Below are 57,671 nucleotides of genomic sequence, written 5' to 3' on the forward strand. Positions count from 1 at the left end.
GAAGCCGCCGCGTCCGCTATTTCTTCTTTCACCTGCCGAACCCATTGAGGCGATGGCGGCCGAGGTGCCCGACGGCCCGCCCAAACGCTTCCGCTGGCGCGGCGTGCTATACGATACGCTATATGTCGAGGGGCCCGAACGCATCGCCCCCGAATGGTGGCGCGCGGCAAAGGACGTAAAGTCACGCGATTATTTCCGCGTCGAAGATGGCGAGGGCCATCGCTTCTGGCTCTTTCGCTACGGGCTTTACGGACATGAACGCGAGCCCGTGCGCTGGTTTATGCATGGACTGTTCCCATGAGGCTCATGATGAGTGGGTATGCCGAGCTGGTAACAGCCACAAATTTCTCTTTTTTGCGCGGCGCCTCCCACGCGCAGGACCTCGTCCTAACCGCGCTTTTGCTCGGGCAGTCGGGGATAGGGATTTGCGACCGCAATTCGGTGGCAGGCGTCGTGCGTGCCTATGGGGCGCTCGAGGATTTGCGTGAAGGGGAGGTCCTGCTCGAAAAACGGCGCGAAGGGTCCGGACCGGGGGAATACGGCGTCAAGGCGCGGTATCGCGAGGAGGATTTACCCTTCACCGTGGCGGAAATCGCCGAACGTGCGAAAAGCTTCAAGCTCGCGGTCGGCGCGCGGCTGGTCTTTATAGACGGCACGCCCGATATCGTCGCCTACCCGCAGGATCGGGATGGCTGGGGCCGTCTGTGCCGGGTGCTGACGCAGGGAAACCTGAAGGGCAAGAAAGGTGAATGCCTCCTGGAATTTTCCGATTTCCGCTTTTCGACGGCCGGGCTGAATCTGATCGTCATGCCGGAAGGCGATCCCGGTCGGCTCGAAGCAACGCTTGCCGAGCTTTCCCACTCGGCGCCCGGTGCCGTCTGGCTTGGTGCGTCGATGACATATAGGGGGGATGACCGCCGCCAGCTGATGGGATTGAAGGCACTGGCCACCCGCACCGGCGTTCCCCTCATCGCCACCAATGACGTGCTTTATCACGCCCCCCAACAGCGCGACCTCCAGGACATCCTTACCTGCATCCGCGCGGGGGTGACCATCGACGAGGCTGGATTGCTTCTGGAGGCCAATGCCGAGCGGCATCTGAAAAGCCCCGAGGAAATGGCGCGGCTTTACGCCGATGCCCCCGAGGCCATCGCCGAGACGCAAACCTTGCTCCAAAGCATCGATTTCTCCCTCTCCCAGCTTCGTTATCAATATCCCGAAGAGCCCATCCCACCGGGCTTTACCGCTCAAGGCTGGCTCGAGGAGTTGACCTGGCGCCGCGCCGCCATGCGCTACCCCGATGGCATTCCGGAAAAGGTGAAGAAGCTTTTGCACGACGAATTGAAGCTGATCGCCGAACTCGATTACGCCTGCTATTTTCTGACCATCAACGACATCGTGCGCGTCGCCGAGGACAAGGGGATATTGTGCCAGGGGCGCGGCTCGGCGGCCAATTCCGCCGTCTGCTATGCGCTGGGCATCACCGCCGTCGATCCCAACGAGAACGAACTGCTCTTCGCCCGGTTTCTTTCCAAGGAAAGAAAGGAGCCGCCCGATATCGATGTCGATTTCGAGCATGAACGGCGCGAGGAGGTCATCCAGCACATCTATAAACTTTATGGCCGCAAGCGCGCGGGGATCGCTGCTACCGTCATCTCCTACCGCCCCAAGAGCGCCATACGCGAGGTGGGGAAGGCGTTGGGACTGACCGAGGACATCACCGCCCGTATTGCCTCGACCGTCTGGGGAAGCTGGAGCGGAGACAAGCTGCCTTCCGACCATATCAAAGAGGCCGGGCTCGATCCCTCCAACCCCGCGATTTTCCGCGCCGTCTCTTTTGCAAGACGCCTTCTGGGCTTTCCGCGTCATCTCTCTCAGCATGTGGGCGGGTTCGTCCTGACCCAGGGCCGGCTCGACGAATATGTGCCCATCGGCCACGCCGCGATGGCCGACCGCACCTTCATCGAATGGGACAAGGACGATATCGACCGACTGGGCATGATGAAGGTCGATGTGCTGGCGCTCGGCATGCTCACCTGCATTCGCAAGGCGTTCGAGTTGATCCATCACCACTATGGCAAGGTTTACGACCTCGCCACCGTGCCCCAGGAAGATCCCGCAGTTTACGACATGCTCTGCCGGGGCGAGTCCATCGGCGTCTTCCAGGTCGAAAGCCGCGCCCAGATCAACATGCTGCCGCGTTTGAAACCGCGCGAGTTCTACGATCTCGTCATCCAGGTCGCCATTGTCCGCCCGGGGCCAATACAGGGCAATATGGTCCATCCCTACCTCAGGCGGCGCACCGGGGAGGAGAAAGTCGAATTTCCCTCGCCCGCCCCGCCCCATGATCCCCATGAACTCGAAAAGGTGCTCAAGCGGACGCTTGGCGTGCCGCTGTTTCAGGAACAGGCAATGAAGATTGCCATGGTTGCCGCCGAGTTCACCGATGTCGAGGCCAACCGGCTGCGCAAGGCGATGGCCACCTTCCGCCACAACGGCACCATCTGGCAGTTCGAGGAGATGATGGTGGAGCGCATGGTCGAGCGCGGCTACACGCGCGAATTCGCGCAGCGCTGTTTCGACCAGATCAAGGGGTTCGGCGAATACGGCTTTCCCGAAAGCCATGCGGCGAGTTTTGCCAAGCTCGTCTACATCTCTTCATGGATCAAGCACTATTACCCCGACGTCTTTGCCTGCGCGCTGCTCAATTCCCAGCCCATGGGGTTTTATGCGCCCGCCCAGATCGTGCGCGATGCGCGCGAGAACGGAGTCGAGGCGCGGCCCGCGGACATCAACGCCAGTACACATAATAACACGCTCGAACCGGGCGGCGAGCACTGCGCCCTGCGCCTTGGCTTTCGCCAGCTCGACGGGTTCAAATCCGAGTGGTCCGAGCGCATCCGCCAGCGCCGCGGCAATGGCTATGCCTCGATAGAGGATGTCTGGCAGCGGACCGGCCTGCCCCACCGTGCGCTGACCATCCTGGCCGACGCCGACGGATTTACCTCGCTCGGGCTCGATCGCCGCGAGGCCGCCTGGGCCGTGAGACGTCTGCCCGACGATGACCCGCTTCCCCTGTTTGCCCACGCCCAGGCGCAGGAACTCAGCCCCGAGCCGGACATGACCCTGCCGCAAATGACGCTTTCCGAGCACGTCATCGCCGATTACCAGACCATCCGCCTATCGCTCAAGGCGCACCCGATGACCTTCCTGCGCCCCTGGTGCGACCGGGAGGGCTTTGTAAGCTGCGCGGGGCTCGAAGCCCAGCGCGACGGCGCGCGCGTCCGCGTTGCGGGGATCGTCCTCATCCGCCAGCGCCCCGGCAAGGGCAATGCGCTGTTCATGACCATCGAGGACGAAACGGGGGTCGCCAACGGGCTGATGTGGGCGCGCGTCTTCGAACGCAAATATCGCCGGCCCTTCATGGCTGCCCGGGTGGCGGTGATCGAGGGCGAGGTGCAGAAAAGTGCAGAAGGCGTGATCCACGTCATCATGAATGCGGTCTACGATCGCTCGGACCTTCTCGACCGGCTGGCCATCGGGCAAAACGTTGTTCCCGAGCTCTCCCGCGCCGATCATGTAAAAAACCCGCTCATCTCGCGCAACCGTGGCCACCCGCGCAACGTCCGCGTGGTGCCCAAATCGCGGGATTTCCATTGAGGGCCTCGTCGGCATAGCGGCGACCCACCGCCCATCAGCCTGCCTTGCATTTCCTCGCGCCCCGCGCTATATCACCGCCAACAATCTCAGAACTAATGAGAGAGTGGGTGCCAACCGGCCCCGCTCTTTTTTGTTGACCAAGGGCCCATGGCACCGATCACCAACACAAAACGCTATGTCCGGGAAACTCCACTCGAAGCCCGCATTGCGGCCATTGTCGAGCCCATTGCGGAATCGCTTGGCTACGATCTCGTGCGGATTCGCGTGACCCAGGAAAATGGCTGCACGCTTCAGATCATGTGCGAGGACACGCATGGACGTTTCACCATCGAGGACTGCGAGGCACTCAATGCCGACCTTTCCCCGGTGCTCGATCTTGAAGACCCGATAGACCGGGAATATCATCTTGAAATATCGTCGCCCGGCGTCGACCGCCCGTTGGTCCGCGCCCGCGATTTTGCCGCCTTTGCCGGCCATGAGGCCAAGGTCGAACTGGCCGACATGATCGATGGGCGCAAGCGTTTCCGGGGCGAGATCGTGGGGGCGGACGACGAGACTTTCTCGATCCGCCTGCCAGACGCGCCCCAGGACGAGGATCCGATTCATCGCCTGCCGCTTACAGCGCTCGCCGATGCCAAACTGGTCTTGACCGACAAACTGCTCGATGCAGCGCGTCAGATGCAGGCCGAAGACCCCGAGTTCGATGATGAAGACGGGGATATTGAAACTATTTACGAAGACCAGATTGACGGCGATCAAGACGCCGAAGAGCGCAACTAGGGAGTTGTTCGAATATGGCCGTTTCAGCCAACAGGCTTGAACTTTTGCAGATCGCCGATGCGGTGGCCCGCGAAAAGTCCATCGACCGCATGATCGTGATCGAGGCGATGGAGGAAGCGATTCAGCGCGCCGCCAAGGCTCGCTACGGCGCGGAAACCGAGGTGAAGGCCGAGATCAATCCCAAGACCGGCGAACTGCGCCTCTGGCGGCTTCTCGAGGTGGTCGAGAATGTCGAGGAATATGGCCGTCAGATTTCGCTGGCCGACGCCCAAGCCAAGAATTCTGCGGCAAAATATGGCGACTATGTCACCGAGCCGCTCCCGCCCATCGAATTTGGCCGCATTGCCGCGCAGTCTGCAAAGCAGGTCATTGTCCAGAAGGTGCGCGACGCCGAGCGTGAGCGCATGTACGACGAATATATCGACCGGATCGGCGAGATCGTCAACGGCACCGTCAAGCGTGTGGAATACGGCAACGTGATCGTCGATCTCGGTCGCGGCGAAGCCATTATCCGCCGCGACGAACTGATCCCACGCGAAATGTTCCGCTATGGCGACCGTGTGCGCGCCTATATCTACGATGTGCGCCGCGAGCAGCGGGGCCCGCAGATTTTCCTCTCGCGCACCCATCCCCAGTTCATGGCCAAGCTCTTCCAGCAGGAAGTGCCTGAGATCTACGACGGCATCATCACCATCCGCTCGATCGCCCGCGATCCGGGCAGCCGTGCCAAGATCGCGGTGACCTCCTCGGATTCTTCAATCGACCCGGTGGGCGCGTGCGTCGGTATGCGCGGCTCGCGTGTTCAGGCGGTCGTTGGAGAATTGCAGGGCGAAAAGATTGATATTATCCCCTGGACGAACAATATAGCAGACTTGGTCGTATCGGCGCTCCAGCCTGCCGACGTCGCTAAGGTCGTGCTCGACGAGCAAGCCGAGCGGGTCGAAGTGGTGGTGCCCGACGAGCAGCTTTCTCTCGCCATCGGCCGCCGCGGGCAGAACGTGCGTCTGGCCTCCCAGCTTATTGGCTGGGACATAGACATCCTGACGGAGCAGGAAGAGTCCGAGCGCCGCCAGAAGGAATTCACCGAGCGTTCGACCCTGTTCATGCAGGCGCTTGATGTCGACGAGATGGTCGCCCAGCTTCTGGCCTCGGAAGGCTTTTCCTCCATCGAGGAACTGGCTTACGTTGACATTTCGGAGATCGCCTCCATCGGCGGGTTCGATGAAGAGACGGCAACCGAAATCCAGAACCGCGCCACCGAGTATCTTGATGCGCTCGAGCGCGAGCAGGACGAAGAGCGCAAGTCGCTCGGGGTTGAGGACGGACTCTACGATATTGGCGGGCTTAACGCCGCCATGCTCGTGGCACTCGGCAAAGACGACATCAAGACTGTAGAGGATTTCGCCGGCTGCGTTGCCGACGATCTCATCGGCTGGTCCGAGCGGAAGGATGGCGAAACCAAGCGCTATGACGGCAGCCTGAGCGCCTTCCCGCTCTCGCGCCAGGAAGCCGAGGACATGATCATGGCTGCCCGGTTGAAAGTCGGCTGGATTACCGAGGACGATTTGCCCCAGGCCGCGGCCGAGGGCGAAGAGGACTTCGCCGAAGGCGCGGTCGCGGAGTAGGGGCCAAACAAACGGTGGCGCGCAGCAACGACACCATGCGCCAATGCGCGCTCACCCGCACCGAAATGCCGGTGGCCAAACTCATCAGGTTCGCGGAATCGCCTCAGGGCGACATCGTGCCCGATGTGGACGGCAAGGCCCCGGGCCGGGGTGTCTGGATCACGCTTTCTTCCGCCGCCGTTGACGAGGCGATCAGAAAGAAAGTGTTTTCCAAAAGCCTCAAGGCGCAAGTGGATGTGCCCGCCGACCTTGCGTTGATGACCCGGTCGCGGTTAGAACAGCGCCTCACGGGGGCGCTTGGATTGGCGCGCAAGGCGGGCGCGCTGGTGACGGGCGCCGCCAAGGTTGCGGCGCTTGTCGAAAAACGGGGAGCTGCGGCGCTGATTACAGCCAGCGACGCAGCGCCAGACAGCCGCCGCAAGATGCTCCAGTCTGTGCGGCGTGCCTATGAGACGCCCGAAGGCCTCGAGCATATCGAATCGCTCGCGTCGGACCAATTGGGTTTGGCATTGGGCCTTGAAAATGTGATACACGCTGCGCTTATTCCCGGCGCGGCTGCAAATTCGGTGATGGAGCGGGCAAATCGGCTCGCGCGGTTCATCGCCACAGACAGAGAAGAAGACGGCACCATATGACCGACAAGGACAATAGCGGCGACAACCAGGGCCCGGGCAAGAAGACCCTGACCTTGAAGGGCGCTCCCAATCTGGGGCAGCGTCCCGGCATGTCGCGCTCTTCGCGCAACACCGTGGTGGTGGAAAAGCGCACGCGGCGGGTTGGCGGCCCAGGAGCAGGTGCGCCTTCGGGCGCCGCGCCCGGCCAACCATCTCGTCCTCCGGCTCCAGGCGGACAGCGTCCGGGTGGCCGTCCCCAATCCTCAGGCCCGCGCCCGTCGACGAGCGGACCCAATCTAACCCAGAGCGAAGCACTGGCCCGCGAACGCGCCCTGCGCGAAGCCGCCGCACGTGCCGAGGACGATCGTGTCAAGGCCGAGCAGGAAGCGCGCCGCTTTGCCGAGATCGACGCTCGGCGCCAGGCCGAGCGCGAGGAAGCTGCACGCCGTGTCACCGAAGAGGCAAAGCAGCAGGCCGAGCCTGCCGCCGAGGCCCAGGAACAGCCAGCCGACGAGCTTGACGCGATCGTACCCGTCAAGGCCGGCCTTGCGCGTCCCAAGCCAGCCCACAAGCCCTCTCCGCGCGCGCCGCAGCCTGACATGCCCCCGCCGCCCCCGCCGGGCGAGGGCGAGGATGATCGCGTGCGCCGTCGCGCTGCACCACCTGCGTCCAAGCAACTGGTCGATCGCGACGAACTCGAACGCGCCAAACGTGGCGCGGTCAACAAGCCCGCAGCTACGCCCGCCCGCCGTGGTGGCGATGCCCATTCGCGTGGCCGGTTGACGGTCACATCCGCTTTCGAGGATTCCGAACGTGATCGCGGGCCCTCGCTTGCAGCGATGCGCCGGCGCCAGAACAAGAAGATGGGTCGCAATGCCCAGGTGCAGCAGCCCAAGCTGATGCGCGAGGTGATCATTCCCGAAGCGATCACCGTGCAGGAGCTCGCCAACCGCATGGCCGAGCGCGCCGTGGTCGTCATCAAGATGCTCATGGCACAGGACATGATGCTCAAGATCAATGACGTCATCGACGCCGATACCGCCGAACTGATCGCGACCGAACTTGGCCATACCGTAAAGCGCGTTGCGGAAAGCGACGTGGAAGAAGGCCTTTATGACGACGTTGCAAAGGATGATGTCGGCGATCTCGAACAGCGTCCGCCGGTCGTCACCATCATGGGTCACGTCGATCACGGCAAGACCTCGCTGCTCGACGCTATCCGCGAAGCCAATGTGGTTTCCACGGAAGCCGGCGGCATCACCCAGCATATCGGCGCCTATCAGGTCGAAAAGAACGGCCAGAAGATCACCTTCCTCGACACGCCGGGCCACGAGGCGTTCACCGCCATGCGTGCCCGTGGCGCGCAGGCGACCGACATCGCCATTCTGGTGGTTGCCGCCGACGATGGCGTGATGCCTCAGACGATCGAATCCATCAAGCATGCCAAGGCTGCCGGCGTTCCGATCATCGTGGCGATCAACAAGATCGACAAGCAGGGCGCCGATTCGACCCGTGTCCGCACCGAACTGCTCCAGCACGAGGTGTTCGTGGAATCGATGGGCGGCGAAGTGCTCGATGTCGAGGTCTCCGCGCTCAAGAAAACCAATCTCGACGGCCTGCTCGAAGCGGTGATTCTGCAGTCCGAAGTGCTTGAACTGAAGGCACCGGCCAATGGCCGCGCCGAGGGTCTGGTGATCGAATCCAAGCTCGACAAGGGCCGTGGCGCTGTCGCAACCGTTCTCGTCCAGCGCGGCACGCTCAACGTCGGCGACATTGTCGTCGCGGGGACGGAATGGGCCAAGGTCCGCGCGCTGATCGACGACAAGGGCGCACAGGTCAAATCCGCTGGCCCCTCGACGCCGGTCGAAGTGCTCGGTTTCTCGGGTGTGCCCGATGCCGGCGACCGTTTCGCGGTTGTTGAAAGCGAGGCGCGTGCCCGCGAGGTCACCGAATACCGCCAGCGCGTCATCCGCGAAAAGACGGCAGGCGGCGGCGCGACCAGCCTCGAGCAGATGATGAACCAGCTCAAGGCCTCGGGTATTGCCAAATTCCCGCTGCTCATCAAGGGCGACGTTCAGGGGTCGGTCGAAGCGATCGTTACCGCGCTCAACAAGCTCTCGACCGAGGAAGTCTCAGCGCAGATTCTTTATTCGGGCGTCGGCGGCATTACCGAATCCGATGTGACGCTGGCCACGGCCTCGGGTGCGATCATCATCGGGTTCAACGTGCGCGCCAACAAGCAGGCGTCCGAGCTCGCGGGGCGCGAAGGCATCGAAATCCGCTACTACAACATCATCTATGACCTCATAGACGATGTGAAGAACGCCATGAGCGGCCTGCTGGCTCCCGAAGTGCGCGAGACCTTCATCGGCTACGCCGAAATCCTTGAAGTGTTCAACATCTCGAAGGTCGGCAAGGTCGCGGGTTGCCGCGTCACCGAAGGCATCGTCGAGCGCGGCGCGGGCGTGCGCCTTCTGCGCGACAACGTGGTTATCCACGAAGGCAAGCTCTCGACGCTCAAGCGCTTCAAGGACGAGGTCAAGGAAGTGCCGGTCGGCCAGGAATGCGGTATGGCCTTCGAGAAATACGAAGATATGCGCGCAGGCGACGTCATCGAATGCTACCGCGTGGAAAAGATCGAGCGCAGGCTGTAAGGACTGCCGACATCGCAAGAGTTCAAAGGGCGCCCTTGAGGCGCCCTTTTTGCAGGCGCGGCTCGCCGGTATAGCGCCTCATGTCCCCTCCTTGGCGATGCAGACCTGGCGCCAACTCTCGGGCGTTAGGGGGCGCCGATCAAAATCGCCGAACCGGCTCACCAGTTCAAAGCCATTCTGCCTCAGCAACAATGGAAGTTCTTGAGGGAAAATCTGGCGCAATCTTAGGCTCGTACGCCTGAATGAGGGGTTGGACGCCGTTGACCAATACCAATTGGCCTCGCTTATCTGCGTAGTGGGGTTGTAGCTGATTGTCTCTTCCACCACGATCTCTCCGAGTTCGTCATGCCTGAAGGAACCCAAGAGTTGCCGTTCACCCAAGGGTAGCCTCAACAAGCGGGCATTGGGTACGAAAACATCGAAGACCAAGTTTCCGCCCGGCGCGAGATGGCGCCTGATTGTGGCAAACAGTCGGGCAAAGTCCTCCGTCGAATGCATATGCATAATGGAGTTTGCCGCAATCACCACGGCATCGAACGACTGGTTCAGTTGGAAGTCGCGCATATCGAGCGTGACAAAATTCACCTTCGCGCCCGTTTCGCGCGCAACAGAGCGCGCCCGTTCCAGCATGGTTTCAGAAAGGTCGCCTCCGACGACGTGGGCGCCGCTCTTCGCTAGGGGAACCGTAAAGCGACCGGAACCGCAGGCGAGTTCCAGCACCCTGCGCGAAGGCCCACCGGCGACTTCCACATAGAAGTTTTCCATGGTCGCATCGCGCGGTGCGATGAGGTCATACAATTCCGCATCGTCATATAAGCTAAGCATTGCAGCCCTCGTGCGAGGATAATCAGCATGACTATAATGGAAACGGCCATGCGGCGAATGCCTTGAATGGGCCGGTCCGTTGCCGATAATTCAACCGGCACAATCTTCAAAACTATACTACGTTTTCAGACCAGAAAGTGACGTCGCTTTCCTGAAACGCTCCAGACGACCGATTCGGCGCAAAGAAAATCTCGCAGCCCGAACAACAACGCAACGCCCTGCACGGCGGCTGCGTAGCGGCCATGCAGGGTCATATTATAATGGAACAGCCGCGTTAAACAGGCATTCCGGTGCCAAGGAGTTATCTATCCCGTGACCCAATTTACCCCCATTTCCGCTTTGCTTGGCGGTGGTCTTATCGGGCTTTCCGCCGTCATTCTCATGGCGTTCAACGGCCGCATCGCGGGCGCGACAGGTATCGCATCGGGCATCGTCCCGCCCTTACCCCCCGATTGGCGCTGGCGGCTCGCCTTCATCGCTGGTGCTGTGGTAGCTCCAGCCTTGATTGTGGTTCTTGGCGGCCGGCCGATCCCCTTTCAGAGCACAATTCCGACCCCTTGGCTGGTGGTCGGCGGGCTCATCGTTGGCGTCGGAGCCTATTTCGGCAATGGCTGCCCAAGCGGTCATGGGGTTTGCGGCATCTCGCGGTTGTCCCCCCGCTCGATCGTCGCGACGCTGACCTTCATGGCCACCGCGATCGCCACGGTTTTCGTCGTCCGCCACCTCGTAGGAGGTTTGTAAGATGCGTCCAATCCTTTCTGCGCTGCTCGCCGGACTTGTCTTCGGAGCGGGGATCGCCGTCTCGGGCATGATCAATCCTGCCAAGGTGCTCAATTTCCTCGACCTCGCGGGAGCCTGGGACCCTTCGCTCATCTTCGTTATGGGCGGGGCGGTTGCAGTCGCCACTATCGGTTACCGGCTGGTGTTCAGGCGGACCCGACCGCTGTTCGACACCAGCTTCCACCTGCCGACCCGGACCACAGTCGATGCGCGCTTGGTCGGCGGCTCGGCTCTGTTCGGGGTCGGCTGGGGCATTGTGGGCTTCTGCCCTGGCGGGGCGATACCCGCCTTGGGCCTTTTTGAACCCGATGCCGCGATTTTTGTTGTCGCCATGCTGGCCGGCTTGGGCGCCGCGCGCTGGTTCGACAGTCGCCGGGCCCAATTGGCCAGGTGATTTGGCTCACGTCAGCCGCATTACGGTCTGCTTCAGTTTCTCGATATCGGCCTCCCGGCTCAGCCGGTGATCCCCATCCGGAATGAGCGTAAAGGTCACCGGGTCAGAAATCAGGTGGCTGACGAGTTTCAGTGCATGAGCGGGGGGGACGTCTGTGTCCTTTCCTCCCTGGAGGATCGCCACCGGGCAGCGCGTGCGGATGGGGCCGAAAAAGAGCAGGTGCCGTTCGCCGTCCTCGATCAACTCCCTGGTGAGGACGTAAGGTTCATCCGAATAGTCCGAAGGCTGTTCGACCCGGCCCTTTTCCCAGAGATCGGCCAGCTCGGCGTCCGTAAAGGTGTTGCGCATCAAATCGCGCGTCATGTCGGTGGCGGGGGCGATCAATACGATCCCGCGTACACGGTCCTCGGCCTTTTCGCGCAAAGCCTTGTTGAGCAGCAGCGCTAGCCAACCTCCCATGGAAGAGCCGATTACGATCTGCGGGCCCCCGGTCGTCCCGAACACCGCCAGCGCCTCTTCGAGCCAACGCGAAATCGTGCCCTTGAGAAAGTCCCCGCCCGAGCGGCCATGGCCCGAATAGTCGAAGCGGGTGACAGAGAGGCCCTTTTCCGTCCCCAGCGCATCGAGAGCCTGGGCTTTCGAGCCGTCCATGTCCGAGCGGAAACCCCCGAGCCAGAACAGCCCCGGGGCACCGCCATCGCGCCGCAGAATGGCAATTTCTCGCGCCTCTCCGCCTGCTCCGACCATCATCTTTTCAAACGTAGCATCCATGCCTGTATCCTCAGGGCAAAGGGTCAAAGAATCGCCCCCGTTTGCTGTTGACTTTACCCTCGTTTGCCAAGATTTTAAGGCGCGCTCGGCCAGAGCCGCCTGAACGTTAACGATTCAAAGGAAGAAAGCCCATTCGTCGCCCGATGAGACCCGTGCAGCCCCAAAAAGATGGGCCGCGCTCCAATCACGAAATCACCGTTCCCGAAATCCAGCTTATCAACGCCGAAGGCCAGAATATTGGCGTGGTGCGCACCAGTGAGGCCATCACGATGGCTATGGAGGCCGGGATGGACCTTGTCGAGATTGCGCCCAATTCAGCGCCTCCCGTTTGCAAGATCCTTGATCTCGGCAAGTTTAAGTACGCCGCTCAGAAGAAGGCTGCCGAGGCGCGCAAGAAGCAGAAGGTGATCGAGGTCAAGGAGATCAAGCTCCGCCCCAATATCGACACCCACGACTATGACGTGAAGATGCGCTCGGTTGAGAAGTTCCTTGGCGAAGGCGACAAGGTGAAGGTCACCATGCGCTTCCGTGGCCGCGAAATGGCGCACCAAGAGCTCGGACTGGAGCTGCTCAACAAGGTGAAGGATCAAATGGAGGAGATCGCCAAGGTCGAATCTTCCCCGCGATCCGAAGGTCGGCAGATGGTGATGGTGCTCGCTCCACGCTGAGAGCCCAATCTACCTGCACCAATACGCTGGAAGGTGGTCGCAAGGCCACCTTTTGTCGTTACGGCCCTTGCCGAATGACAGGCGCCTAGGACACTAGGCCGCTGGGCACCAAAATTTTTTTACTCTTGAATCTTCCTTAACTCGAAACAGCCTAGTTTGCTCCCTCGCCATATTCCGCGATCTGATGCGCCAGGGGGGTCCGGCCAAATGTTTTCGCGCTTTTCCATTGCCCAGAAGATTTATTCATCCTTCGCCGTCCTGATCGTGATGCTCGCAGCGATCAGCCTTGTCGCCATTACCGGCTTGGCGCGCGTAACCGAAACGTTCGACGCCTATCAAAGCGGCACCGATCAGACCCTGTTGATCTCAGGCTACGTCGAGGCGCTGGCCGCCGCCCGTCTCGCGGATCAGCAATTCAGGGCCGATCCGACCAATGAAGCGGCGGACCGGCTCGCCCAGCGCATCGATGCACTGGTGCTCACGCCCGAAGTCATGGCGTTTCTCGCGAGCGATGCTGAAAAGCTGGCGATGCTGGAAGAGCTTGACGAAGACGTCGAACTCTATGCCGCAGCTTTCGACAAACTGGTCGCTCACCAGCGGAACGCCAATCGACTGACCGCCGAAATCGCCCGGCTTGGCGCCGATCTGCGCGCCAATGCGGGGGGAGCTGTCCAAGCCGCCAGTGCCAGCGCCAATTTCAACGCCACGGGCATTGCCGGCCAGGCCGTGCAGGAGATCCTTCTCACCCAGCTCGATGTCGAGCGCTTCCTCCTGACCAACGACCCTTTATTGTTCGAATCCGCCTTTGCCAATGCCGGGATGGCGCACGAAACCTTTACGCGCCTTCACGCTGCGGTGTTCAGTCAGGATCAGAAGGCCAATGTCGCCCGGATTCTCGCCGACCTTGAGGCCTATGGTACGAGCATGACCGAATTGCGCGCCGAGATAGAGGCCCGCAATGGGGTCATGGGTGACGAACTCGAGCCGCTCGGTATCGAGATGGAAGGCGACTATCGCGCTCTGCTTGACCTCGTCAGTGCCGAGCAGGCCGCGCTGGGCGCGGAAGCCGCGTCCCAGGCCGCCCTGGCACAAACTGTGATCATCGCCGCCGCCGCGTTTGCGCTTCTTGCGGGCGCAGGGCTTGCTCTGTTCATCGGGTCCAAGCTTTCGGCCACCATCCGCAAGGTTGCCGCCGACATGCGCGCGCTGGCCCATGGCGACTTCGACCTCGCTCTCGATGACAAGCAACGCCACGAAGTGGGTCAGATGATAGAGGCGCTCGCCATCTTCCGCGACAACGGCAAGGCCATGCGCGAAATGGACGCCGAAAAGGAACAGGTGCAACGCCGCGAGATGGCAGAAAACGCCGTACGGCTCGAACTGCAGCAGGAAATCCGCAAGGTGGTCGCGGCATCGCTGGCCGGTGATTTCTCGGTGCGCATCGAAAAGCACTTCGACCGTCCCGAGCTCGACGAAGTCTCCCGTTCGGTTAATGCGCTGATCGAGACGGTCGATCGTGGCCTTACGGAAACCGGGGCAGTCCTTTCCGCGCTTGCCGGCGACGATCTGTCGGTGCGTGTCACAGGCAGTTATCAAGGCGCGTTTGACCGACTCAAATCCGACACGAATGCGGTTGCAGAGCGCTTTGCCCAGGTACTGGGACGGTTGCGCGTCACCGCCCGCACACTCAAGACGGCCACCAGCGAGATTCTGTCCGGCGCCAACGATCTTTCGGCGCGAACCACGCGCCAGGCCGCAACCATCGAGGAGACCGCCGCAGCAATCGAGCAATTTGCAGCAACCGTTGCGGAAAATGCTGCCAAGGCCGAAGAGGTCGCGAGCAAGGCCGAGAACGCCTCCGTGATGGCCAGCGCCGGGGGAAAGGTGATAGACCACGCAAACGAGGCGATGGTACGCATAACCGCATCCTCGGAAAAGATTTCCGATATCATCAAGCTGATCGACGATATCGCCTTCCAGACCAACCTGCTTGCGCTCAACGCCTCGGTCGAGGCTGCGCGAGCCGGGGAGGCGGGCAAGGGCTTCGCCGTGGTCGCCATCGAGGTGCGGCGGCTGGCTCAGTCGGCAGCAAAGGCTTCGTCGGAGGTAAAGGCCCTGATCGAACAGTCCGCCGCGGAAGTTGCAGGCGGGTCCAAACTCGTCTCGGAAGCTGCCGCCAAGCTCAGCGCGATCCTGTTGGCGGTCAAGGAAAATGCGGAGATCATGCATGCGATCTCCGGCGCCAGCCGCGAGCAGGCGTCGGCGATCGGTGAGGTATCGTCCGCCGTGCGTCAGCTCGATGAAATGACCCAGCAGAACGCTGCGCTGGTCGAGGAGACGAATGCGGCAATCGAGCAGACCGAAGAACAGGCCCGCTCACTCGACGCTATAGTGGATATCTTCGATCTCGACGGTTCGAAGGCGGCGCCTATCGAAGATGAGGTCCGGGGCCGCGGGATAGACCATAGGCCCTTGGCCCGGGCCGTATAGGGGCGCGTCAAAGGCTGCACGGCGACAAACAAACGCTATTCTGCGGCGTCGCGACCCGGAGTGTCAGCGGGCGCGTTGGGATCACCTGCGGCGGTTTCACACGCCAGATCTGGGAAGGCCGCGATGCGTCGGCCGGAAAAATCGTCGCGCAGGACGAGCAGGTCACGTTCCTCGAAGTAGGTCAGCAGCCGCCGCGCACGGCCGGCCGAATGGCTGCCATAGGCGCGGGCGAGGGAGGCATCGGACGGGCAAGGCAGGCCGTCCACCGCTGCGCGAGCGAGCAACAGGAATACGCCCTGCACGTCCTCGCTCAATTCATTGGCAAGTCCGAGCGCCTTTTGCCAGGTCTCACTTTGGGCGGTTTGTGAATCAATCCCGGCGCGGGCTACCGAGAAGCGGCGTTTGAATTCGCTGAGATCGGGTGGAGCGCCAGGTACGCGCCGGATACGGCAACGCACGAGAAAATCCTGATAGAGCACGGCCACCGAGCGATAGCTCGCCTCAGGGTCTTCGAGGATTTCACTGAGGACCGCCGCGATCAGGGCGTCACGTTCGGCCTCGTCTATTTCAGGAAAAAGCGTTTCGCGCTGCGGCTGGGGCACAGGCGCGCTCAGTTGGGCGAGAATATCGGCCGTGGGCCGGGGCGCCGGTTGGGCAGGCCTTCGTGGCGGCACCCGCAAATCCTCGTCGGCGCCGGGCGTGAAGATGAGATCCGCCGCCTCTTCGCCGCGTGCAGCTTCCGGCAGCGGCATAAGCCTGGGGCTGGTCGAGCGGGCGGAGGTTTCCACCGGGCCGATGATCACCGGCAAGGGACGGCGCGCCAGAGCCGGCCCAAGCGCCACGAACTGCCCCCGTGCCAGATCGCGGAACATCTCGGTTGCACGGCGGTCCATGCCCAGAAGATCACCCGCACGGGCCATGTCGATATCGAGAAACGTTCGGCCCATGAGGAAATTGCTCGCCTCGGCCGCAACATTCTTGGCAAGTTTTGCAAGCCGCTGGGTAGCAATGACCCCGGCCAGTCCGCGCTTGCGCCCGCGGCACATCAGATTGGTCATAGCCCCGAGAGAAAGTTTCCTTGCATCATCGGACACCTCCCCGGCTGCGGCTGGTGCGAAAAGCTGGGCCTCGTCGACGACGACCAGCATTGGATACCAGAACTCGCGTTCCGCGTCGAAAAGCCCCCCCAGAAAGGCGGCGGCGGCGCGCATCTGGGCTTCGGTGTCGAGCCCTTCGAGTGAAAGAACCGCCGATACGCGGTGCTGGCGGACCCGGCCCGCGATACGGGTCAGTTCTGTCTCCGACCGGTCGGCCTCGACAACCACATGACCAAACTGATCGACAAGCGTCACGAAATCGCCTTCCGGGTCAATGACGCATTGTTGCACCCATTTGGCGCTCTGTTCGAGCAGGCGGCGTAGGAGGTGGGACTTGCCCGAACCGGAATTGCCCTGGACGAGGAGCCTTGTCGCCAGCAATTCCTCGAGATCGAGCGGTGCGGTGGCACCCGCCCGCGTTGTCCCCATGTCGATCTCGACGGTCATTGGGTAAAATGGCCTCCGCTCATATTGGGGTGATTCCCGGCACGAATGTGCAGGGCGAATCTAGCCCAGCACAGAGCGCGGAACCATAGCCGCACGCTGCGTTTTCCCGTTAATCGTGGTGGGCGGCACGTTGCCGCCCGTGCTTGAATCGCGATAGTTTCAAATACTTGATCTCATCCAGGGAAGTGGCGCGGATGCTGGAAAAACTACTGGGACTCGTCAGACGCCCGTTCCGTGGCCAAATCGAGCCAGCCGGTCCGCAGTATGGCGCCTTGCCTTACAGGTTTATCGATGGACAGCTTGTCGTCCTGCTCGTTACCTCGCGCGGCCGCGGCAAGTGGATTTTCCCCAAAGGCGCACTCATCGAGGGCAAGACGCCCTGGGAAAGCGCGGCCTACGAGGCCTACGAAGAAGCGGGCGTCGAAGGGGAGATCGAGCAGACGCCGATCGGCTCCTATCTGCTACCGGTTACCGAAGAGCGCCCAGCACCCGTCGAGGTCAAGGTGTTTCCCCTAAAGGTCACCAATCAGCGTGAAGATTGGAAGGAAATGGGACAGCGCTATCGGCACTGGGCGGTTCTGCCCGAGGCCAAGCGCCTGATCACCCACGAGGGATTGGCGGACCTTGCCTTGGCCTTGGCACAACGCGAGCTTAGCCGACCCAAGAGCAAGCCCTAAAGCCCAAAGAAGAACTTCATTGCGAAATAGATTATCGCGGCGATCAACGCGGCTGCGGGCACGGTGACGATCCAGGCCGCGCCGATCGAGAAGGCGTGCTGACGGCGCACGAGATAGCGACGCTGGCGCTTGTTGAAATTGGCAATCGCCTCTTCAGGGGTTTTGTTGAGGTGGTCAGTCTTGAGGAAGACTCCCTCGGGGCTTACTGCTTTATTTTTAATACCTTTATTGGAAAATCCTTCGCGCAGGAAACCTACCCCGAATATCGCGCCGACCGCGATATGGGTCGAGGATACGGGCAAACCAAGCGCCGATGCGACGAGCACAGTGGTGGCCGCCGAAAGAGCGACGCAGTAGCCGCGTATCTCGTTGAGCTTGGTGATCTTTTCGCCGACCACGCGGATGAGACGCGGCCCGAAAAGCGCCAGCCCGAGCGCGATGCCGAGCGCGCCTATGGCCAGAACCCAAAGCGGCAGCGCGACGCGCGCATCGCCAGCGATCCCGCTGTCCACCGCGGCGACAATCGCCGCAAGGGGACCCACCGCGTTGGCAACATCGTTGGCGCCGTGAGCAAAGGACAAGAGCGCCGTGGCAAAGATCAGCGGCAGGCGGAACATCACCGCCACATGCTTGTTGGTGTTCTCCATGCCGGTGGTTCGTTTGGCAACCCAGGGCTTGGTGGCCAGCCAGCCCAACCCAGCAAAAAGCAGGCCCAGAAAAAGAACCACGTGAGGTTCGGGTTTCCACACGCGGCTAAGCCCCTTCATGGACATATACATGGCAAAGACGCCGGTCATTAGTCCCACGAATACCGGCACCCAAACCCGTGCGGAGGCAGCCTTCTCGCGCTGATCGAGGATCGTCGCATAGATTATCGACAAGAGAAGCGCGGCCAGTACCCCCCCCATGACAGGCGAGATCACCCAACTGGCGGCAATCGTCGCCATGGTCGGCCATGTAATGGCGGAGAAACCGGCTGCGGCGATCCCGGCGCCCACCACGCCGCCCACGACCGAATGCGTAGTTGAAACGGGGGCACCAAGGATGGTCGCGAGGTTGATCCACAGCGCGGAGGACAACAGCGCCGCCATCATGACCATGATGAAAGCCGTGGTGTCGAGGCTGGTATCGGGTGCTATGATGTTGCGCGAAATGGTTGTCACAACGTCGCCACCGGCCAAAAGCGCTCCGGCCGCTTCGCAAACAGCGGCAATGACCAGGGCTCCGGTCATGGTCAGCGCCTTGGCGCCGACGGCAGGGCCCATATTGTTGGCGACGTCGTTGGCGCCGATATTGAGCGCCATATAGGCGGCGATAACGGTGGCAATGATTACGAGATAGCCGAGCGGGCCGCCACCCACGGCAAAAAATGCCCAGACCAGCGCCAGCAGAAGAAACACCAGCGCAATGCCAGGTGCCGCGCCCGCGCGTGCCGATTCCCTCGTGGCGCTGCCTAGCTGGCCAACCCGCTTGAGGTCCTTGTCGATGGTGCTTTTTGCCATGGGCTTTCCGGATCCGGCGCTTCGTGTATTCGCTTTGACGGGTCCCCGCTGCCCATAACGGAGCGGGAGGGCAGTTTCCAGCCCCAATGTGACAGAACTGTCATGTTTTAAGGGTTAGCTAGCTTTCCGCCAGCGGGCTGAACGGACGAAATCCGGTATGTCCGCCGCTGGCATAGGACGGGCAAAGGCGTAACCCTGCAGGGCCGCGCAGCCCATTTCGGCAAGGATGCTGGCATGCTCGCGGGTTTCCACGCCCTCGGCGATCGCGGAAATGCCCAACGAGGCCCCGATATCGATTATCGACTGCACGAGTGTGCGCTGCTCGCGCGAGCCGGTGATCGGCTGAACAAGCTGGCGGTCGATCTTCAGCCGCTTGGGCCGCAATTTCATCAGACTCAATATCGAGGCGTAGCCCGTGCCGAAATCGTCGATTTCAATGTCGATCCCGAGTTCCTTGATCTGGTCGATGTTCCAGCTCACGATCCCTTCGTTTTCGTCGAGATAGATCGACTCGACCAGTTCGAACGCGACCCCGCCCAATGGGATATCGAGGCGTTTCAGCGTGTCGATGAGATGTTCATCATGGAGCCGACGCGCCGAGACGTTGACCGAAACGCGCGGAACAAAGATGCCGGCCCTATCCCATTCACAGCGCTGGGCAAGGGATTGTTCGAGGATCAACCTGTCGAGCGTACCGACGACATTGATATCTTCAGCGATGTTGATGAATGCGTCGGGCGTCAGGATACCGCGGGTCGGGTGGTTCCACCGTGCCAGCGCCTCCACGCCTATGACGTCGAGCGTGATGGCATCAAACTGGGGCTGGTAATAGGCGATGAATTCACCGTGGTCGAGGCCCGAGAGGATGTCGTCGGCCACCCGCTTGGTCGTCACGATCTCGGCCTGCAGTTCATCGGAGAAGAACTCGGAGCGGTTGCCGCCGCGTTTTTTTGCCCGGTAAAGCGCGATATCGGCATTCACCAATAGCTGTTTTGGGGTAACCCCGGTGCAGTCCGCACTGGCGATGCCGATGGAAACGCCGAAACGGCACTCATGGCCCTGAAAAGAAACCGGGCGGCGCATGGCCCTGATGATACCGCCGGCAAGGTCGCGCAGTTCCACATCTGTTTTTTCGCCCAGGCAGAAGACCACGAACTCGTCACCTCCAATCCGGGCGACGAAATCGCTCTGGCGTACGGCCGATTTGAGGATTTCGGCAGCATGGATGAGCATGGCATCGCCTGCGGCGTGGCCGAGCGTGTCATTGATCTGTTTGAACCGGTCCAGATCGACGTGAAGTATCGAAGCCTGGATGGGGATTTTGGCAACCCGCTTCGCATGCATCTCCAGTACATCGTCGAGGTACCGCCTGTTGGGCAGGGCGGTCAGGGGGTCGTGCAGCGCGTTGTGCTCGATGCGCGCTTTGGCGGTTTCCAGTTCGAAGTTCTTGGCCTCAGCCTGCGTCTTGGCACGCATCAAGGCTTCCGAAAGCCGCGCGTCGGCCGTTGCATCCCAGTTGACCCCGAGGATTCTGGGGGGCGATCCAGGGTCCTGATAGACCGAGCCGAGCGCGCGGATGTGGCGGACCTCGCCTTCCGGGGTCACGACACGAAAATTGGAAACATAGCGCTCCCCGGTGCGCACGGATTCATTGAACTCACGCTCGCAACGCTCGGCGTCTTCTTCGAGAAGTCTGCTGCGCCAGTGCGTATAGTCTCGCGCGCCCCCATCCTGGGGGTAGCCGTAAATCTCATTCATCCTGTCGTCCCAAGACAACTCGCCTGTCAGGATGTTCATCTCCCATACGCCGACCTGGGAAGTGGCGAGGGCGAGTTCGAGACGGCGTGAAAGACGCTGCAGTTCAAGTTCCCGACGCTTTTGCTCAATCAGCCGGCGCCGGCGATCGGCGCTGAGCCGGCCAACCAGCATGACCGGGATAAGCACGAAAGCAGCAGCCGCGATCATGGCCATGCGAAGGAACCACGCGTTAGGCGGCTCGGTGCCCCATCCGCCCTTGGGAACGGCCGCCAATTGCCAGCGGCCTGCAGGGAGTGAGACGTCGGCAAGGATCGGGTCCATGCCGAATACGGCCGCATCACCAAAGAATACGGTGCCATCAGCCCCCGAGCCGTCCTGACCCGCGATAGCGATGGTCAGCTCCTCACTGAGAGCATGAAGCCCGCTTTCGGTATAGAGGCGTTCTGCGTTGATTACGGCAGAGATAATGCCCCAGAATCTGTCGGTTCCGTCCGGCAGTGAAATGAAAACGGGGAAACGCGCGATGAAACCCCTGCCTCCCTGGACCAAATGGACCGGTCCCGCAAGCACCATGCGGCCGGTATCACGGGCACGCAAAGCCGTTTCAGACTGTTCGGGATGATTTGCATAGTCGAGCCCGAGCGCAGCTTCGTTTCCCTCTACCGGATAGATATACCGGATTACGAGATTTGGGGCGGCAGCGATGTTGTTGAGCTGGTTGTTCTGGGCAAAAAGGTAGCCGGCAAGGCTGGCGAACCGCGCCTGATTCATGTCCGGTTCGGTAGCTATGGTAGATACCAAGCCGTGTACGAGCTGAATGTTGGAGGTCACCTTGCCTTCCAGTTGAGCTCGTACCAGCGCGATTTGGCCGAGCACCTCGTTGCGCTGGGTTTGCTCGTGAATGGAGCGGTTCTGCATTTCGGCAAAGGCAATGGCCGCCACGATCACCACCAGGGCGATAGCGGTAGGGATATTGCTCGCATGGAAGACCCGGCGCGCGAATCTTTTCAGCGCGATCGGGACACCGTTAGCCACGATAGTGTCCGCCTCTTGTCTATTTGCCGCATAAATAGGACACAAGTGTTAGCCAATATCGTTTAACAGGCCCTTTAGGAGCCGTCCGTTTTCCCGTTTATGTCGCCAAGTATTATTTATGCAGGCACCAAGTCGTCTAACCGTCCCCAATGCGGCCTAAGCCTATGCCACACCGATCCGGACTAGGGCAGGTGAAACATGGGGATGAGATCAACCTGGACGGGCGAGTGGTCAGGGTTGGTTTCCATGATGTCGCCCATCATGGCCCACCAGCGGCGCATGATTTCGGTTTCCGGCAATGCGTGTATCGAATTGGCTTCTGCGCGCACGAATGTTGCAAAGAGACAATGGGTCTCCGGGTCCAGCCATATCCAATAGTCCGATATCCCGGAGGAGCGCAGCAAGTCGGCAAGCTCGGGCCAGATCTCGTCGTGTCGGCGCCGGTATTCGTCCATGCGGCCAGGAGTGAGTCTCATCCTGAAAGCAACGCGCTCGACCATGGTTAGATTATCCCCCCCGATCCGCCGGCCACGGCTGGCCGCTGCGCCGCAACGTGCTGGCGATAGCCCGAAGCCCTGTAAGTCGAGACCGGGTCGGCAGCATTGCCCTTGCGCATGCGTGCCATCGCGAGAATGGGCTCGACGTCCGTGCGGAAGGCCTGCTTGAGTGTTTGCGCGGCCATCAAGGCGTCATTGTCATCCTGGTAAGCGGTAAGCGCGACTCTATCGACGAGTAGCGCCTGGGCGTAGGCGCGCTGGACTTCCATGGCGCTCTGCATCAGGCTCTCTATGGGATCGGTCACGTTGTGGCTCTGATCGAGCATATGGGCCGGGCTAAATCCCCTCGCCCCGCGCGCCTCGGCATCCACCAGTTCGTTGAACACGAGAAAAAGCCGATAGGGGTCTATTGAGCCGGTATCGAGATCGTCATCGCCATACTTGGAATCGTTGAAGTGGAACCCGCCTAGCTTACCGCTCTGAATCAGTCGGGCAACAATCATTTCGATATTGACGTTTGGCGCATGGTGCCCGAGATCGACAAGGCAATAAGCCTGCGGCCCAAGCTCCTGAGCGATCATGTAATTGGTGCCCCAGTCCTGAACCACGGTGGAGTAAAAGGCCGGCTCGTACATCTTGTGCTCGGTAAATATGCGCCAGTCGGGCGGGAGCGCTTTGACGATTTCCTTCATTGAAGACAGATATCGCTCGAACTGGGTCGTAAAATTGGTCTGGCCCGGAAAGTTCGAGCCATCGCCGATCCAGACCGTCAGCGCCTTGGAACCCAGCGCTTTCCCGATTTCGATGCACTCGACATTATGCTCTACCGCTTGCGCGCGGGTGGCTGCGTCCGCATGGCTCAGTGAGCCGAATTTGTAGGAATGCGTCTGTCCGGGCGCGTCCGAGAAGGAGTTCGAGTTCATGGCATCAAAGCCGAGGCCAAGAGCGTCGGCCTTGTGGCGCAAGGCCTTGGGATCGGCCTTGTCCCAAGGAATGTGAAGCGAAACCCTGGGGGTTGCGCCTGTCAACGTCTGAATGACCGCACAATCCTCGAGCTTATCGAAAATGTCGCGCGGTTCCCCGGGACCGGGGAAGCGGGCAAACCGTGTGCCGCCCGTGCCCACGCCCCAGGATGGAATGGCAACGTCATAGTGCGAAACCTTGGCCACGATATCCTCGATATCGATTCCACGCCTTTCAAGTTGAATGCCCAATGCCTCGAAATCGCTGCGCAACGCGGATGCGTGTCTTTCGTTCTCGGAGGCAATGGCCTCCGTTAGGGTATCGAGCCCGGACATGTTCTTTCCTCCCTTGCACCGGCAAGCGGCGTACTTGGCCGATTAGCTTGTCGGCCTCCTAAGCCCTTCGGCCGAACTAGCGTGTAAAACTCTGGGCATTGCCCGCGTCGACATTGATGATATTGCCTGTGGACTTTGCCGACATTTCGGAGGCGAGAAAATAGATCGCTTCCGCAATGTCCTCGGGCAGTACGGAGCGCTTGAGCATGGACCGTTGCCGATAGTGTTCTTCGAGTTCGTCGGTGCCCATGTTGTAGGCTGCCGCGCGCTGCTCTTTCCATTCACCGGTCCAGATCTTGGAGCCGCGCAGCACCGCATCGGGATTAACCACATTTACCCGGATCTGTTCGGCGGCTCCTTCGAGCGCAAGGCAGCGCGCCAAGTGAATCTCGGCCGCCTTGGCCGTGCAATAGGCCGAAGCATTGGGCGAAGCGGCCAGCCCGTTCTTGGACGCAACAAAGACCACGTTGCCACCAATCTTTTGCGCTTTGAACAGCTTGAAGGCCTCTCGGCTGACGAGAAAGTAGCCCGTGGCAAGGATATCCATGTTGCGGTTCCAGAGCGCAAGGGTGGTATCCTCGATCGGGGCCGACGACGCCAGTCCCGCATTGGACACCAGGATATCCAGGCCGCCAAAAGCGACCACCGCGTGGTTAAACCCCTCGATGACCATGGTTTCGTCGGTTACATTGAGGCGAACGGTGCGGACGACGTCGGCGCCATACCGGCTAGCGAGATCGGCGTGGGCCCTCTCGAGTGCGGCCTCATCGATGTCGGCCAGCATGACGCACGCGCCTTCCGAGAGCAGCCTGTCAGCACTGGCGCGACCGATGCCTCCCGCTCCACCGGTGATCAGCGCAACGCGGCCGGCCAACGACTTGGGCTTTGGCATGCGCTGGAGCTTGGCCTCCTCAAGCAGCCAGTATTCGATATCGAACGCTTCCTGCTCATCGAGCCCGCGATAGGTTGAAACCGCCGAGGCTCCGCGCATCACGTTGATGGCATTGATATAGAACTCGGCCGAGATGCGCGCCGTGGCCTTGTCATTCGCGAAGGTCATCATGCCCACGCCAGGCACGAGGAAAACCACGGCGTTGGGATTGCGCATGGCTGGGGAATCGGGGCGTTTGCAGCGCTCGTAATAGGCAGCATAGCCTGTCCGATATTGCGCGACCGCTCCGGGCAATGCGGCTTCGAGCGAAGCGAGGTCCGGTCTGGTCGGATCGAATTCTACCACCAATGGAGCGATCTTGGTGCGCAGGAAATGATCCGGACAGGACGTGCCCAGCGGGGCCAGTGCATCGAGTGCTCGCGAATTGACGAATTCAAGCACCACCGGGCTATCATCGAAATGGCCGACCTTATGGCTCTCGGCCGAAATCAATCCACGGATAGCGGGCATGAGGCGTGCCGCGATTGCCTGCCGTTGTTCAGTTGGCAATGCCTCGTGCCGGACGCCGCCAAATGCCGGCTTGTTTGCAGTTTGCTTTTCAAGCCAGGCAATGGCTGCATTGATCGTTGCGAGGGTGGTTTCATAGCAGCTCTTGGCGGTGTCACCCCAGGTGAACAGGCCATGACTCTCCAAAACAACGCCTTTGGCGGATGGGTTTTCCTGGCAAAACCTTTCCAGCCAGAGCCCGAGTTCGAGCCCTGGCCTTTTCCATGGCAGCCAGCCAATCGTGTCCCCAAAGATTTCCCGCGTCAGCGCCTTGCTATCGGCGCTCGCGGCAATAGCGATGATGGCATCGGGGTGCATGTGATCCACATAGGGATGCGAGACGAAGGCGTGGAGCGGGGTGTCGATAGATGCCGCCCGCGGGTTTAGGTTGAAGGTGCAATGGGGCAGATAGCCCACCATTTCGTCTTCATGCTCCGCGCCGCGATAGAGGTTCTTGAGAGCCCGGAGCTTGTCCATATAGAGCGTGGCAAAACCATCGCGTTTGATGGTGCCCAAGTCGCCGCCCGACCCTTTCACCCAGAGCACCTCGACAGGCTTTCCTGTCAGCGGATCGTTCTCGAAAATCTTGGAGGAGGTGTTTCCGCCACCATAATTGGTCACTCTTTTGTCCGATCCGAGCAGATTGGAGCGATAGACCAATTGCGCAACTTCACTCATTCCCGATGCAATCGCATCGTCCCACAGCGATGACAGTCGCGCGGACGAAGTCGTTTCGGTCATGATTTCCTCCCCGTTCGGAAAGCCCTGGCTTTGTTTTCCGGAGCCCGTTGTGCACGCAACGCAAGCCTACTGTCAATCATAAACGATCACAAACGATCATTTCTGATTAAATACGATTGACAGTGATCGAAAATGATGAAAACTGTCGGTATGGGAGGGTCGAACATGCATGAAAGTGAGCGCCACAGGGTTATTCTCGCTGCCGTGCAAGCGCGGCCTGTCGCGACGGTGCAAGAACTTGTCGAATTGACAGACACCTCGGAAGCCACGATCCGCCGGGATATTGCCGCCCTTCATGTGCAGGGCAGGCTACGGCGCGTCCGGGGTGGGGCGGAAGCCCTGACGCCGCCGACACAAGGCAACCTTGTGGGCAGGCCGTTCTCGGTCAATGAAACGATCAATATCGGCCTCAAGCGCGCGATAGCCAAGGTAGCCGTCGATTTATGCGCCGACGGGGATTCCATAATCATCAATGGGGGCACAACGACCTATCAGATGGTTTTCCATTTGGTGAACCGGCGCTGTCAGGTGTTTACCAACTCATTCCCTATCGCCAGTCATCTGCTCGGCCACTCCAAGAACAGCGTCATCGTTCCCGGAGGCACTATTTATCGCGAGCAGAATATCATTCTTTCGCCCTTTGAAAGCGATGTGACCAAGCATTTCTATGCGCGCCGCATGTTCATGGGTGCCCAGGGCATCGGACCTCACGGGCTGACCGAAGCCGATCCCCTGCTGATTCAGGCCGAACAGAAGCTGCTCAATCAGGCCGATGAGCTGGTGGTCCTGGCGGATTCATCGAAGTTCCGGCAGCGATCAAGCCTGATCCTGTGCAAGCTCGAGCGCATCCACATGGTTATCACCGACCGCAACATCCGTGACGAGGACCGACAAATGCTCGAGGAGCGAGGCGTAGCGATACGCATCGCCGGGCCCTCTGACAACGCGGAGGAGGAAGTTTCGCCTTCGGTCGCTTGACCGGCCGAGGACGACGATCAACGCAACGCTCGAGGGAGGAAATATCATGAGCTTGTTGAAAAGACTTATTGCAACCACTGCACTTACGGCCGCCATGTTCACATTGGCAGCACCCGCGCAGGCCCAGACGCGCATCGCGCTCGTGGTCAAATCGCTGGGTAACGGCTTTTTCGAAGCTGCAAATGCCGGAGCGCGAGAAGCCGCCGAGGAGCTTGGCGATGTCGAGATCATCTACACCGGCCCAACCGAACCGACGGCCGAGGCCCAGATCGAGGTTATCAACAGCCTGATCGCCCAGCAGGTCGATGCAATTGCGATTTCGGCAAATGACCCCGACGCCCTCGTCCCGGCCCTGCAACGCGCCATGGATCGCGGTATCACCGTCATCTCCTGGGACTCCGGCGTAGCCCCCGAGGGCCGTGCCATGCACCTCAATCCCTCTTCAAACGAGTTGATCGGCAACACCATCATCCGCCTTGCTGCAGATCACCTGCCGGACGGGGGGCAAGTCGCCATACTCTCGGCCACCGCAACCGCCACCAATCAGAACATCTGGATCGATGAAGCGCGTAAGGTGCTGCCCAACTATCCCGGCATCGAACTGGTTACCGTGGTCTATGGCGACGATCTTGCCGACAAGTCTTATCGGGAAGCGCAGGGCCTGATGCAAACCTACCCTGACCTCGATGCGATCATCGCCCCGACGACGGTGGGCATCGTAGCTGCCGCCCAGGCGGTGACAGACGCAGGCAAAATCGGTGAGATCAACGTCACCGGGCTCGCTCTGCCCTCGGAGATGGCCGGGCACGTCCACTCCGGCGCCAGCCAGTCCTTTGCGATCTGGAACCCGATCGATCTTGGCTATTCCGCTGCTTATATCGCCCATGCGCTGGCCACCGGCGCGGCCGTGGCCGAACCGGGCGCAACGATCTCCATCGGCCGCGTCGGCGAAATAACCATCGGGGAGAACGGGGAAGCGGCGATGTCCGATCCGTTCACCTATGACGCATCGAACGTGGACGAGTTCAAGTCCATCTTCTGATGTTTCCTTTGGCGGTCCGGCATTGGCGCCGGACCGCCTTTGACCAACAATGCGACCACGCACCTTTCACGCAGGCGAGCGCACCATTCCCAAACGAGCCAGTCACGATGCCTAGGGCCCCAGACAGTGCCGTGCCACGCCCCTGCCTTTCACTAAGGGACGTATCCAAGAGCTTTCCTGGCGTGCGCGCGCTCAACCGCATCGGGCTCGAACTGCATCCGGGTCAAGTCACCGCTCTCGTTGGCGAAAACGGGGCCGGCAAATCCACTCTGGTTAAAATCCTGACCGGCATCTACCAGCCCGACGAGGGCGCGATAGAGCTCGACGGGGCGCCGATTTCACTGCCGACGGCACACGCGGCGCTCGACCAAGGCATCACGGCCATCCACCAGGAAACGGTCCTGTTCGACGAGCTTTCGGTCGCCGAGAACATCTTTCTCGGTCACGCACCGCGGACGCGGATCGGCTTGATCGACTGGCGCAGGCTGCGCGCCGAGGCGAGCAGCCTTCTCCAGGCCATGGGCGCACCGATCCACCCCGACATGCGCCTTAAGGACCTATCAATTGCCAACAAGCATCTGGTGGCGGTTGCCCGTGCCCTGTCGATCGAAGCGCGGATCGTCATCATGGACGAGCCGACCGCGGCCCTCTCGCACAAGGAAATCGAGGAGCTGTTTGTTCTGATCGACATGCTCAAGCAAGACGGCAAGGCGATCTTGTTCATATCGCACAAATTCGACGAAATCTTCCGCGTCGCCGACCGATATACGGTTTTTCGCGATGGCGAAATGGTCGCCTCGGGCATGATGAGGGACACCAGCCAGGCCGAACTTGTTCGCATGATGGTTGGCCGATCAGTCGAGCACGTATTTCCCAAGCAGGATGTCACGCCCGGCGAGACCGTCTTGACCGTGAAGGGCCTGACCCATCCGACCGAGTTCGAAGACATCTCCTTTGACCTGCGCCGAGGCGAGATACTGGGCTTTTATGGTCTGGTCGGCGCTGGTCGCACCGAGACCATGCAGGCACTTTTCGGCATCACGCGGACGAGCGCCGGCACGGTCACGCTCGATGGGAAGCCTGCGCTGGCGAAAAACCCGGCCCACGCCGTCGATATGGGGATCGTCTATGTGCCCGAGGATCGGGGACGTCAGGGCGCAGTCATCGGGCTGCCGATCTTTCAGAACATTTCCCTACCCTCGCTGAGGAACACGTCGCGCGCCGGTTTTCTTCATATTGCCAACGAGCTTGCGCTTGCCCGAAAATATTCAGAGCGGCTCGACCTGCGAGCTGCGGCCCTGGATCAGGACGTCGGCACGCTTTCGGGCGGCAACCAGCAGAAGGTCGTTATCGGCAAGTGGCTGGCCACGCGCCCGCGTGTCATCATTCTCGACGAGCCGACCAAAGGCATCGACATCGGCTCGAAGGCAGCCGTCCATGCCTTTATGAGTGAACTTGCGGCGGAAGGGCTTTGCGTCATCATGGTTTCCTCGGAATTGCCGGAAATAATGGGCATGTCCGATCGGGTGATCGTCATGAGGGAAGGCCGCATCGCGGGCGAGTTCGATCGGTCCGGCCTTAACGCTGAAACCCTGGTGCGAACCGCCGCCGGGATCGAGGGAGAGGCCGCATGAGCATCGTCCTCAAGCACCGCGAAATGATCCTCGTTGCCGCTATCGGCCTCCTGCTCGCGCTGATATCGATGCGGTTCCCGGCTTTTCTCGAGCCGCGCAATCTGGTGCGTGTCTTCGATGATACGTCCATTCTGGCGATGTTGGCGCTTGGGCAAATGCTGGTGATCCTTACCCGCTGTATCGACCTTTCCATGGCCGCCAATCTAGCCTTGTGTGGCATGGTGGTCGCCATGCTCAATGCAGCCTTTCCCGGGGTTCCCGTCCCGGCCCTGATCGCTGGGGGCATGGTGCTCGGCGCGAGCCTCGGCGCGCTCAACGGGGTTTTGGTCTGGAAGCTCAACATGCCTTCCATCGTTGTCACGCTGGGCACGATGACCATCTTTCGCGGCTCGATCTTTCTTCTCTCGGGAGGCCAGTGGGTCAACGCCCACCAGATGGATGACGCCTTCAAAGCCCTGCCGCGCACCGTTGCGCTGGGCCTCCCGGTATCGTCGTGGATCGCCGTTGCGGTGATCGGCCTGTTTCTCATTCTCATGAGCCGCGCGCCACTGGGGAGGGCTTTCTATGCGGTTGGCGTCAACCCAACGGCCTCGGTCTATGCCGGTATCAATGTCGGCCGGACGCGGTTCTTCGCCTTCACCGTGGCAGGCATGGTTGCCGGGCTGGCGGGTTACCTCTGGGTAGCGCGGTACGCGGTTGCCTATGTGGACATAGCAGGCGGGTTCGAATTGCAGATCATCGCCGCTTGCGTGATCGGGGGGGTATCGATCGCAGGCGGGATCGGGACCGTGCCGGGCGCCGTCCTCGGGGCGTTATTCCTTGGCGTGGTCAATAACGCCTTACCCGTCATCAATGTTTCGCCCTTCGCGCAAATGGCCATCTCGGGGGCCGTCATCACTGTCGCGGTGATCTTCAATGCCCGCAACGAGCGCAAGAAGGGCCGCATAATCCTGAAACGGGCGCAGGGGGAGGGCGCAGCATGACCCAGATACCCCATATCTCACGCGCGATACCGGACCGGCTCGAGAGCCCGCTGGCCACCGCGCTCAAGAGCTGGGAAATGCTGCTGATCGTCGTGGCGATAGCGATCTTCATCGCAAACAGCCTGGCGTCCCCCTATTTCCTCAACCCGTGGAGCCTGTCGGACGCGACTTTCAATTTCACGGAGAAGGCGATCATCGCACTGGCGATGGCCATGGTCATCATATCGGGCGAAATCGATCTTTCGGTGGCATCCATTATCGCCCTTGCCTCCACGGCCATGGGGTTTGCCCTTCAATTTGGTGCCGATGCGCCAACGCTTGCCGCAATAGGGATTTTGGTCGGAATTGCGTGCGGCGCGTTCAACGGCCTGCTGGTCAGCGGGCTCGGTCTGCCCTCGATTGTGGTCACCATCGGCACGATGAGCCTTTTCCGAGGCATTTCCTATATTGTCCTGGGCGACCAGGCATTTCGCGGCTATCCGCGCGATTTCGCATGGTTTGGTCAGGGTTATGTCTGGTGGGTCGTTTCGTTCGAGATCGTCCTGTTTCTCGCTCTGGCAATTGTCTTTTATGTTCTTCTCCATCGCACCAATTTCGGGCGAGCCGTCTTTGCCATCGGCAATAACCCGCTCGCAGCCCAGTTCTCGGGCATTCGCATTCGACGGGTGAAATTCGTGCTTTTCGTTCTTACCGGCCTGACAGCGGGAATAGCATCCGTGCTGCTGACGGCCCGCCTCGGGTCCACGCGACCGTCCATTGCATCCGGCTGGGAACTTGAGATCGTCACGATGGTCGTCCTGGGTGGCGTGTCGATCCTGGGAGGATCGGGCAGCATTGCCGGGGTGGTCATTGCTGCATTCATCATGGGGCTGGTCACGTTCGGACTGGGCCTGCTCAATGTCCCGGGGATCGTCATGTCCATCTTTGTCGGGGTCATGCTGATTGTCGTTATCGCCCTTCCCGTCGTTGCGCGGCGCCTCCGAGAGCGCAGAGCTGTCTGACGATGCGCCATGTCGGGGTCATTGATGTCGGCAAGACAAACGCAAAGGTCGTGGCCGTCGACCTGAGCGCCATGCGCGAGACTGCCGTGCGAACCGCGCCCAATCGCGTGCTGGCTGGCCCTCCATACGCCCACTTCGATATCGACGGGCTTTGGGGCTTCATCAGAACCGCCCTCGCAGAAATCAACCGCGAATTTCCCCTCGATGCCATTTCAATCACGACGCACGGGGCATGTGCGGCCCTCATCACGGAAGATGGCAGCCTTGCCCTGCCTGTACTCGATTATGAAAGTGCAGATCCCGAGGCATCGGCATCTGCCTATGATGCGATCCGGCCCGGCTTTGAGACAAGCTATTCGCCGCGCTTGCCGGGCGGCTTGAACCTGGGGGCGCAACTCTTTTACCAGGCCCGGCGGTATCCCCAAGCGTTTGCGCAAGTGCGCTGGATTCTCACCTATCCTCAATACTGGGCCTATCGCTTCACCGGCGTGACCGCGAGCGAGTTGACCTCGCTGGGCTGCCACACGGATCTATGGGACTTCCGAACCTGGGGATTTTCATCGCTCGTAAAGGAGGAAGGCTGGCTAGACAGGTTTCCGCCGCTCCAGCCTGCAGATGGGGCACTTGGCCCGATGCGGGCGGATCTCGCTCGCGAATTGGGGCTGGCTTCCTCGGTGCCGGTCGCATGTGGAATTCACGACTCCAATGCCTCGCTCGTCCCCCACTTCTTAATGCGGCAACCGCCGTTTTCCGTCGTATCCACCGGCACCTGGGTTATTGCCTGCTCGCCGGGTGGAGACCTTGAGCGACTTGATCCAACCCGCGACTGCCTTGCCAATATCGACGCTTTCGGCAGACCCGTCCCATCGGCGCGATTTATGGGCGGGCGAGAGTTCTCAACGCTGATCCCCTCGTCCGTTGAAACGCCGTCCAGCGCTAGCGCTGCCGACATTCTCGCACGCGGGGTCATGTTGTTGCCGACGATACTGCCAGGCTCCGGGCCCTTCCCGAACCGTACAGCGAACTGGACCCAGGATCCGGAAAGCCTTTCACAAGCCGAGCGACACGTCGTGGCGTCGTTTTACCTGGCCCTTATGACGTCGGAATGCCTCGTTATGACGGCGGGGGAAGGCGTGATCGCTGTCGAGGGTCCCTTCTCGCGTAATGCGCTTTACTGCGCGATGCTGGCAAGCGCGACCGGTCGCCCGGTGGTCACCACGGAAAATGCCACGGGGACCAGTATCGGGGCAGCGATGCTGGTTGCGCCGAGCCAGGGGGCCGCTCCACCCGTTGCGGACGACGAAAAATTCCTGCCCGATCCTCCGATGGCCCGCTACGCGGCCGCCTGGCGGTCCGCGCTCGAACGAACGGCATAGGTTCGCCCTTCCCCATGGGATCGGCACGCGCGCAGCCACGGGCGCGCGGGTTTATTGATCGCCGGCAAAGGTATTGCCTCAGAATGACTCGATTTTCATAAAATGCCTCTCCCCATGGAAACCCGCGTGCAAGGCAATTCTCGCGATCTTTGTTAAAAATGATTCAGGATTGCTCATGCAACTTCTCGTCGTCGAACCCGATCACAGCCAGCAGGCGCTTCTCGGCGCCATGGCCTCGCAGATGGGGCATGAGGCCACCTTTGTCCGGACCGGTGAGGAGGCGCTCGGGGTTATCGAAGATGAGCCCGCATCCACACTCTTATGCAACATGGACCTTCCGGAAATGTCCGGGCTCGATCTCATGCATCTGCTACGGCAGCGCAGCTATGACCGTTACCTCTATGCGATCCTGTTTACCGGTCGGGATCCGGACGTAGCGTATCTCGATGCCCTCACCGCCGGGGCGGACGACTTCATGGCGACGCCCATCCGGCGGCGCACGCTTGATGTGCGGCTGCAGGTGGCCGAGCGCGTTCTCCGCTACGACGACCGGCTGCGCGCCACCAGGCTCCGGCTCGAAAAGGCCAATTCCGAAATCACGCAAGGGCTGCAGGAGGCGAGCCGGGCTCAGGCCCGCCTTCTACCAGCACCAGGCAGAATCCCCGGTGACTTCAAGGTCGATCTCTTGTTCCGTCCGGCCAACTTCGTATCGGGGGACATGCTCGGCACCATCGCCATCAACAATGCGTGCATGGGGTTCTATGCAGTGGACGTGGCGGGGCATGGGATGCGGTCTGCCCTTCGGGCGGTAACGCTCTCCCATACGATTACCAACCAGCTTTTTCTCGATACCGTGGGCAGCGCACGCCCTTGGGCGCCAGGTCGGCGCTTTGTTCCCGACAGGCTGGCGGCGCTGCTCAACGAGCGCTTTGTCGAAGAACTCGATACGGACGACTACTTTTCACTGATGTGCGGAATTGTCGATCTCGAAGCCGGCGAGGCTATCGTCTGTCAGGCCGGTCACCCACGCGCCATGATCATGCGCCAAGGCGGTGCGATCGAGTGGATTGGACAGGGCGGGTATCCGGTAGGCTTGCTTTCCGATGCGCAATTCGTTTCTGAACGCACCGTATTTCGACCCGGCGACCACCTGGTCATTTTCTCGGATGGCATCAGCGAGGCCGAATCCCCAACAGGCGAGCCCTTCGGCGAGGCCAATCTCGCGAGAACCTGCGCCGCAGCCGTAAAGGACGGAGCCCCTCTTTCCTCCGCGGTCGAACATGCACTTGAAACCTGGGTCGCCGCCGAGCGTTTCCAAGATGACGTATCGCTGTTGATCGTCTCGGCGGGAGGGAAACATGCTTGAATGGCAGGATGAACAAGAAGGCATTACGGTCGTCAGGTTGACCGAAGAAAGTCTCACCGCATCCAATGCAGCCTCGTTCCGAGCTCGGCTGTCCGAACTGGCGGAAGGCGGGCGTACGCGGCTGATTCTGGATCTGGCCAATGTCCGTTATGTCGACTCCAGCGGGCTCGGAGCACTGGTGAGCCTGCTCAAGCGCATCGGGGTAAAGGGCGAACTGGCACTGTGTGCCGTGGCCCCTGCCGTCATGTCGGTCCTTACGCTCACCCGAATGGACAAGGTCTTCTCCATCTACGCCGATCGCGGGGCGGCCGTTGAGGGCTTGTCCGAGTGATCGAGCGCGCCACCAGATCCGACCTCCGTATCGCGATCCCGGCCGAGCACCACCACGTGCCGGCCCTGGTGGCTTGGCTTGACCGCGAGCTCGCCCCCCATTGTCCCCAATGGCGGTATTTTCAGGTGCGGGCAGCGATCGTCGAGGCGGTCAACAACGTCGTGAGTCACGGACTTGACGGGGGTGCGCCCGACCAGCAGATCGAACTCGGCCTGAGGATCGCCGGCCGCTCGGTTGCGATTGACCTTGAGGACCGCGGGCGCCCGATCCCTTCTGACAAGCTCGATTCCGCACGTCTTCCCGATTTCGATCCCGACCATATCGATCACCTTCCCGAATCTGGATTCGGGCTGGGAATCATCGCAGCAGCCGTCGACCGGCTCACCTATCGTTCGGGGTCCGGTCGCAACTGCCTGACGTTGACCGTCGCGCTGGAGGATGCGCCATGAGGGTCCTTGCTTCCCATGCCGCTCCTCGAAACAACTCGCACGCTCCCCTCCAGAGTGAAGAGGACGAGAGCTTGGATTTCGCAGAGCTGATTGATGCCGATGCGGAAAAGCGGATGGCGCCGCTCACTCGGCTCGCCGCCCAGATAACGGGCCTCCGCGGTACGTTTGTCGGCCTTTCGTCTCACGGTGCCATCCATTACCGGGCCCTATCCGACTGGAAGCGCGCGCGGCCTCCGCTTCCCGATGTTCTGTGCGCAGCCACCATCGATCGAAACAAAACGCTCGTGGTTCCCGATACGCGCCGCGAACCGATGCTCGCGAAGGATGGGTCGGTCGCGGGCCCTCATGGAACCAGGTTCTACGTTGGCGCACCGATACGCATGCGTTCCGGTCCCGCAATCGGTGTCCTTGGCGCGGTCGACACCGTCCCGCATCCGCGGCCCGGAAGGGAGGCGTTGGACGGACTGGAAATGCTCGCCGAAATGGCAGGCGACCAGATTGCCTTGCTTTCAACCCTGAGACAGTCCGCACGGGCGCAGCACCACATGCACGAGGCTGCGGACTCCGTTCCCTACGGTCTGCTCATGGAGGATGCCGAGGGCAAAGTGGTCATGGCCAACGCTGCGTTCGACAAAATGACAGACCTGCCGACAGGGATCGCCAAGATCGGGATGTCGACAGGCGATGTCCTTGGCCTCCTCGCCATGTCGGGCCTTTTTCCCGATGCCGAGGGCAACGAGCGAAATTGGGCCGCCGAACGCCTGAGTCGACCGACGCCGTCGGTCGAACGGCTGCGCCTCTCCGACCAGCGTGAAGTCCTGGCCACTCGCCATCGTACGCGGTCCGGCGGGACGGTTTGGCTTTGGACCTCGCTCCCCGCGCGGCGCGCAAACGCGCAGCTTCTGCCCCGTCCAGCCGCACCGGCGCCGGCCAATCCTGAGATCATTCAGCCCCAGCGCCTGACGGAACTGCGCGAGGATCTGTCCGACGAGGCCTTCGACTCCGTCCTCGTCGAGTTGGTCAAGGACATCGAAAAGCGGCGCGATGAGCTCGTGCTTACGCTCGCTGCCGATGATCAGAAAAACCTCGAACGCTCTGCGGCTGCAATCGCCACCCTGGCCAGCAATCTCGGTGCATCGGAGGTGCATGCTGCGGCCCAGACCGTGACCCGCGATGTGACCGACAAACCGGCACTGGAGGCGCTGTTTGCCGCAGTCGCGCGCTCGATGGAAGCCCTGCAGGTGGAGCTCGGTCGCTGGTGAGTTTTTATTTCGACAGATTTGAGGATCGGCGTCCTCCCGAACCGGTGCCCCATTCGGCGTTGCGCCAATCGGTATTCCGGCTCCTTGCTTTAGCGGCCGTCGCCACCGGCCTCTGGTACCTGAGCTGGCGCTGGACCGCCTCGCTCAACTACGAGGCTCTGTGGTTCGCACTGCCTCTGGTTCTTGCCGAAACCTGCGCTTTTATCGGCCTCCTGCTCTACTATATCAATCTCTGGAAGGTCTCGGATCCCCCGATCACCCCCCCGCCTGCAACCATCGCAGAATGCGTTCCCGATCTGCATGGCCCCGATCGCCCCCTTAGCGTCGATGTCTTTTTCGCGACCTACAACGAGGATCCTGAACTCGTGCGGCTGGGCATCCGCGACGCCCGCGCGATGCGCTATCCCCACCCGTTAAACCTCGTCATCCACGTGCTTGACGACGGGCGACGGGAGGAGATGCGCGCGGTCGCCGAACAAGAAGGCGTCAATTACATCACAAGGCCCGATAATGCCGGCTACAAGGCCGGCAATCTGCGCAATGGGATCGAGGAGACCGATGGCGATTTCATCCTGATCTGCGATGCCGACACCCGGCCTTTCCCAACGCTGCTCGAACGCACCATGGGCTATTTCCGCGACCCTAGGGTCGCCTGGGTTCAGACCCCACAGTGGTTTTTCGATCTGCCCGAAGGCATCGGGCTGGGCGAGGCGCTTGGGCAGGCCTTGGGGCGCCCCGGGCGGACAATCGGAGGCGCGATCGAAAGGGTCTTCGGACCGATAAGGTTCGGTGAGGATCCGTTCGTCTCGGACCCGCGCCTGTTTTACGATGTTCTGCTGCGCCGGAGAAACTGGGCGAATGCCGCCTTTTGTTGTGGCGCCGCCTCCATACATCGCCGTGAAGCGGTAATCGAAGCCGCTCTCCGATCCTACGGCGCCGCGGTCGAGCGGGCCATGAACCTCACGACAGCGAGCATAAGCCGGGCTCCCGGAGAGAACGCGGTCTCCACAGGGTTGCTCAATGCCATACGTGACGAGGCGGCGCACGCGATCGAGTTCACACCATACAAATTCCACGTCTCCGAAGACATCTACACCTCGATTGTCCTCCATTCGGACCGCGAGCGCGATTGGCGCTCCATCCAGCATCCCTATGTAGAATCCAAGATGCTTTCCCCCCAGGATCTTCTGTCCTGGACGGTTCAAAGGTTCAAATACGCTGGCGGGACGCTGGACATCTTCTTTCACGACAATCCGCTTTGGCGCAAAGGTCTCTCGCTGCCGCAAAAGCTGATGTATGGCTCGACCTTCTGGTCCTATCTCGGCGCCATCTGGAACCTCGTTTTCCTTGCGGCGCCGGTGATCTATCTGCTGACAGGCATCGCGCCGGTCGACGGATTCACGGTGGAATTGTTCAACCGACTTCTACCCTTCCTGATCGCCATGGAACTGGCGGCGATGGTCGGAACATGGGGGATTCCCGGCAACCGAGGCAAGTCCAGCTATCTCTCGTTCTTCCCGATCAATCTCCAGGCGATATGGACGGTTGTCACCGGCCGGCCCATTGCATTCAAGGTCACGCCCAAACAGCGGCAGCAGGGAAGATTTTACCGGCTGGTCTGGCCTCAAATCGCCGTCATGGGCCTTACACTGGGAGCCATTGCATATGCCTTGAGCCTGCATCTGGCGGGCTCGGACCAGTATTCACTTACCGGGCTCGTGGCCAACATATTTTGGGGCTTTCACAACTGCATGGCTTTGGCCGGCATCGTTTATGCGGCAGGTTGGCAACCGCCCGCCAGCGAGGCAAAAACATGAGATTCCGCGACGGGTTGGTGGCCGCACGCGGCCATCTGATATTCATTGTCGTCCTCTGCGTGCTTTTCGGCGCACTACAACACCTTGATCGCACGCAAGGCGGGACCGACCTTCCAGAAGCGTCTGCGACCACAATCCAGACCCGATGAGGCCCAGGCGACCAAAGTGTGCTTTTGAGCGCATGACGGTGTTGGCGATAAACGGCTCACAGACTCGTTACCGTCCGCACCGCCATGCAATCTGGCCCACACTATGGCAATCGTCGCAGGTTCGCGGTATTCTTGAGGTCTTCGCGAGAGCGCGAAGGGCAAGAGCAACTCCGGCGGCGATACGGGAAATACCCGTATTTCCGCCGTTTTTTATGCAAGTCCCCTCAATGGGCGCATCGCCCTCGGCCTTCCCGGCTCATGATATAGATCGAGCCGGCAACGATCATGGCGGCACCGGGCCAGAAGGTCACATCCGGTGAAAAACCGAAAACGATCCAGCCCAGGATGATGTTGAGCGGCAGCTTGAGATCCTCGAACGGCTGAAGATAAGCCGCATCCGCTGAGGCATAGGCCCGGGTGAGCACATATTGCGCAGCCGCTGTCAGAAGTCCGGCCGCCAGCAGCACGAGCCAACCCTCGAGGGGCGGCATTTGAAGGCCCGACCCCAAATAGAGCGCAAAATTGATCGGTGTGAGGAGAAGCAGAAGATAGAGCGCGATGGAATCGGAGCGCTCGAAGCGTGTGAGCTCCTTGGTTATGAGCGAGGCTCCCGCCCAAAGTGCAGCCGCAAGCACCGGCAGCACGGCGTGCCAGGTGAAGGTTTCAGACCATGGCGCGATGATGATCAGCGCGCCGGCAAAGCCGAAGGCTGTGGCGCCGACACGTGCCAATGTCACGGTTTCGCGCAGAGCGAGGGCGGCGCCGGCCAGAACGAAGAAGGGCGAAGTCATGGAAAGCGCAATCGCTTGCCAGAGCGGCACATGGGCCAGCGCCATGACCCAGACCTGCACACCCGCCGCCGCCAGGACGATGCGAACGAGATGCAGCATGGGGCGCCCGGTGCGCATGGCCGAAAGGCCACGCCGCCAGACGAGCGGCAGGACAAAGAGAAAGCCAAAGAAATACTGCCAGAAAGCCGTTGCGGTCGACGAGATGCCGTTGACCATGCCGGCCCACTGAACCGCGACATTGACGCCGGCAAAGGCAATTCCGGCCAAGAGCATGAGACCTGCACCTGTAAGGGCGGGGCTCGATTTGAAGTAAGAGGTCGTCTGGGTCACGTTCTCGATCCTTTCGCTAACCACCAGTGACCTCAGGGGTTGCGGGATCGAAGACCGCAGGCCCGAACGCGCGCGAAGACTCGCGGACGCACGGCCGGTCCAAATCCCGTTCTCTTCCATCCGGACTATGACCGTCGGCTTCGGAATCGCACCGAATCTGCTGACCCTTTCCAACAGGAAAGGCGCTCGCGGGCTTCGGGCATTGGAGCCCGTTACCGCCGGTGGGGACTTCCACCCCGCCCTGAGAACGTCTATGCGGCACTTCATCGTGAAGCGCCGATGAAATAGATAGCGCCGCGGATATTCGGGATCAAGCACTTTAAGCCAACAAAAAAGGACCACCCGGATTTCGAGTGGTCCTTCCATGATACCGTCACGCAAAGAGTGACTGAACCATCAGATGGTTCGGAGGAAGAAGATCAAAGCGCCGAGGGCTGCCTCGCCGCTATCACCTCACACCCAAAGCCGCTCCCGCCTGCGCGGATCTCACTAGACATTGGATCACCTCCTTTCAACTGGTTGAAAACGGTTACAATGCTGCCTGCGTTCTTGATGCATGACAAGCCCATATCGACCGGGGATCGGCGCGAAAGCGCAGTTCACAAATCGGTTTTTCTTACCGATAATGCGCGCGCTGATCGGGCGGCGCCCGCTTTCATCCCCCATCCTTGTCGAGAAATGCCAAAGCCGAGGCGACATCGGGCTTGTACTTGACCATGGGCGGGCGGACGCCATGGGTCAGGAGCATCCGCCGGATGGGAGCGCGCGCACCGGCGATGATGAACCTTATGCCCGATTGACGTGCCTTGCGCGCGGCACCTTCGAGCGCGTGGGCGGCGGTCGAGTCGAGCACCGGCAGGTCGGTGCAATCGAGCACAAAGTTTTTGCGCTGATCGGCTATGCGATCGAGGATCGCTCCAACGCTCGCCGCTGCGCCGAAAAAGAAGGCCCCGGAAATCTTGTATACGACCGTAGCGTTATCGGTCGCTTGCCTGGGGTCGTATGGAGACTTGTCATCAGTCTCGGGATGGGTATGCGTTGCCTTGCGTTCTTCGATGGCCACCGCAGCCGCCATGCGGTGAATGAACAAGAGCGCGCCGAGCGCAAAGCCCACGACGATACCCTCGGTCAGGTCGCGGAAAACGACCAGCAGGAAAGTCACTGCCAAAACCGCGGCGTCCCCGCGCGAGCCGCGGAACAGCGCCGAGATCGCGTGACGCTCGATCATGTTCCAGGCGACGACCACCAGTACCCCCGCCAGGGCAGCGAGGGGGATGTAGCTGGCAAGTGGTGCGGCGACCATCACGAAGCCGAGCAGGAAGAGCGCATGGAGCATTCCCGAAACCGGCGTGCGTCCGCCCGAGCGCACATTGGTCGCGGTGCGCGCGATGGTCCCGGTGACACAGATGCCGCCGAAAAGTGCCGAACCGATATTGGCAATGCCCTGACCGAGAAGCTCGGAATTGGAGCGGTGCCGCCGCCCCGTCATGCCGTCGGCGACGACAGCAGAGAGCAGCGATTCGATCGCCCCCAGGAGCGCAAATGCAATGGCATCGGGCAAGACCGCGATGATCCGCTCCCCACTGATCTCAGGCAAGGCGGGAACGGGTAGCGCATTGGGAATACCGCCGAACTGGCTCCCGATGGTTGCGACCGGCAGGCCGAACAGGCCGGCAATTAGCGCTGTAGCGGCCACCGCAATCAACAAGGCCGGCAATCTCGGTGCGAAACGGTTGAGCGCAAGGATCATCGCGATGGTTCCGAATCCCACCGCAACCGCAACACCATTCATGGTGGGGAGCGCGACCCAAAGTACGTGGAGCTTTTCGACGATTTCGCCCGGCTCCCGCCCGTCGAGCGTGAGTCCGAACAAATCCCGTAGCTGGCTGGCCAGGATGATAATCGCAATGCCGGCGGTAAATCCCACCGTCACCGGATATGGAATGAACTTGATGAAGGTGCCCAGGCGCAGCAATCCGATGCCGATCATCAACACCCCCGACAGCGCGGTGGCGAGCAGCAAGCCGTCAACGCCGTGGCGCGCGACGGTCGCGGAAACGAGCACAATAAATGCGCCCGCGGGACCACCGATCTGGAACCGGCTGCCGCCGAACAGCGAAACAAGGAACCCCCCGACGATCGCCGCATAAAGTCCACGGTCCGGGGTCACCCCCGACGCGATGGCGATCGCCATCGAAAGCGGCAGCGCAACGATTGCGACAGTCAGCCCGGCGATTGCGTCTGCCCGCAATTGGGTAAAGCCATACCCTTCGCGCAGCGTTGTGAGGCTTTTGGGCGTGAACTCTTCGATGAAGCTCGGCTTGTCCGCGGCTACCGGGCGGTGGGAAGTTGAGGTCATGGGCCTGCTGCCTTTTCAGAGGTGCCAAAAAGGCGGCGGGATCGTCGGCAGGGCTGTCGGCGGTCGCCGTCGCATCGAAACGACGGCGAGCTTAGGCGTTTGCGCCCTAATAAGGCAATAACGCTTACGTAATAGGGGTGGTCCTCAGGTGAGCACGTATCGTCGCCGGTATTCGCTTGCGAGGAAAACGAGGATCACTGCGACGGCAAGCCCGCCTGCGAGCGACGTCCAGTTTACCCCCGCGAACATTCTCACGATGAGCCCGGGCGCATTCCACGGCTCGCCCAAAACCCAGACAGTTTCGAAATCGAGCCCCTGGAACCGGAAATTCATCCGCTCCTTGAGGAAGTTGAGGATCAGCCCCCCGTCGCGTTCCCAGCGGCGGGTCAACAGATTCTCGAAAAGGCCGGCCGTCACCGGGATAAGAAAGGCGAGCGGGATGGCCCAGCGGCGAAAGAGGACGCTCAGAAGTCCTACCCACGCAAAGAACGGAGCGTACCAGAGCAAGCCGAGGGCGTAGAACACGATGGCGACCGCGAGGATATTGAAATAGGCGCCAATGGTTTCGAACGGCCCGGGAGGCGAAAAGCCGGCAAGCACATTACCTGCGCTGAATGCAGGGAGATAGGCGATCACCCCACTGATCGCCACGGCAAGAAGGATGGCCGTGGGAAAAACCGTAAAGGCGGCTGTCATCTTGGCGCCGAAAATCTTGAAATCGGTCTGCGGCATGGACTTCCAGAACAGCATCGAGTTGTTCCTGCTGTCTGACGAAAACGCATCGGCGAAATAGAAGAACAGCATGACGAGCAGATAGATCCACCAGCCGGCCGCAAGGAAAGCAAAGGCGGCTTCATAAAAGCGCAGCGCGCTCGACATCTCCTCGTGCAGCCGGGCATCAAAGCTCACGGACCACGTCATATAGAGCGAAGCGAGCAGCATGAGCCCGAGGAGAATGGCGGGCCCGAAAACGAATGCGCCGCGATGTTCGAGATATTCGCGTTTAACGAGAGCAATCATCGCCTGCATCATGCCGCTCCGGCGTTAACCGTTTCGCGCTGCATGAGCGCAACGAAAAGGTCTGAAAGCGTGGGTGTCGAAAGCTGCCCCAGGGGCGCAAGCGAAGCGCGCGGGACGCCGTCGAAGATCATGACGGTCTGGCCGAAACGGGTCTCGCCGAATACCGGCCCCAAGGCTCGTGCCTTTTCGATATTCCCAGGATCCGAAACAACGAGCTGGACGTACTTCTCATTGACCGTTTCCATCTGCATATGGACGATCAACTCGCCATCGCGGATAAACATGATATCGGAGAGCATGAATTCGATTTCGTCGACTTGGTGGGTGGTGATGAGCAGGGTGCGTTCCTCGGTCATGTAGTCTTCGAGGAGGCGACGGTAGAACCGTTTCCGATAGGTGATATCGAGGCCGAGGGTGGGTTCGTCGAGCACCAGGAGTTTCGCATCGATGGCCATGACCACGGCCAAATGAAGCTGGGCAATCATCCCCTTTGAGAGATTCTTGATTCTGGCCTCGGGCCGGATATCGGTTCCCGCAAGGAAATCGCGCGCCTTTTCCTGGCTGAAATTAGGGTGGATGTTGGTAAGCAGGGCGAAGAGCTCGCGCACCCGCAGAAAGCGCGGCAGGCTCGCCACGTCGGAGATGAACGCCACGTTGTTCATCAGTTCCGCGCGATGGGCAAAGGGGTCGAGCCCAAGAACCTCGATCCGACCCTCGCATTGGGTCAGGCCCAAAAGCGCGTTGAGTGTTGTCGTCTTACCCGCGCCGTTGTGCCCCACAAGGCCGTAAATGCGTCCGGCGGGAATATCGAAGTCCAGCCCGTGCAGCACTTCGGACTTGCCGAACCGCTTGCGCAAGCCGCGCGCGGATATGATGGGCGCCTCGATGGTCATTTGCGATCTCCGTTATCCAGAAGGTCCTTTACGTCGAGCCCAAGGGCAGCGATCCGGGTGAGAATCGCCGGCCAGTCTTCGGCCAGAAATTTTTCGCGCTCGTGGTGCAAAAGGGCGGCGCGCGCGCCTGTGGTCACGAATATGCCCAGTCCCCGGCGCTTTTCCACGATGCCCAGATCGACCAACGCCTCGTAGGATTTTGTGACGGTCAGGGGATTGACGGAAAGGTCGGTTGCGACCTGACGCACGGATGGCAGGGCATCGCCTTCATCGATGGAGCCATTGAGGATCATCTCGATCATCCTTTGCCGGATTTGGATAAAGATCGGCTGGTCGTCACGCCATTGGGTCATGTGCAGTTCCATATAGTGTAGTATATCAGTATAACACCAGATCGCTTTCGTCAACCGGGCTTCTTGCGGACGCTCCGGCGTTGGTCTAGCCTCCCGCTCCATCTTCAAGGGGCGGATTTAATGGCAGGCGAAGCGGCACACGGCAGTATCGAACTTTTCCCGGTTGTCGCGATCCTTGCGGCGGGCGTCGCCGCGGTGCCCATCTTCAAACGTATCGGGCTGGGTTCGGTTCTAGGCTACATCGCCGCCGGTCTTGTCATCGGCCCATTCGGGCTGAGGATCGTCACCGAACCCGAATTGATCCTGCACACGGCCGAGTTGGGCGTGGTCATGTTCCTGTTCGTCATCGGACTGGAAATGCAGCCGCGCAGGCTCTGGAGCCTGAGGCGCGAGATTTTCGGGCTGGGGGTATTGCAGGTCGCCACCTGCGCCATGCTCCTCACCGGGGCGGGCGTGCTTATTGGGCTGCCGCCACTCATTGCACTGATATCGGGTTTGGGCTTTGTGCTCACGTCCACGGCGATCGTTTTCCAGACGCTTGAGGAGCGCGGCGAATTGACGACCCCTGCCGGGCAGAAAATGGTGTCTGTGCTGCTGCTCGAAGACCTCGCCATCGTACCCCTGCTTGCCTTCATCGCATTCATCGCCCCACAGGCCGGCGAAGTGACGCTGATCGACCGGTTGACCGGCATCGGCATTGCAGTCGGGGCCATCGTCGGGCTGGTACTGGTCGGGCGGTTCCTGCTCAATCCTCTCTTCCGCATCCTCGCTAACGCCCATGCGCGAGAGGTGATGACCGCGGCGGCGCTGCTCGTCGTGCTCGGGGCGGCGCTGGCGATGGATATCAGCGGACTCTCGATGGCGATGGGCGCGTTTCTGGCCGGCGTGCTACTTTCGGAATCGAGCTTCCGCCATCAGTTGGAAGCCGACATCGAACCGTTCCGTGGCATCCTTTTGGGTCTGTTCTTCATTGCCGTCGGCATGTCGCTCGACCTTGCGGTGATCGCGGCGAACTACCCGTTCATCATCTTGGCGGTCATTGTCTACATGATCGTCAAGGCGCTGGGTATTTACCTGATCGCGCGACTGCTGCGCTCGACCAATCTCGAAGCGCTCGAACGCGCAGTACTCATGGCGCAGGGTGGGGAGTTCGCCTTCGTTTTGTTCTCAGCCGCATTGGGCGCAGGGATTCTCACCCCGGAGATGAACGCGATCCTTGCGACTACGGTGATCGTTTCGATGATCCTCACTCCGCTCATCATCGTCGTCTTCAACCGCTACAAACCCAAGGACGGTTTGAGCCTCGATGGCGTGGAGGAAGTGGCGGACGGGCTGTCGGGGACCGTGCTCATCATCGGCTTCGGGCGCTTCGCGCAACTGGTATGCCAGCCGCTGCTGGCGAAGGGGGTGGACGTCACCATCATCGACAACGACGTCGAGATGATCCAGGCCGCCGCCAGATTCGGCTTCAAGGTCTATTACGGCGATGGCACGCGGCCCGACATCCTTCACGCGGCAGGCGCGGGTAGCGCGCGGATGATTCTCGTCTGCATCGACCGGCCGGACGATGCGACCCTGATCGCCGAGCATATCAAGCACGAGTACCCGCTGGCGACGCTCTTTGTGCGCGCCTTTGACCGCGAACATGCCCTCAAGCTCACCGGTATCGGGGTCGATTACCATCTGCGTGAAATGCTCGAGTCCTCGCTCGTTTTCGGACGCCAGGTGTTGATTGCCCTCGGAGTCGACCCGGAAGAGGCACAGGACGTCGTCGAGGAGGTCCGCAGCCGCGACGCCGAGCGGCTCGAGATGCAGATGGCCGGCGGGCTGATGGCGGGTGCCGATCTTTTGCGCGGCAATACAGGCGGCCCTCTGCCGACCCCGCTCACCACGCCACGTCGCAAGGGGCAGGCGTTGACAGAAGAAACCGCCGAGATCGTTTCGGGTGTGTCGGGCGAGGCGACTTGACGGCTCGGGGCGAAGGGGAAGAAAAGCCGGTCATTTCCCGTTCACCGGTTGGTGCTATATTGGCGCGATGAACAACATGAACCCGATTGTGCGTCACCTCGATACAGTCACCGACTGGGTGTTCGATCTCGATAATACGCTCTATCCGCGAGCCTGTAATCTTTTCGCCCAGATCGATATCCGTATCACCCATTACGTAATGGAGCTGGCACGCCTCGATTTCGAGGCGGCGCGCGCGTTGCAGAAAACCTATTACCGCGATCACGGCACCACGCTCAACGGCCTCATGCACTCCCACGCCGTGGACCCAGATCACTATCTCAATGCGGTCCACGCCATCGATTATTCCCCGGTCGAGCCGCATCCCGAGCTGGTCGCAGCCATCCGCGCGCTGCCGGGGCGCAAGTTCATCTTCACCAATGCTGACGAAGGCCACGCCCGCGCCGTGCTTTCGCGCCTGGGTGCCGACGATCTCTTCGAAGCCATCTTCGATATCCGTTCGGCGCGCTTCCAGCCCAAGCCCTTGCGGGAGGCCTACGAGTCCTTCCTTGCCGAGCATGCGGTCGATCCCGGGTCGGCGATCATGTTTGATGATCTTGAAAAGAATCTCGTGGTCCCTCACGAAACGGGGATGATCACGGTGCAGGTCGTCGCTGGAGAGGACTTCGTGCACGAACAGGTCGATGCATGGGAGCTTGGGCGGGGGGACGCACAGCCCCACGTCCATCACGTGACCGACGACCTCGTGGGCTTCCTGCGCTGGCGCTGAACGCCGCCCGTCATCTAATTGCCAAACACTCAGCGCAACAAATGCCGCTAGCTCTTGCTGCGGGCGATGATTATAAATCCCGCTCATATTGCCCCTGATAATCAACAGACGCGCTACGCACGGCGCGATAAAATGAGGATACGGACCATGCTCAATCAGGTTTCGCGGATCGCGCTTGCCAGCGCCATTGCTCTTGCGGCGCATCCGGCTTGGGCACTCGATGCCGACGATTTCGGCTCAAAGCTCAAGGCCGCGGTTCAGTTTTTTGGCGTCTCCGTCGATTATGCCTCGGCGACCGCGGAGGGTAATACGGTGACGCTCTCCGATTTCACCATCTACATTCCCGGCGAGGACGATGTGGAAGTGCCGGGCGATATCGTTTTTTCCGGTGTCAGTGAAGCGAGCGACGGGGGCTATGAGGTCGAACGCGCCTCGACTGCCGATATCGAAATCGATGACCTCGAGGAGGATGTATCGGTTTCCCTGCGGAACATTGCCGTAACAGGCATCACCATTCCGGCGGCCCTCGACTTCAGCAATATCCTGCCTCAGGCCCTGCGGCTTTACGAAACGGCGTCGATGGGGCCGCTTTCGATCTCCAAGGACGGTGAGGAAGTTTTCTCGGTTGCCTCCATATCGGGCGTCATGGATCTTGGCGAGGATATGAGCGCGATCGCAACGAGCCTCGAGATCAGTGGTATCAGCGGCGATCTTTCGTCGATTCCCGATGAAGAGGCGACCGAAGTCCTCGCCGCGTTCGGGCTGGAGCAGTTCAATGGGTGGGTTGGCGCCACAACCGTCTGGTATCCCGAAACGGGACAAGCGGTGTTGGAAGACTTCGTATTTACCGTCGACGATCTGGCGGCGCTGAGGTTCAGCGCAACGATCGGCGGCTATACCCGGGCATTCTATCAGGAGATGCTCAAGATCAATCTCAAGATGGCCGAGCTTGCCCAGGCCGGCGAAACGATCCAGGAAGCGGAGATGGCCGCTTTCGAAGAGGCCATGCTCGAAAAGCTGATGGAGATTCAGGTCGAAAAACTGGCTATCCGCTACGAGGATGCCTCATTGTTTATGAAAATCCTCGATTTCGCTGCCGCGGAGCAGGGCATCGACGGGGCCACGCTTGCGAGCGGACTCAAATTCATGGTTCCGATGGTGCTTGCCGAAGTTCCCGATGCTGCATTCAAGGCGTCGGTTACCCGCGCGGTCAACGCGTTCATCGATAATCCCCAGAGCATCGAAATCGTCGCCGAACCCGATAGCCCGGTGGGCGTTGCCGAATTTGCCGCCGCCGAGGACGATCCGTTCGTGCTGGTCGATCTGCTCAATGTGCAGGTGCGCGCCAACCAGTAGGCCAGGATGACAGGACACAAGGAGGCCCGGCGCGCAGCCGGGCCTTTTTTGTTCAATCCACGGCTATGACAGGCAGGTTGTAGGCCATCCGGACGCATTCCCAGGCTTCGTCCGCCGTGTCGACGATCCTGAAGAGCTTGACGTCGTCAGGCGAGATGGTGCCTTCTTCAACAAGCGCATCGAGATTGATGACGCGGCCCCAGAACTCGCTGCCGAATAACAGCAACGGTATGCGCTCCATGCGCCCGGTCTGGATCAGGGTGAGGGTTTCGAAAAACTCGTCAAGCGTGCCGAAACCGCCCGGGAAGATCGCCACAACCTTTGCGCGCACCAGGAAGTGGATCTTGCGCGTCGCGAAATAGTGGAAATTGAACGAATAGTCGGGGGTTACGAACAGGTTCGGTGCCTGCTCGTGCGGCAGGACGATATTGAAGCCTATCGAAGGCGCGCCGACATCGGCGGCGCCGCGATTCCCCGCCTCCATGACGCCCGGACCACCGCCGGTGGCCACGACATAATCCCGGTAGCCGGTCGCCTGGGACGTTTTCGATGCCAGTTGCGCAAAGCGGCGGGCCTCCGCGTAGTATTTTGCGTTCTTTTCGAGATTTTTCTTTGCCAGCTCGGTCTTGGCGGCCCAGGCAGGCTTGCCGGGCTCGGGAATCCGCGCACCGCCGAACAGAACCACGGTCGAATCGATCTCGGCCATACGCAAGCGACTTTCGACCTTGAGGTATTCGAGGTGAAAGCGCATTCCCCGTAGATCCTCGGAGGTCAGAAACTCCTCGTCGGCAAAAGCGAGGCGATAGGCAGACGACTTGCTCTGAGGGGTTTGCGGGACATGGCGGACGACCTCTATGTCTTCGACGGAAGTCCTGAGCGGAGAATGGCGCTTGCGGCCCATTTGGGGGCTCCTTGATTTGGTTCGATCTATTTTCGCAGCCGGGTGTTAAGGATCAATGGCCGCTGTGCAAGGACAATCTGAATCGGGGGTCAAGGGTTTCGTGGGCTGGCGCCTTGGGCTATGTTCCGCGCCGAACAAGATCCGCCACCGATTTCGAGGCTCACACCACATATGTCATACCGCGACCTTGCCGCAACTATCGAAGCCGCTTTCGAGAACCGCGACGCCGTCAACTACCAGACGGCGGGCGAGGTTCGCGAGGCCGTCCGTGAGGCCCTCAATCTCCTCGATACCGGCCAGGCCCGGGTGGCGGAAAAGGTCGAGGACGACAACTGGCAGGTCAACCAATGGCTCAAGAAGGCCGTGTTGCTCTCGTTCCGGCTCAACGACATGGAAGCGATTTCGGGAGGGCCGGGCGGCGCCAGTTGGTGGGACAAGGTGCCCTCGAAATTTGCCGGCTGGAGCGAGAACCGTTTTCGGGAGGCCGGGTTCCGCGCGGTGCCCGGCGCTATCGTGCGGCACTCCGCCTTCATCGGCAAGAACGCGATCCTGATGCCCTCCTTCGTCAATCTGGGCGCCTATGTCGACGAAAGCACGATGGTCGATACCTGGGTCACGGTGGGGTCCTGCGCGCAGATCGGCAAGCACGTACATCTTTCGGGCGGGGTCGGGATCGGCGGCGTGCTTGAGCCTTTGCAGGCCGGGCCGGTCGTCATCGAGGACAACTGCTTTATCGGGGCCCGTTCGGAAATCGTCGAGGGTGTCGTCGTGGGCGAAGGCTCGGTCATCTCGATGGGCGTTTTTATCGGCCAGTCCACCAAGATCATAGACCGCTCAACGGGTGAAATTCATATCGGCAAGGTGCCGCCCTATTCTGTGGTGGTTTCGGGGTCGCTGCCGGGCAAGCCGCTGCCCAATGGCGAGCCGGGTCCGAACCTTTATTGCGCGGTGATCGTCAAGCGTGTCGACGAGCAGACACGCTCCAAGACCTCGATCAACGATCTGTTGCGGGACTGAGCCGACCACGATGACCAGCCCCTCGGTTTCCCTTCTTGCCGATCTCATTCGCCGGCCTTCGGTGACGCCCGCGGAAGAAGGCGTGCTCGATGTACTCGAGGCCTTTCTGGTCCCACTGGGCTTTACCTGCACGCGTCTCGGATTTGAAGGTGACGGCTCCTATCCCGTCGATAATCTCTTTGCAACCCGCGCGGGACACGCCCCTGGCCCTCACCTGCTCTTTGCCGGGCATACCGATGTGGTCGCGCCAGGCAATCTCGAAGCCTGGACCCACGACCCCTTTTCAGGGGAGATCATCGACGGGATCATGTGGGGGCGCGGAGCGACCGACATGAAAAGCGGCGTCGCCGCTTTTTGCGGAGCGATGGCCAGGCTCGTGCATGACGGAGGGCTAAACAAGGGCACCGTTTCGCTCGCCATTACCAACGACGAAGAAGCCGATGCGGTCAACGGCACAAAAAAGCTGCTCGAATGGGCGGCTGACCAGGGTCACAGGTTCGATTTTGCAATAGTGGGCGAGCCGTCCTCGTTTGAGGTTTTCGGGGATTCGATCAAGATCGGGCGCAGGGGCTCGCTTTCGGGCAAAATCACAGTCCTGGGCAAGCAGGGTCACGTCGCCTACCCCCAGCGCGCCAACAATCCAATGCCGGTTCTCGCGGAGTTGGTGCGTGTGCTCTACAATCCGCTCGATGGCGGGACCGAACATTTCCAGCCTTCCAATCTTGAGGTGACCTCGATCGATACGGGCAACCCCACGGCCAACATCATCCCGGGCCGCGGCGAACTGCGTTTCAATGTCCGTTTCAACGAAACATGGACGGGCGAAACTCTAAAAGCGGAGATCAAGCACCGCATCGCCGGTCTCAACGACACGCGCGGCTGCGAAATCGCTTTTGAGGTTCTGGGGCCGATTTCGCGATGCTTCATCTCCCCGCCGGAGGGACATGTTGCCCATCTCTGTGCTGTGATGGAGGAAATCACCGGAATGGTGCCGACACATTCTACGATCGGGGGCACCTCCGACGCCCGGTTCATCGCCGATTATTGCCCCGTGGTCGAATGCGGCCTGGTTGGCGCTACCATGCATCAGGTGGACGAGCGTGTGCCCGTTGCCGATGTCGACCGGCTAACGGATCTTTATGCGGTTTTCACCGCACGGTTTCTCGAAGGGAGCCGATAGATGAGCGTGAACGAGACTGTAACTGCCGCATTCAAGGGTTGGTCGAGGATTCTGGGCGGGCACAGCGACTGGCGGAGCTTTTTCACCTTCGATGCTCAAGCGCTTAATCTGGGCTTCGTCCTCTATTTCGCCGCCGCGACGCTCTCGGTGATCGCACTGGTCATGCGCGTCGGCATGCCCGCATCTCAGACGATGATCACGTTGATCGCAGGCCATGCCATGCCGGTGCTTGCACTCGTCATTTCAGCGAGCTTCGCTCGGCGGGCACTGGCGCTGCCGAACCCCGTCACCGAATTCTATGTTCCGGGGCTTTTCCTTCTGGCCTTGATGAATTTTGCCGGAGCGGTGACAATCCTCATCGGCGTCCCGCTATGGGGTGCCATTCTCGCGCTGACCGCCGTATTCTTTCATAAACTTGGCCGCGCCGCCGGGCTGGCCTTCGGCCCCGCGCTCGCGTTTGCACTGTTCAACTTTGTTGCAGGCCTGCCCTACTCACTCTACATGATGGGCGGCATGTTCGCCGTCTCCGCCTAACTTTCTCGTCGAAAGGCCCGTTATTGTGTCCGCAATCCCGCCAACCTTCCAGCAGGAAGCTGCGAATGCCGCTCAGGGCGCCTGGAGGCTGCTGATCGGGCGTCGCGATGCACCGGGCTATTTCGAGATCGATCTTCGCGGCCTGGTTTCGAGCTTTATCGCGCTGATGGTCTCGATTGCCATAACCCTGGGCGCCGCGGCGCTCACCCGAACGGGGGCCGGAATTACGAGCTTGGTGCTCGTTTTCACCAATGTCGTGCTTTACGCCGCCCTGGTGGCGGCGAGTTGGGCCGTGCTTCGGGCCTTGGGAAAATCCGACAAGTTCGTGCCGTTCCTTACGGTCGACAACTGGCTCAATGCATTCATTTCCATCATCCTGGCGCTCGCGGGACTTGTGGGGTTGAGCGGCGAAGTCGTGATGTTTGTTGCAATCGTCGCCGGGCTCGCGGCGCGGATCAATAACGCCCGGCTGGTCGTCGGGCTCAATGTCGGGCAGATCGTAATGCTGATGATCGCACAGGTTGTCGGCGTGGTGCTCGGACTCGGGATACTGGGGCTGTTCGTCCCCGTCCCGGTCTAGTAGTCAACCCTTACAAGGTAGAGACCCGCTGCGGGCGCCATCGCGCCACAGCGGGAGCGGTCGCGCGCGTCGAGCGCGTCGCGCAATCCCTCGACCCGCCATTTGCCCTCGCCGACCAGTTTCAACGATCCGGTAAGCGAGCGCACCTGATGGTGGAGGAAGGAAAGCGCGAACGCGCGAATGACGACCATCTCGCCCTCTCGCGACACATCGAGCCGGTCGAGTGTCCTGACCGGCGATTTGGCTTGGCATTCGGCGGCGCGGAAGGTGGTGAAGTCGTGCTGGCCGAGTACCTTTTGCGCGGCCTCGTGCATGGCGCCGGCATCGAGGGGGACAGGAACGTGCCAAACGCGGTTCATCTCGAGCGCGGGCCGTCCCCGGCGATTGAGGATACGATATTCGTAATGCCGGGCGTGCGCGGAAAACCGCGCCTCGAAATCCTCTCCAACCTTCTGGCACGACAGGATCGCGACAGGATGCGGCCGCAAATGATAATTGAGGGCTTCCGAAACCCGGAAGGGATCCCAGTCTTTTTCGAGATCGAAATGAGCCACCTGACCCAGCGCGTGAACGCCCGCGTCGGTGCGACCCGCCGTCTGGGTACGGACCGTCTCACCACTGAAGGCGGTGATCGCCGTTTCCAGGGTTTCCTGAACCGAAGGCTGGCCGTCCTGGCACTGCCAGCCGGAGAACGGGGTTCCGTCATATTCGATCGTGAGTTTGTACCGGGGCATGGCTAGCCCACCTCGATGCCCGCGAGGTCGCCGGTGCCGCGCAGGAACGCCTGCGCATCCATTGCCCCCTTGCCCTCGCGCTGGACGTGCGTGATGCGGATCGCGCCCGCGCCGCAGGCAATGGTCAGCCCGTTAAGAATCTTGCCCGGCCTGCCTTGCCCGTCGGCATATTGCGAGCGCAGAGCCTTGATGCGGGTGGGCTTGCCGCCCAGTTCGATCTCGAACCAGGCCCCGGGAAACGGCGACAGGCCGCGGATGTGATTGTGAACCTCGTGCGCAGGCTTCGAAAAATCGATCCGGCTTTCCGCCTTTTCGATCTTTTGCGCGTAAGTCACGCCCTCTTGCGGCTGCGGGGTAAAGACCAGCGCGTCGCGTTCGAGCGCAGCGAGCGCCCTTCCCATCAGATCGGCGCCGCGCCACATCATCTCGTCATGCAGTTCGCCGGCCGTCATGTCCGGGCCAATGGGGATTTCCTCGACCAGACCCACCGGACCGGTGTCGAGTCCCTCTTCCATCTTCATGATCGAAACGGCCGTGCGCTGGTCTCCGGCCATGATCGCGCGTTGGATCGGAGCGGCGCCGCGCCAACGGGGCAGAAGTGAGCCATGAAGGTTCAAGCAGCCTTTTTCGGGCGCTTCGAGCACTTCGATGGGCAGGATCAGCCCATAGGCAACGACCACGGCAGTCTCGGCCCCCAAAGCCGCAAAGGTCGCGCGTTCGGCCGGGTCCCGAAAATTGCGCGGTGTAAAAACGGGGATACCAAAGCCTTCCGCAGCCTCATGCACGGGGCTCTTGCGCTCGGCCTGTCCGCGTCCGGCGGGCTTGGGCGCGCGGGTATAGCAGGCGATAACCTCATGCCCGCGCATCACGATCTCGGTCAGGGTGGGCACGGCGAAATCGGGCGTTCCCATGAAGACGACCTTCATCGCCGATTCTCCGTCGTTTCCGAACTAGCCGGCCTGCCGCGCGCGCTTCTGGAACTTCTTGATCACGCGGTCGCGCTTCAGTCGTGAGAGGTAATCGATATAAAGCACGCCATCGAGGTGGTCGATTTCGTGCTGCATGCAGACCGCGAGTCGCCCGGTCGCATGGCGCGTCACTTCTTTGCCTTCGGGCGTGAAGAATTTGACCGTCACCTCGGTGGGGCGTTCGACCTCGTAATAGAGCTCGGGGATCGAGAGACAACCTTCTTCGGAAACCGCTGTTTCCTCGCTCATTTCAACGATCTCGGGGTTGATCATCGCGATCTTGCCCGAGTCCGGGTTTTCCGGATCGGCGAGGTCGATCACCACGACGCGCTTCATATAACCGATCTGCGGCCCCGCCAGTCCGATGCCGGGCGCGTCGTACATGGTCTCGAACATGTCCTCGATCGTCTTCTTGAGCTCGTCATCGAAAGTGTCGACCGGCTCAGTCACCTGGCGCAGGCGTGGATCGGGCAGGATAAGGATCGGGCGTATACTCATCTGGGCCTCGGTTCCGGGAGATTGCGCATTTCGTTAATGCACCTTGGCGGGCGCGGTCAAGCAAAGCGAGATATGGGCACCTGCGAATCAGATAACAAGAACATTATGGAAACAGTCCTTTTCGATATTGGCGGACGGTCGGTGACGGTTCTCGAGACGCTTGCCGTGGGCCTGGGCGTTACGGTCTTACTGCTGGTCGTCATGGTCATCGTCCAATTGCGCGCTTCGCGCCAGCGGGCGACGGAGGCCGTCGAGGAAGCACGGCGGGCCGGTGAGATGGAGCGCCATATCGCCGACATGATGCGCATCCAGTCCGAGATGACCGGGCGGATGCAGACGATGAGCGAGATCTTCGGCTCCCGCACCACCGACCTCGCCCGGCTTTTGACCGAGCGGATCGATGCGTCGAGCCATCGCGTCAACCAGTCGATGACCGAAAGCCGCGAAAAGACAGATGAAACTCTGACCAAGCTCGCTGAGCGGTTGGCGGTTATCGACCGCGCGCAGACCAATATCACGCAGCTTTCGAGCGAGATCGTCTCGCTGCAATCGATCCTTGCGAACAAGCAGCAGCGCGGTGCATTCGGGCAGGGGCGGATGGAAGCGATCATCGCCGACGGGCTTCCTATGGGGGCCTACAGTTTCCAGACAGCGCTTTCCAACGGCTCGCGGCCGGACGCCCTCATTTTCATGCCCAATGACGCGCCACCTCTGGTGATCGACGCCAAATTCCCGCTCGAGGGTTGGCAGCGAATCAGCGAGGCCGAAGGGCCGGAGGCCTTGCGTGCTGCGATGACGACATTCCGCGGCGACTGCGGAGTTCATATCAAGGCGATTTCGCAAAAGTACCTGCTCACCGGCGAAACGCAGGACACGGCATTCATGTTCGTGCCTTCGGAATCGATCTTTGCCGACCTTCACGAGCGGTTCGAGGACGTCGTCCAGAGCGCGGCGCGGGCGCGGGTGGTGATCGTCTCTCCTTCACTCCTGATGCTTTCGATCCAGGTCATCCAGGCGCTATTGCGCGATGTGCGGATGCGCGAGCAGGCCCATGTCATCCAGAAGGAAGTGATCGCCCTGCTCGCGGATGTCGGACGGCTCAACGAGCGCGTCAACAAGCTTCAAACCCATTTCCGGCAGGCCAATCAGGATATCGACGAGATTCTGATCTCGACCGGCAAGCTCACAAAACGGGGCGAGCGGATCGAGGCGATGGAGTTCGAGGAACGGCCCAGACTCGAGGACCAGTCCTAGATTCGCCTGATCAGCGCCTGCGCGGCGGCGGGGTTTTTCTCCTTGGCGCCGGCAATGACATAAGCAAAGACGTCGCGCGGCTTTTTCTCGGGCGCCGGGCCATAGCTTGGTAGGTCGCTGGGGACACCGCCCCCGGCATAGATTTTCAACCGCTCGGCCCAGGCATCGAGATCGGCATCGGAATAGCCTTTCTCGTTATCGGGGCTCGTCCCCATCAGGCGCAGATATACGAAGTCGGCCGTGGGATCGGCAATCACGGGAAATTTGCTGTCGCAGCCGGTGATCAGCGCCACACCATTCTCGCGCGCCAGTGCGATAGCCTGGGGATCGCAAAAACTCTCGTGGCGCGGCTCTACCGCGTGGCGGATACGCAGGCCGTCCATCTCATGGGGCAGGAGCTTCAAAAACGCTGCGAAATCGTCGGGATCGAATTTCTTGGTTCCGGCCAGTTGCCAGTTGATAGGCCCGAGCTTTTTGCCAAGCCGGGTCACTCCGCTCGAAAGGAACTTCGAGAGGGATTCTCCGGCCTCCGCGAGCACGCGGCGATTGGTGGTAAACCGCGAGCCCTTGAGCGAGAAAACGAAATTCTCCGGCACCTCATCGTGCCACTTCTGGAAACTCTCGGGCTTCTGGCTGCCATAGAAGGTGCCGTTGATCTCAACCGAAGTCATATGCTCGCCCATATATTGGAGCTCGCGCTTCTGGGCGAGGCCTTGTGGATAGAACGTCCCCCGCCAAGGTTCGAAGGTCCAGCCGCCGACGCCGATATGAATTGATCCCGCCATTGCTCTCTCCCTTGGACATCTGCAGCCTTACCGGATTCTTCGCTGCCCGCAAGGCTTGCCTCGGCTCCTTGATGCAGGTCACAAAGAGACCGGGCACCGAATCGCCCTCTGCTTGTCCTTTCCCGCCAGACCATTTCGAGCGCGCCTGTGTCATCGCTTTTCGCATCCACCCAGACCAGAAGAGATCCGCTGGATATCCTCGCCTCGGTGTTCGGACATCAGCGGTTTCGCGGCCAGCAGGAGGTCGTGGTGCGACACGTCACCGGGGGCGGGGATGCCGTGGTACTGTTTCCTACGGGGGCGGGTAAATCGCTGTGCTACCAAATCCCGGCGCTCTGCCGGCCAGGCGTTGGGGTTGTTATCTCGCCGCTGATTGCCCTGATGCGCGACCAGGTCGAAGCCCTCAAGCAGGCCGGGGTCAATGCGGGCACCCTCAATTCCTCGATGAGCGGGGCGGATCAGCGCGCCGTGCGCGACAGACTGTTCGCCGGCGAACTCGACCTCCTTTATGTCGCGCCCGAGCGGTTTTCGGCCCCCGGTTTTCACGATCTGCTCTCGCGGGTCGATATTGCGCTCTTTGCCATCGACGAAGCCCATTGCGTAAGCCAGTGGGGACACGATTTCCGGCCCGAATATCGCGAACTGGTCCAGCTCAAGGAGCTTTACCCCCATATTCCGCGCGTTGCGCTGACCGCCACTGCAGACCCCACGACGCGAGCCGATATCATCGAGCGGCTCGGTCTCGAGCAGGCCGCAGTATTCACGGCCAGCTTCGACAGGCCCAATATTGCCTATACGATTGTCGAGCGCGCCAATGCCAGAAAGCAGCTCCTTGCCTTTCTCGCCCCCCACAAGGGCAATTCGGGCATTGTCTATTGCCTTTCGCGCGCCAAGGTGGAGGACACCGCCGAATGGCTGACGGGGCAAGGCATTCCGGCACTGCCCTATCACGCGGGGCTCGATGGCGCGGTGCGAGAGCGCAACCAGGATGCTTTTTTGCGCGAGGACGGTGTATGCCTTGTGGCAACCGTCGCTTTCGGAATGGGGATCGACAAGCCTGACGTGCGTTACGTGGCGCATCTCGACCTGCCCGCCTCCATCGAAGCCTATTATCAGGAGACCGGGCGTGCGGGCCGGGACGGGCTGCCGGCGGATGCATGGATGAGCTACGGGATGGCCGATGTCGCCCAGCGGCGGCGCATGATCTCGGAGGGTAATGCACCCGAGGCCGTCAAACGGGTC

49 protein-coding genes and 1 riboswitch (2 of these 50 only partly in view) are annotated in these 57,671 nt (G+C 60.9%); of the genes, 31 read left to right on the top strand and 18 right to left on the bottom strand.

What is annotated here, in order from left to right; genetic code table 11:
- From I2G20_RS11690 to infB, 6 genes are all read left to right on the top strand, one after another.
- On the top strand, positions 1–301 hold the end of the coding sequence (locus I2G20_RS11690) for a Y-family DNA polymerase (RefSeq protein ID WP_246473042.1). Its footprint begins 1,256 nt before the window's first position; only the last 301 of its 1,557 coding nucleotides appear in the window; its start codon lies off the left edge, out of view; the stop codon is at positions 299–301.
- 5 nt (positions 302–306) lie between these two features.
- Complete coding sequence (locus I2G20_RS11695) at positions 307–3,660, top strand: error-prone DNA polymerase (protein WP_246473059.1); 3,354 nt, start codon at positions 307–309, stop codon at positions 3,658–3,660.
- Positions 3,661–3,807: 147 nt separating this feature from the next.
- The gene (rimP, locus tag I2G20_RS11700; protein ID WP_196259899.1) at positions 3,808–4,440 is read left to right on the top strand and encodes a ribosome maturation factor RimP; all 633 of its coding nucleotides are present in this window, start codon (positions 3,808–3,810) and stop codon (positions 4,438–4,440) included.
- 14 nt (positions 4,441–4,454) lie between these two features.
- Positions 4,455–6,065 (top strand): transcription termination factor NusA, encoded by a 1,611-nt coding sequence (nusA, locus tag I2G20_RS11705; protein WP_196259900.1) that lies wholly within the window; start codon positions 4,455–4,457, stop codon positions 6,063–6,065.
- A gap of 14 nt (positions 6,066–6,079) precedes the next feature.
- Positions 6,080–6,700 carry an RNA-binding protein gene (locus tag I2G20_RS11710; RefSeq protein ID WP_196259901.1) on the top strand — a complete coding sequence of 207 codons (621 nt, stop codon included), beginning with the start codon at positions 6,080–6,082 and terminating at the stop codon, positions 6,698–6,700.
- The gene (gene infB / locus I2G20_RS11715) at positions 6,697–9,333 is read left to right on the top strand and encodes a translation initiation factor IF-2 (RefSeq protein ID WP_196259902.1); all 2,637 of its coding nucleotides are present in this window, start codon (positions 6,697–6,699) and stop codon (positions 9,331–9,333) included. Before I2G20_RS11710 ends, infB begins: the two co-directional genes overlap by 4 nt.
- 78 nt (positions 9,334–9,411) lie before the next feature.
- Here infB and I2G20_RS11720 read toward each other — a convergent pair whose 3' ends face one another.
- Positions 9,412–10,131 carry a class I SAM-dependent methyltransferase gene (locus I2G20_RS11720; RefSeq protein ID WP_196259903.1) on the bottom strand — a complete coding sequence of 240 codons (720 nt, stop codon included), beginning with the start codon at positions 10,129–10,131 and terminating at the stop codon, positions 9,412–9,414.
- Positions 10,132–10,470: 339 nt separating this feature from the next.
- Here I2G20_RS11720 and I2G20_RS11725 point away from each other — a divergent pair, with 339 nt between their 5' ends.
- Together I2G20_RS11725 and I2G20_RS11730 are read left to right on the top strand one after the other, a co-directional pair.
- Positions 10,471–10,899: a YeeE/YedE thiosulfate transporter family protein gene (locus I2G20_RS11725; protein WP_196259904.1), complete on the top strand. Its 429-nt coding sequence runs from the start codon at positions 10,471–10,473 to the stop codon at positions 10,897–10,899.
- Between the two features lies 1 nt (position 10,900).
- Complete coding sequence (locus tag I2G20_RS11730; protein WP_196259905.1) at positions 10,901–11,332, top strand: DUF6691 family protein; 432 nt, start codon at positions 10,901–10,903, stop codon at positions 11,330–11,332.
- Between the two features lie 6 nt (positions 11,333–11,338).
- Here the strand turns inward: I2G20_RS11730 and I2G20_RS11735 are convergent, their stop codons facing one another.
- Positions 11,339–12,103 (bottom strand): alpha/beta hydrolase, encoded by a 765-nt coding sequence (locus I2G20_RS11735; protein ID WP_196259906.1) that lies wholly within the window; start codon positions 12,101–12,103, stop codon positions 11,339–11,341.
- A gap of 131 nt (positions 12,104–12,234) precedes the next feature.
- Between I2G20_RS11735 and infC the strand changes: the two genes are divergently transcribed.
- Both infC and I2G20_RS11745 read left to right on the top strand, forming a co-directional pair.
- Positions 12,235–12,771, top strand: coding sequence for a translation initiation factor IF-3 (gene infC, locus I2G20_RS11740; protein WP_196260093.1), 537 nt, complete (start codon positions 12,235–12,237; stop codon positions 12,769–12,771).
- A 207-nt stretch (positions 12,772–12,978) separates the two neighbouring features.
- On the top strand, positions 12,979–15,261 hold the full coding sequence (locus tag I2G20_RS11745; RefSeq protein ID WP_246473043.1) for a methyl-accepting chemotaxis protein: 2,283 nt from the start codon (positions 12,979–12,981) through the stop codon (positions 15,259–15,261).
- Between the two features lie 35 nt (positions 15,262–15,296).
- Here the strand turns inward: I2G20_RS11745 and I2G20_RS11750 are convergent, their stop codons facing one another.
- A complete protein-coding gene (locus I2G20_RS11750; RefSeq protein WP_196259907.1) occupies positions 15,297–16,805 on the bottom strand; it encodes a helicase HerA domain-containing protein in 1,509 nt (502 codons plus the stop codon).
- A 194-nt stretch (positions 16,806–16,999) separates the two neighbouring features.
- Between I2G20_RS11750 and I2G20_RS11755 the strand changes: the two genes are divergently transcribed.
- A complete protein-coding gene (locus I2G20_RS11755; protein ID WP_196259908.1) occupies positions 17,000–17,482 on the top strand; it encodes an NUDIX hydrolase in 483 nt (160 codons plus the stop codon).
- Here the strand turns inward: I2G20_RS11755 and I2G20_RS11760 are convergent.
- From I2G20_RS11760 to I2G20_RS11780, 5 genes are all read right to left on the bottom strand, one after another.
- Positions 17,479–18,984 (bottom strand): inorganic phosphate transporter, encoded by a 1,506-nt coding sequence (locus tag I2G20_RS11760; RefSeq protein ID WP_196259909.1) that lies wholly within the window; start codon positions 18,982–18,984, stop codon positions 17,479–17,481. The genes I2G20_RS11755 and I2G20_RS11760 overlap by 4 nt on opposite strands.
- A gap of 114 nt (positions 18,985–19,098) precedes the next feature.
- Positions 19,099–21,777, bottom strand: a complete 2,679-nt coding sequence (locus I2G20_RS11765) for a bifunctional diguanylate cyclase/phosphodiesterase (RefSeq protein ID WP_343070335.1) — start codon at positions 21,775–21,777, stop codon at positions 19,099–19,101.
- Positions 21,778–21,959: 182 nt separating this feature from the next.
- Positions 21,960–22,277 carry an L-rhamnose mutarotase gene (gene rhaM, locus I2G20_RS11770; RefSeq protein ID WP_196259910.1) on the bottom strand — a complete coding sequence of 106 codons (318 nt, stop codon included), beginning with the start codon at positions 22,275–22,277 and terminating at the stop codon, positions 21,960–21,962.
- A 2-nt stretch (positions 22,278–22,279) separates the two neighbouring features.
- Positions 22,280–23,572, bottom strand: coding sequence for an L-rhamnose catabolism isomerase (gene rhaI / locus I2G20_RS11775; RefSeq protein ID WP_196259911.1), 1,293 nt, complete (start codon positions 23,570–23,572; stop codon positions 22,280–22,282).
- A gap of 76 nt (positions 23,573–23,648) precedes the next feature.
- Positions 23,649–25,751, bottom strand: coding sequence for a bifunctional rhamnulose-1-phosphate aldolase/short-chain dehydrogenase (locus I2G20_RS11780; protein WP_196259912.1), 2,103 nt, complete (start codon positions 25,749–25,751; stop codon positions 23,649–23,651).
- A 165-nt stretch (positions 25,752–25,916) separates the two neighbouring features.
- On the opposite strand from I2G20_RS11780, the gene I2G20_RS11785 reads away from it, so the two are divergent.
- From I2G20_RS11785 to I2G20_RS11835, 11 genes are all read left to right on the top strand, one after another.
- A complete protein-coding gene (locus I2G20_RS11785; RefSeq protein WP_196259913.1) occupies positions 25,917–26,729 on the top strand; it encodes a DeoR/GlpR family DNA-binding transcription regulator in 813 nt (270 codons plus the stop codon).
- Between the two features lie 46 nt (positions 26,730–26,775).
- Positions 26,776–27,771 (top strand): rhamnose ABC transporter substrate-binding protein, encoded by a 996-nt coding sequence (gene rhaS / locus I2G20_RS11790; RefSeq protein WP_196259914.1) that lies wholly within the window; start codon positions 26,776–26,778, stop codon positions 27,769–27,771.
- A gap of 107 nt (positions 27,772–27,878) precedes the next feature.
- Positions 27,879–29,405, top strand: a complete 1,527-nt coding sequence (locus I2G20_RS11795) for a sugar ABC transporter ATP-binding protein (RefSeq protein WP_246473044.1) — start codon at positions 27,879–27,881, stop codon at positions 29,403–29,405.
- The gene (locus I2G20_RS11800) at positions 29,402–30,388 is read left to right on the top strand and encodes an ABC transporter permease (RefSeq protein WP_196259916.1); all 987 of its coding nucleotides are present in this window, start codon (positions 29,402–29,404) and stop codon (positions 30,386–30,388) included. The genes I2G20_RS11795 and I2G20_RS11800 overlap by 4 nt, the downstream gene beginning before the upstream one ends.
- Positions 30,385–31,389, top strand: a complete 1,005-nt coding sequence (locus I2G20_RS11805; protein ID WP_196259917.1) for an ABC transporter permease — start codon at positions 30,385–30,387, stop codon at positions 31,387–31,389. Before I2G20_RS11800 ends, I2G20_RS11805 begins: the two co-directional genes overlap by 4 nt.
- Positions 31,386–32,765, top strand: a complete 1,380-nt coding sequence (locus I2G20_RS11810) for an FGGY-family carbohydrate kinase (RefSeq protein ID WP_425502640.1) — start codon at positions 31,386–31,388, stop codon at positions 32,763–32,765. The genes I2G20_RS11805 and I2G20_RS11810 overlap by 4 nt, the downstream gene beginning before the upstream one ends.
- Positions 32,766–32,940: 175 nt before the next feature.
- Positions 32,941–34,131, top strand: a complete 1,191-nt coding sequence (locus tag I2G20_RS11815; protein ID WP_196259919.1) for a fused response regulator/phosphatase — start codon at positions 32,941–32,943, stop codon at positions 34,129–34,131.
- Positions 34,124–34,462, top strand: coding sequence for an STAS domain-containing protein (locus tag I2G20_RS11820; RefSeq protein ID WP_196259920.1), 339 nt, complete (start codon positions 34,124–34,126; stop codon positions 34,460–34,462). The genes I2G20_RS11815 and I2G20_RS11820 overlap by 8 nt, the downstream gene beginning before the upstream one ends.
- Positions 34,459–34,911, top strand: a complete 453-nt coding sequence (locus tag I2G20_RS11825) for an ATP-binding protein (RefSeq protein WP_196259921.1) — start codon at positions 34,459–34,461, stop codon at positions 34,909–34,911. The genes I2G20_RS11820 and I2G20_RS11825 overlap by 4 nt, the downstream gene beginning before the upstream one ends.
- A gap of 71 nt (positions 34,912–34,982) precedes the next feature.
- Entirely contained in the window at positions 34,983–36,173 is a 1,191-nt protein-coding gene (locus I2G20_RS11830) for a GAF domain-containing protein (protein ID WP_196259922.1), read from the top strand.
- Positions 36,170–37,990, top strand: a complete 1,821-nt coding sequence (locus tag I2G20_RS11835) for a glycosyltransferase (RefSeq protein ID WP_196259923.1) — start codon at positions 36,170–36,172, stop codon at positions 37,988–37,990. The genes I2G20_RS11830 and I2G20_RS11835 overlap by 4 nt, the downstream gene beginning before the upstream one ends.
- A gap of 373 nt (positions 37,991–38,363) precedes the next feature.
- Here I2G20_RS11835 and I2G20_RS11840 read toward each other — a convergent pair whose 3' ends face one another.
- The 5 genes from I2G20_RS11840 to I2G20_RS11860 all read right to left on the bottom strand — a co-directional run bounded on the left by I2G20_RS11840 (position 38,364) and on the right by I2G20_RS11860 (position 43,885).
- The gene (locus I2G20_RS11840; protein WP_343070336.1) at positions 38,364–39,260 is read right to left on the bottom strand and encodes a DMT family transporter; all 897 of its coding nucleotides are present in this window, start codon (positions 39,258–39,260) and stop codon (positions 38,364–38,366) included.
- A 104-nt stretch (positions 39,261–39,364) separates the two neighbouring features.
- A riboswitch (FMN riboswitch) is annotated at positions 39,365–39,513 on the bottom strand.
- Between the two features lie 402 nt (positions 39,514–39,915).
- Positions 39,916–41,619 carry a SulP family inorganic anion transporter gene (locus tag I2G20_RS11845; protein ID WP_196259924.1) on the bottom strand — a complete coding sequence of 568 codons (1,704 nt, stop codon included), beginning with the start codon at positions 41,617–41,619 and terminating at the stop codon, positions 39,916–39,918.
- A gap of 144 nt (positions 41,620–41,763) precedes the next feature.
- Positions 41,764–42,651, bottom strand: a complete 888-nt coding sequence (locus tag I2G20_RS11850) for a hypothetical protein (RefSeq protein ID WP_196259925.1) — start codon at positions 42,649–42,651, stop codon at positions 41,764–41,766.
- Positions 42,648–43,532: an ABC transporter ATP-binding protein gene (locus I2G20_RS11855; protein ID WP_196259926.1), complete on the bottom strand. Its 885-nt coding sequence runs from the start codon at positions 43,530–43,532 to the stop codon at positions 42,648–42,650. Before I2G20_RS11855 ends, I2G20_RS11850 begins: the two co-directional genes overlap by 4 nt.
- Positions 43,529–43,885, bottom strand: coding sequence for a GntR family transcriptional regulator (locus I2G20_RS11860; RefSeq protein WP_196259927.1), 357 nt, complete (start codon positions 43,883–43,885; stop codon positions 43,529–43,531). The genes I2G20_RS11855 and I2G20_RS11860 overlap by 4 nt, the downstream gene beginning before the upstream one ends.
- A gap of 120 nt (positions 43,886–44,005) precedes the next feature.
- On the opposite strand from I2G20_RS11860, the gene I2G20_RS11865 reads away from it, so the two are divergent.
- The 3 genes from I2G20_RS11865 (at position 44,006) to I2G20_RS11875 (ending at position 47,978) form a co-directional block, all read left to right on the top strand.
- Positions 44,006–45,853: a monovalent cation:proton antiporter-2 (CPA2) family protein gene (locus I2G20_RS11865; protein ID WP_196259928.1), complete on the top strand. Its 1,848-nt coding sequence runs from the start codon at positions 44,006–44,008 to the stop codon at positions 45,851–45,853.
- 67 nt (positions 45,854–45,920) lie between these two features.
- Positions 45,921–46,622, top strand: coding sequence for a pyrimidine 5'-nucleotidase (locus I2G20_RS11870; protein ID WP_196259929.1), 702 nt, complete (start codon positions 45,921–45,923; stop codon positions 46,620–46,622).
- 132 nt (positions 46,623–46,754) lie between these two features.
- Complete coding sequence (locus I2G20_RS11875; protein WP_196259930.1) at positions 46,755–47,978, top strand: hypothetical protein; 1,224 nt, start codon at positions 46,755–46,757, stop codon at positions 47,976–47,978.
- Positions 47,979–48,030: 52 nt separating this feature from the next.
- Here I2G20_RS11875 and I2G20_RS11880 read toward each other — a convergent pair whose 3' ends face one another.
- Complete coding sequence (locus I2G20_RS11880) at positions 48,031–48,879, bottom strand: LOG family protein (RefSeq protein WP_196259931.1); 849 nt, start codon at positions 48,877–48,879, stop codon at positions 48,031–48,033.
- A 171-nt stretch (positions 48,880–49,050) separates the two neighbouring features.
- Between I2G20_RS11880 and dapD the strand changes: the two genes are divergently transcribed.
- Genes dapD through I2G20_RS11900 form a run of 4 tightly spaced genes read left to right on the top strand, consistent with a single transcriptional unit; the run spans position 49,051 to position 52,190 of the window.
- Positions 49,051–49,896 carry a 2,3,4,5-tetrahydropyridine-2,6-dicarboxylate N-succinyltransferase gene (dapD, locus tag I2G20_RS11885; protein ID WP_196259932.1) on the top strand — a complete coding sequence of 282 codons (846 nt, stop codon included), beginning with the start codon at positions 49,051–49,053 and terminating at the stop codon, positions 49,894–49,896.
- A 10-nt stretch (positions 49,897–49,906) separates the two neighbouring features.
- Positions 49,907–51,076: a succinyl-diaminopimelate desuccinylase gene (gene dapE, locus I2G20_RS11890; protein ID WP_196259933.1), complete on the top strand. Its 1,170-nt coding sequence runs from the start codon at positions 49,907–49,909 to the stop codon at positions 51,074–51,076.
- Entirely contained in the window at positions 51,077–51,610 is a 534-nt protein-coding gene (locus tag I2G20_RS11895; protein ID WP_196259934.1) for a hypothetical protein, read from the top strand. It abuts the gene before it with no gap.
- Between the two features lie 25 nt (positions 51,611–51,635).
- Positions 51,636–52,190: a hypothetical protein gene (locus I2G20_RS11900; RefSeq protein ID WP_196259935.1), complete on the top strand. Its 555-nt coding sequence runs from the start codon at positions 51,636–51,638 to the stop codon at positions 52,188–52,190.
- Here I2G20_RS11900 and truA read toward each other — a convergent pair.
- The 3 genes from truA to def are packed head-to-tail and all read right to left on the bottom strand — an operon-like array spanning position 52,187 to position 54,390.
- Positions 52,187–52,924: a tRNA pseudouridine(38-40) synthase TruA gene (truA, locus tag I2G20_RS11905; protein ID WP_196259936.1), complete on the bottom strand. Its 738-nt coding sequence runs from the start codon at positions 52,922–52,924 to the stop codon at positions 52,187–52,189. The genes I2G20_RS11900 and truA overlap by 4 nt on opposite strands.
- A 2-nt stretch (positions 52,925–52,926) precedes the next feature.
- Positions 52,927–53,850 (bottom strand): methionyl-tRNA formyltransferase, encoded by a 924-nt coding sequence (fmt, locus tag I2G20_RS11910; protein ID WP_196259937.1) that lies wholly within the window; start codon positions 53,848–53,850, stop codon positions 52,927–52,929.
- 24 nt (positions 53,851–53,874) lie between these two features.
- Positions 53,875–54,390, bottom strand: coding sequence for a peptide deformylase (gene def, locus I2G20_RS11915; protein WP_196259938.1), 516 nt, complete (start codon positions 54,388–54,390; stop codon positions 53,875–53,877).
- Positions 54,391–54,495: 105 nt separating this feature from the next.
- Here def and I2G20_RS11920 point away from each other — a divergent pair, with 105 nt between their 5' ends.
- Positions 54,496–55,644, top strand: coding sequence for a DNA recombination protein RmuC (locus tag I2G20_RS11920; RefSeq protein WP_196259939.1), 1,149 nt, complete (start codon positions 54,496–54,498; stop codon positions 55,642–55,644).
- On the opposite strand, the gene I2G20_RS11925 is transcribed toward I2G20_RS11920, so the two are convergent.
- A complete protein-coding gene (locus I2G20_RS11925) occupies positions 55,641–56,429 on the bottom strand; it encodes a DUF72 domain-containing protein (protein WP_196259940.1) in 789 nt (262 codons plus the stop codon). The two genes, I2G20_RS11920 and I2G20_RS11925, sit on opposite strands and share 4 nt — an antisense overlap.
- 147 nt (positions 56,430–56,576) lie before the next feature.
- Between I2G20_RS11925 and recQ the strand changes: the two genes are divergently transcribed.
- On the top strand, positions 56,577–57,671 hold the 5' portion of the coding sequence (recQ, locus tag I2G20_RS11930) for a DNA helicase RecQ (protein WP_343070337.1). 729 nt of this gene lie beyond the right edge of the window; 1,095 of the gene's 1,824 nt are visible here — the first part of the coding sequence; the start codon lies at positions 56,577–56,579; its stop codon lies beyond the right edge, outside the window.

The sequence above is a fragment of the Pelagibacterium limicola genome, from assembly GCF_015694405.1.
GTDB classification, from domain to species: Bacteria; Pseudomonadota; Alphaproteobacteria; order Rhizobiales; family Devosiaceae; genus Pelagibacterium; species Pelagibacterium limicola.

Coding starts and splice junctions, on each gene's coding strand:
- rimP (WP_196259899.1), top strand. CDS start 3,808: ATGGCACCGATCACCAACACAAAACGCTATGTCCGGGAAACTCCACTC.
- I2G20_RS11785 (WP_196259913.1), top strand. CDS start 25,917: ATGCATGAAAGTGAGCGCCACAGGGTTATTCTCGCTGCCGTGCAAGCG.
- truA (WP_196259936.1), bottom strand. CDS start 52,924: ATGCCCCGGTACAAACTCACGATCGAATATGACGGAACCCCGTTCTCC.
- I2G20_RS11920 (WP_196259939.1), top strand. CDS start 54,496: ATGGAAACAGTCCTTTTCGATATTGGCGGACGGTCGGTGACGGTTCTC.
- I2G20_RS11880 (WP_196259931.1), bottom strand. CDS start 48,879: ATGGGCCGCAAGCGCCATTCTCCGCTCAGGACTTCCGTCGAAGACATA.
- I2G20_RS11780 (WP_196259912.1), bottom strand. CDS start 25,751: ATGACCGAAACGACTTCGTCCGCGCGACTGTCATCGCTGTGGGACGAT.
- I2G20_RS11845 (WP_196259924.1), bottom strand. CDS start 41,619: ATGACCTCAACTTCCCACCGCCCGGTAGCCGCGGACAAGCCGAGCTTC.
- I2G20_RS11815 (WP_196259919.1), top strand. CDS start 32,941: ATGCAACTTCTCGTCGTCGAACCCGATCACAGCCAGCAGGCGCTTCTC.
- I2G20_RS11850 (WP_196259925.1), bottom strand. CDS start 42,651: ATGATGCAGGCGATGATTGCTCTCGTTAAACGCGAATATCTCGAACAT.
- I2G20_RS11755 (WP_196259908.1), top strand. CDS start 17,000: ATGCTGGAAAAACTACTGGGACTCGTCAGACGCCCGTTCCGTGGCCAA.
- I2G20_RS11800 (WP_196259916.1), top strand. CDS start 29,402: ATGAGCATCGTCCTCAAGCACCGCGAAATGATCCTCGTTGCCGCTATC.
- I2G20_RS11855 (WP_196259926.1), bottom strand. CDS start 43,532: ATGACCATCGAGGCGCCCATCATATCCGCGCGCGGCTTGCGCAAGCGG.
- I2G20_RS11745 (WP_246473043.1), top strand. CDS start 12,979: ATGTTTTCGCGCTTTTCCATTGCCCAGAAGATTTATTCATCCTTCGCC.
- I2G20_RS11730 (WP_196259905.1), top strand. CDS start 10,901: ATGCGTCCAATCCTTTCTGCGCTGCTCGCCGGACTTGTCTTCGGAGCG.
- I2G20_RS11750 (WP_196259907.1), bottom strand. CDS start 16,805: ATGACCGTCGAGATCGACATGGGGACAACGCGGGCGGGTGCCACCGCA.
- I2G20_RS11865 (WP_196259928.1), top strand. CDS start 44,006: ATGGCAGGCGAAGCGGCACACGGCAGTATCGAACTTTTCCCGGTTGTC.
- I2G20_RS11925 (WP_196259940.1), bottom strand. CDS start 56,429: ATGGCGGGATCAATTCATATCGGCGTCGGCGGCTGGACCTTCGAACCT.
- rhaI (WP_196259911.1), bottom strand. CDS start 23,572: ATGTCCGGGCTCGATACCCTAACGGAGGCCATTGCCTCCGAGAACGAA.
- I2G20_RS11870 (WP_196259929.1), top strand. CDS start 45,921: ATGAACAACATGAACCCGATTGTGCGTCACCTCGATACAGTCACCGAC.
- nusA (WP_196259900.1), top strand. CDS start 4,455: ATGGCCGTTTCAGCCAACAGGCTTGAACTTTTGCAGATCGCCGATGCG.
- I2G20_RS11795 (WP_246473044.1), top strand. CDS start 27,879: ATGCCTAGGGCCCCAGACAGTGCCGTGCCACGCCCCTGCCTTTCACTA.
- I2G20_RS11875 (WP_196259930.1), top strand. CDS start 46,755: ATGAGGATACGGACCATGCTCAATCAGGTTTCGCGGATCGCGCTTGCC.
- infB (WP_196259902.1), top strand. CDS start 6,697: ATGACCGACAAGGACAATAGCGGCGACAACCAGGGCCCGGGCAAGAAG.
- I2G20_RS11820 (WP_196259920.1), top strand. CDS start 34,124: ATGCTTGAATGGCAGGATGAACAAGAAGGCATTACGGTCGTCAGGTTG.
- I2G20_RS11805 (WP_196259917.1), top strand. CDS start 30,385: ATGACCCAGATACCCCATATCTCACGCGCGATACCGGACCGGCTCGAG.
- I2G20_RS11895 (WP_196259934.1), top strand. CDS start 51,077: ATGAGCGTGAACGAGACTGTAACTGCCGCATTCAAGGGTTGGTCGAGG.
- I2G20_RS11860 (WP_196259927.1), bottom strand. CDS start 43,885: ATGACCCAATGGCGTGACGACCAGCCGATCTTTATCCAAATCCGGCAA.
- dapD (WP_196259932.1), top strand. CDS start 49,051: ATGTCATACCGCGACCTTGCCGCAACTATCGAAGCCGCTTTCGAGAAC.
- rhaS (WP_196259914.1), top strand. CDS start 26,776: ATGAGCTTGTTGAAAAGACTTATTGCAACCACTGCACTTACGGCCGCC.
- rhaM (WP_196259910.1), bottom strand. CDS start 22,277: ATGGTCGAGCGCGTTGCTTTCAGGATGAGACTCACTCCTGGCCGCATG.
- dapE (WP_196259933.1), top strand. CDS start 49,907: ATGACCAGCCCCTCGGTTTCCCTTCTTGCCGATCTCATTCGCCGGCCT.
- I2G20_RS11695 (WP_246473059.1), top strand. CDS start 307: ATGATGAGTGGGTATGCCGAGCTGGTAACAGCCACAAATTTCTCTTTT.
- I2G20_RS11760 (WP_196259909.1), bottom strand. CDS start 18,984: ATGGCAAAAAGCACCATCGACAAGGACCTCAAGCGGGTTGGCCAGCTA.
- def (WP_196259938.1), bottom strand. CDS start 54,390: ATGAGTATACGCCCGATCCTTATCCTGCCCGATCCACGCCTGCGCCAG.
- fmt (WP_196259937.1), bottom strand. CDS start 53,850: ATGAAGGTCGTCTTCATGGGAACGCCCGATTTCGCCGTGCCCACCCTG.
- I2G20_RS11735 (WP_196259906.1), bottom strand. CDS start 12,103: ATGGATGCTACGTTTGAAAAGATGATGGTCGGAGCAGGCGGAGAGGCG.